Origin of the sequence: uncultured Psychromonas sp., from assembly GCF_947489755.1 — a bacterium.
Lineage (GTDB): Bacteria > Pseudomonadota > Gammaproteobacteria > Enterobacterales > Psychromonadaceae > Psychromonas.
The window spans coordinates 57,672-115,342 of sequence record NZ_CANLFB010000006.1 but is presented as its reverse complement, the minus strand read 5'-3'; the positions used below and the strand labels follow the sequence as shown (position 1 = coordinate 115,342).

51 protein-coding genes, 1 tRNA gene, 1 other RNA gene and 1 riboswitch (2 of these 54 cut by a window edge) are annotated in these 57,671 nt (G+C 36.5%); of the genes, 28 read left to right on the top strand and 25 right to left on the bottom strand.

Annotated features, from left to right (window positions below):
• A protein-coding gene (locus tag Q0794_RS05205; RefSeq protein WP_298940666.1) for a CHASE domain-containing protein crosses the window boundary here: on the bottom strand, positions 1 to 260 show its start. The gene continues 1,525 nt to the left of window position 1, outside the view; only the first 260 of its 1,785 coding nucleotides appear in the window; it begins with the start codon at positions 258 to 260; the stop codon falls past the left edge of the window.
• 1,180 nt (positions 261 to 1,440) lie between these two features.
• On the opposite strand from Q0794_RS05205, the gene Q0794_RS05200 reads away from it, so the two are divergent.
• The 5 genes from Q0794_RS05200 to Q0794_RS05180 all read left to right on the top strand — a co-directional run bounded on the left by Q0794_RS05200 (position 1,441) and on the right by Q0794_RS05180 (position 5,200).
• Positions 1,441 to 3,021 (top strand): EAL domain-containing protein, encoded by a 1,581-nt coding sequence (locus tag Q0794_RS05200; protein WP_298940665.1) that lies wholly within the window; start codon positions 1,441 to 1,443, stop codon positions 3,019 to 3,021.
• 254 nt (positions 3,022 to 3,275) lie between these two features.
• Positions 3,276 to 3,920, top strand: coding sequence for a cold shock and DUF1294 domain-containing protein (locus Q0794_RS05195; RefSeq protein ID WP_298940664.1), 645 nt, complete (start codon positions 3,276 to 3,278; stop codon positions 3,918 to 3,920).
• A 56-nt stretch (positions 3,921 to 3,976) separates the two neighbouring features.
• Positions 3,977 to 4,456: a GNAT family N-acetyltransferase gene (locus Q0794_RS05190; RefSeq protein WP_298940663.1), complete on the top strand. Its 480-nt coding sequence runs from the start codon at positions 3,977 to 3,979 to the stop codon at positions 4,454 to 4,456.
• Positions 4,457 to 4,530: 74 nt separating this feature from the next.
• Complete coding sequence (locus Q0794_RS05185) at positions 4,531 to 4,824, top strand: SelT/SelW/SelH family protein (RefSeq protein ID WP_298940662.1); 294 nt, start codon at positions 4,531 to 4,533, stop codon at positions 4,822 to 4,824.
• Between the two features lie 40 nt (positions 4,825 to 4,864).
• Positions 4,865 to 5,200, top strand: coding sequence for an antibiotic biosynthesis monooxygenase (locus Q0794_RS05180; protein ID WP_298940661.1), 336 nt, complete (start codon positions 4,865 to 4,867; stop codon positions 5,198 to 5,200).
• 105 nt (positions 5,201 to 5,305) lie between these two features.
• Here the strand turns inward: Q0794_RS05180 and Q0794_RS05175 are convergent, their stop codons facing one another.
• The gene (locus Q0794_RS05175; protein WP_298940660.1) at positions 5,306 to 5,752 is read right to left on the bottom strand and encodes a MarR family transcriptional regulator; all 447 of its coding nucleotides are present in this window, start codon (positions 5,750 to 5,752) and stop codon (positions 5,306 to 5,308) included.
• 158 nt (positions 5,753 to 5,910) lie between these two features.
• Here Q0794_RS05175 and Q0794_RS05170 point away from each other — a divergent pair, with 158 nt between their 5' ends.
• Complete coding sequence (locus Q0794_RS05170; protein WP_298940658.1) at positions 5,911 to 6,339, top strand: organic hydroperoxide resistance protein; 429 nt, start codon at positions 5,911 to 5,913, stop codon at positions 6,337 to 6,339.
• Positions 6,340 to 6,860: 521 nt separating this feature from the next.
• Here Q0794_RS05170 and Q0794_RS05165 read toward each other — a convergent pair.
• The 6 genes from Q0794_RS05165 to Q0794_RS05140 all read right to left on the bottom strand — a co-directional run bounded on the left by Q0794_RS05165 (position 6,861) and on the right by Q0794_RS05140 (position 13,550).
• Entirely contained in the window at positions 6,861 to 8,939 is a 2,079-nt protein-coding gene (locus Q0794_RS05165; RefSeq protein ID WP_366522510.1) for a methyl-accepting chemotaxis protein, read from the bottom strand.
• Positions 8,940 to 9,356: 417 nt separating this feature from the next.
• Positions 9,357 to 10,586, bottom strand: a complete 1,230-nt coding sequence (gene serA / locus Q0794_RS05160; protein ID WP_298940657.1) for a phosphoglycerate dehydrogenase — start codon at positions 10,584 to 10,586, stop codon at positions 9,357 to 9,359.
• A 235-nt stretch (positions 10,587 to 10,821) separates the two neighbouring features.
• The gene (gene rpiA / locus Q0794_RS05155; RefSeq protein WP_298940656.1) at positions 10,822 to 11,478 is read right to left on the bottom strand and encodes a ribose-5-phosphate isomerase RpiA; all 657 of its coding nucleotides are present in this window, start codon (positions 11,476 to 11,478) and stop codon (positions 10,822 to 10,824) included.
• Positions 11,479 to 11,640: 162 nt separating this feature from the next.
• Entirely contained in the window at positions 11,641 to 12,336 is a 696-nt protein-coding gene (locus Q0794_RS05150; protein WP_298940713.1) for a 5-formyltetrahydrofolate cyclo-ligase, read from the bottom strand.
• A 151-nt stretch (positions 12,337 to 12,487) separates the two neighbouring features.
• Positions 12,488 to 12,673, bottom strand: a non-coding RNA gene (gene ssrS / locus Q0794_RS05145) — 6S RNA.
• Between the two features lie 577 nt (positions 12,674 to 13,250).
• Positions 13,251 to 13,550 carry a cell division protein ZapA gene (locus Q0794_RS05140; protein WP_298940655.1) on the bottom strand — a complete coding sequence of 100 codons (300 nt, stop codon included), beginning with the start codon at positions 13,548 to 13,550 and terminating at the stop codon, positions 13,251 to 13,253.
• A 172-nt stretch (positions 13,551 to 13,722) separates the two neighbouring features.
• On the opposite strand from Q0794_RS05140, the gene Q0794_RS05135 reads away from it, so the two are divergent.
• The 7 genes from Q0794_RS05135 (at position 13,723) to Q0794_RS05105 (ending at position 20,720) form a co-directional block, all read left to right on the top strand.
• Positions 13,723 to 14,292, top strand: coding sequence for a UPF0149 family protein (locus tag Q0794_RS05135; RefSeq protein WP_298940653.1), 570 nt, complete (start codon positions 13,723 to 13,725; stop codon positions 14,290 to 14,292).
• Between the two features lie 12 nt (positions 14,293 to 14,304).
• Positions 14,305 to 15,603, top strand: a complete 1,299-nt coding sequence (gene pepP, locus Q0794_RS05130; protein WP_298940651.1) for a Xaa-Pro aminopeptidase — start codon at positions 14,305 to 14,307, stop codon at positions 15,601 to 15,603.
• Entirely contained in the window at positions 15,596 to 16,882 is a 1,287-nt protein-coding gene (gene ubiH, locus Q0794_RS05125; protein WP_298940649.1) for a 2-octaprenyl-6-methoxyphenyl hydroxylase, read from the top strand. Before pepP ends, ubiH begins: the two co-directional genes overlap by 8 nt.
• Positions 16,879 to 18,099 carry an FAD-dependent monooxygenase gene (locus Q0794_RS05120; RefSeq protein ID WP_298940647.1) on the top strand — a complete coding sequence of 407 codons (1,221 nt, stop codon included), beginning with the start codon at positions 16,879 to 16,881 and terminating at the stop codon, positions 18,097 to 18,099. Before ubiH ends, Q0794_RS05120 begins: the two co-directional genes overlap by 4 nt.
• A 174-nt stretch (positions 18,100 to 18,273) precedes the next feature.
• Positions 18,274 to 19,470 carry an enoyl-ACP reductase FabV gene (gene fabV / locus Q0794_RS05115; RefSeq protein WP_298940645.1) on the top strand — a complete coding sequence of 399 codons (1,197 nt, stop codon included), beginning with the start codon at positions 18,274 to 18,276 and terminating at the stop codon, positions 19,468 to 19,470.
• A 171-nt stretch (positions 19,471 to 19,641) separates the two neighbouring features.
• Positions 19,642 to 19,718, top strand: a tRNA-Pro gene (locus Q0794_RS05110).
• Positions 19,719 to 19,760: 42 nt separating this feature from the next.
• Complete coding sequence (locus Q0794_RS05105) at positions 19,761 to 20,720, top strand: KpsF/GutQ family sugar-phosphate isomerase (RefSeq protein WP_298940642.1); 960 nt, start codon at positions 19,761 to 19,763, stop codon at positions 20,718 to 20,720.
• Between the two features lie 364 nt (positions 20,721 to 21,084).
• Here the strand turns inward: Q0794_RS05105 and Q0794_RS05100 are convergent, their stop codons facing one another.
• Complete coding sequence (locus Q0794_RS05100; RefSeq protein WP_298940640.1) at positions 21,085 to 21,348, bottom strand: DUF1145 domain-containing protein; 264 nt, start codon at positions 21,346 to 21,348, stop codon at positions 21,085 to 21,087.
• 2 nt (positions 21,349 to 21,350) lie between these two features.
• Positions 21,351 to 21,956 carry a 16S rRNA (guanine(966)-N(2))-methyltransferase RsmD gene (gene rsmD, locus Q0794_RS05095; RefSeq protein WP_298940639.1) on the bottom strand — a complete coding sequence of 202 codons (606 nt, stop codon included), beginning with the start codon at positions 21,954 to 21,956 and terminating at the stop codon, positions 21,351 to 21,353.
• 97 nt (positions 21,957 to 22,053) lie between these two features.
• Between rsmD and ftsY the strand changes: the two genes are divergently transcribed.
• The 7 genes from ftsY (at position 22,054) to Q0794_RS05060 (ending at position 29,569) form a co-directional block, all read left to right on the top strand.
• Positions 22,054 to 24,135: a signal recognition particle-docking protein FtsY gene (ftsY, locus tag Q0794_RS05090; RefSeq protein ID WP_298940637.1), complete on the top strand. Its 2,082-nt coding sequence runs from the start codon at positions 22,054 to 22,056 to the stop codon at positions 24,133 to 24,135.
• A gap of 17 nt (positions 24,136 to 24,152) precedes the next feature.
• Positions 24,153 to 24,833, top strand: coding sequence for a cell division ATP-binding protein FtsE (ftsE, locus tag Q0794_RS05085; RefSeq protein ID WP_298940636.1), 681 nt, complete (start codon positions 24,153 to 24,155; stop codon positions 24,831 to 24,833).
• A complete protein-coding gene (gene ftsX, locus Q0794_RS05080; protein WP_298940635.1) occupies positions 24,826 to 25,815 on the top strand; it encodes a permease-like cell division protein FtsX in 990 nt (329 codons plus the stop codon). Before ftsE ends, ftsX begins: the two co-directional genes overlap by 8 nt.
• Before the next feature lie 152 nt (positions 25,816 to 25,967).
• On the top strand, positions 25,968 to 26,288 hold the full coding sequence (locus Q0794_RS05075) for a hypothetical protein (RefSeq protein WP_298940634.1): 321 nt from the start codon (positions 25,968 to 25,970) through the stop codon (positions 26,286 to 26,288).
• A gap of 128 nt (positions 26,289 to 26,416) precedes the next feature.
• Entirely contained in the window at positions 26,417 to 27,265 is an 849-nt protein-coding gene (gene rpoH, locus Q0794_RS05070) for an RNA polymerase sigma factor RpoH (protein WP_298940633.1), read from the top strand.
• Positions 27,266 to 27,340: 75 nt separating this feature from the next.
• Positions 27,341 to 28,201, top strand: a complete 861-nt coding sequence (locus Q0794_RS05065; protein ID WP_298940632.1) for a prephenate dehydratase domain-containing protein — start codon at positions 27,341 to 27,343, stop codon at positions 28,199 to 28,201.
• Positions 28,202 to 28,639: 438 nt separating this feature from the next.
• Entirely contained in the window at positions 28,640 to 29,569 is a 930-nt protein-coding gene (locus Q0794_RS05060) for a dienelactone hydrolase family protein (RefSeq protein ID WP_298940712.1), read from the top strand.
• A gap of 128 nt (positions 29,570 to 29,697) precedes the next feature.
• Here Q0794_RS05060 and trmA read toward each other — a convergent pair whose 3' ends face one another.
• Positions 29,698 to 30,801, bottom strand: a complete 1,104-nt coding sequence (gene trmA / locus Q0794_RS05055) for a tRNA (uridine(54)-C5)-methyltransferase TrmA (RefSeq protein ID WP_298940631.1) — start codon at positions 30,799 to 30,801, stop codon at positions 29,698 to 29,700.
• A 199-nt stretch (positions 30,802 to 31,000) separates the two neighbouring features.
• Here trmA and murI point away from each other — a divergent pair, with 199 nt between their 5' ends.
• Positions 31,001 to 31,813 carry a glutamate racemase gene (murI, locus tag Q0794_RS05050; protein ID WP_298940630.1) on the top strand — a complete coding sequence of 271 codons (813 nt, stop codon included), beginning with the start codon at positions 31,001 to 31,003 and terminating at the stop codon, positions 31,811 to 31,813.
• 91 nt (positions 31,814 to 31,904) lie between these two features.
• On the opposite strand, the gene Q0794_RS05045 is transcribed toward murI, so the two are convergent.
• Positions 31,905 to 32,474 carry a pseudouridine synthase gene (locus tag Q0794_RS05045; protein WP_298940710.1) on the bottom strand — a complete coding sequence of 190 codons (570 nt, stop codon included), beginning with the start codon at positions 32,472 to 32,474 and terminating at the stop codon, positions 31,905 to 31,907.
• 438 nt (positions 32,475 to 32,912) lie between these two features.
• Between Q0794_RS05045 and Q0794_RS05040 the strand changes: the two genes are divergently transcribed.
• From Q0794_RS05040 to Q0794_RS05025, 4 genes are all read left to right on the top strand, one after another.
• Complete coding sequence (locus Q0794_RS05040; RefSeq protein ID WP_298940629.1) at positions 32,913 to 35,141, top strand: NADP-dependent isocitrate dehydrogenase; 2,229 nt, start codon at positions 32,913 to 32,915, stop codon at positions 35,139 to 35,141.
• A gap of 270 nt (positions 35,142 to 35,411) precedes the next feature.
• Positions 35,412 to 36,806: an ATP-binding protein gene (locus Q0794_RS05035; protein ID WP_298940627.1), complete on the top strand. Its 1,395-nt coding sequence runs from the start codon at positions 35,412 to 35,414 to the stop codon at positions 36,804 to 36,806.
• 13 nt (positions 36,807 to 36,819) lie between these two features.
• A complete protein-coding gene (locus Q0794_RS05030) occupies positions 36,820 to 37,488 on the top strand; it encodes a response regulator (protein WP_298940626.1) in 669 nt (222 codons plus the stop codon).
• Between the two features lie 283 nt (positions 37,489 to 37,771).
• Positions 37,772 to 39,427 carry an EF-hand domain-containing protein gene (locus Q0794_RS05025; RefSeq protein WP_298940625.1) on the top strand — a complete coding sequence of 552 codons (1,656 nt, stop codon included), beginning with the start codon at positions 37,772 to 37,774 and terminating at the stop codon, positions 39,425 to 39,427.
• A gap of 216 nt (positions 39,428 to 39,643) precedes the next feature.
• Here the strand turns inward: Q0794_RS05025 and Q0794_RS05020 are convergent, their stop codons facing one another.
• The 9 genes from Q0794_RS05020 to Q0794_RS04980 all read right to left on the bottom strand — a co-directional run bounded on the left by Q0794_RS05020 (position 39,644) and on the right by Q0794_RS04980 (position 49,618).
• Entirely contained in the window at positions 39,644 to 40,531 is an 888-nt protein-coding gene (locus tag Q0794_RS05020) for a LysR family transcriptional regulator (protein WP_298940624.1), read from the bottom strand.
• Positions 40,532 to 41,473: 942 nt separating this feature from the next.
• On the bottom strand, positions 41,474 to 42,100 hold the full coding sequence (gene thiE / locus Q0794_RS05015; protein WP_298940623.1) for a thiamine phosphate synthase: 627 nt from the start codon (positions 42,098 to 42,100) through the stop codon (positions 41,474 to 41,476).
• Between the two features lie 117 nt (positions 42,101 to 42,217).
• Positions 42,218 to 43,027: a hydroxyethylthiazole kinase gene (gene thiM, locus Q0794_RS05010; RefSeq protein ID WP_298940622.1), complete on the bottom strand. Its 810-nt coding sequence runs from the start codon at positions 43,025 to 43,027 to the stop codon at positions 42,218 to 42,220.
• A 41-nt stretch (positions 43,028 to 43,068) separates the two neighbouring features.
• Entirely contained in the window at positions 43,069 to 43,734 is a 666-nt protein-coding gene (locus Q0794_RS05005; RefSeq protein ID WP_298940621.1) for a TenA family protein, read from the bottom strand.
• 91 nt (positions 43,735 to 43,825) lie between these two features.
• On the bottom strand, positions 43,826 to 44,779 hold the full coding sequence (locus Q0794_RS05000) for an ABC transporter substrate-binding protein (RefSeq protein WP_298940620.1): 954 nt from the start codon (positions 44,777 to 44,779) through the stop codon (positions 43,826 to 43,828).
• A gap of 134 nt (positions 44,780 to 44,913) precedes the next feature.
• Entirely contained in the window at positions 44,914 to 45,711 is a 798-nt protein-coding gene (locus Q0794_RS04995) for an ABC transporter permease (protein WP_298940619.1), read from the bottom strand.
• Positions 45,704 to 46,603, bottom strand: coding sequence for an ABC transporter ATP-binding protein (locus tag Q0794_RS04990; RefSeq protein WP_298940618.1), 900 nt, complete (start codon positions 46,601 to 46,603; stop codon positions 45,704 to 45,706). Before Q0794_RS04990 ends, Q0794_RS04995 begins: the two co-directional genes overlap by 8 nt.
• 9 nt (positions 46,604 to 46,612) lie before the next feature.
• Positions 46,613 to 47,455: a bifunctional hydroxymethylpyrimidine kinase/phosphomethylpyrimidine kinase gene (thiD, locus tag Q0794_RS04985; RefSeq protein ID WP_298940617.1), complete on the bottom strand. Its 843-nt coding sequence runs from the start codon at positions 47,453 to 47,455 to the stop codon at positions 46,613 to 46,615.
• Between the two features lie 66 nt (positions 47,456 to 47,521).
• A riboswitch (TPP riboswitch) is annotated at positions 47,522 to 47,643 on the bottom strand.
• Between the two features lie 145 nt (positions 47,644 to 47,788).
• Positions 47,789 to 49,618: an ABC transporter ATP-binding protein gene (locus Q0794_RS04980; RefSeq protein WP_298940616.1), complete on the bottom strand. Its 1,830-nt coding sequence runs from the start codon at positions 49,616 to 49,618 to the stop codon at positions 47,789 to 47,791.
• A 240-nt stretch (positions 49,619 to 49,858) separates the two neighbouring features.
• Between Q0794_RS04980 and Q0794_RS04975 the strand changes: the two genes are divergently transcribed.
• Positions 49,859 to 50,905 carry an adenosine deaminase gene (locus tag Q0794_RS04975; protein WP_298940615.1) on the top strand — a complete coding sequence of 349 codons (1,047 nt, stop codon included), beginning with the start codon at positions 49,859 to 49,861 and terminating at the stop codon, positions 50,903 to 50,905.
• 292 nt (positions 50,906 to 51,197) lie between these two features.
• On the opposite strand, the gene Q0794_RS04970 is transcribed toward Q0794_RS04975, so the two are convergent.
• From Q0794_RS04970 to Q0794_RS04960, 3 genes are all read right to left on the bottom strand, one after another.
• The gene (locus tag Q0794_RS04970) at positions 51,198 to 52,223 is read right to left on the bottom strand and encodes an AAA family ATPase (protein WP_298940614.1); all 1,026 of its coding nucleotides are present in this window, start codon (positions 52,221 to 52,223) and stop codon (positions 51,198 to 51,200) included.
• A complete protein-coding gene (locus Q0794_RS04965; protein WP_298940613.1) occupies positions 52,208 to 53,773 on the bottom strand; it encodes an AAA family ATPase in 1,566 nt (521 codons plus the stop codon). Before Q0794_RS04965 ends, Q0794_RS04970 begins: the two co-directional genes overlap by 16 nt.
• A gap of 411 nt (positions 53,774 to 54,184) precedes the next feature.
• Positions 54,185 to 54,640 carry an Lrp/AsnC family transcriptional regulator gene (locus Q0794_RS04960; protein WP_298940611.1) on the bottom strand — a complete coding sequence of 152 codons (456 nt, stop codon included), beginning with the start codon at positions 54,638 to 54,640 and terminating at the stop codon, positions 54,185 to 54,187.
• Between the two features lie 149 nt (positions 54,641 to 54,789).
• Between Q0794_RS04960 and Q0794_RS04955 the strand changes: the two genes are divergently transcribed.
• On the top strand, positions 54,790 to 55,704 hold the full coding sequence (locus tag Q0794_RS04955; protein WP_298940610.1) for a DMT family transporter: 915 nt from the start codon (positions 54,790 to 54,792) through the stop codon (positions 55,702 to 55,704).
• 108 nt (positions 55,705 to 55,812) lie between these two features.
• Positions 55,813 to 56,988 (top strand): aromatic amino acid transaminase, encoded by a 1,176-nt coding sequence (locus Q0794_RS04950; RefSeq protein ID WP_298940609.1) that lies wholly within the window; start codon positions 55,813 to 55,815, stop codon positions 56,986 to 56,988.
• Positions 56,989 to 57,289: 301 nt separating this feature from the next.
• Here the strand turns inward: Q0794_RS04950 and Q0794_RS04945 are convergent, their stop codons facing one another.
• A protein-coding gene (locus Q0794_RS04945; RefSeq protein WP_298940608.1) for a DUF3943 domain-containing protein crosses the window boundary here: on the bottom strand, positions 57,290 to 57,671 show its 3' end. 1,190 nt of this gene lie beyond the right edge of the window; the window shows 382 of its 1,572 coding nt (coding positions 1,191–1,572); its start codon lies beyond the right edge, outside the window; it ends in the stop codon at positions 57,290 to 57,292.

The window sequence follows — 57,671 nt, the reverse complement described above, 5'->3', positions numbered from 1 at the left end:
TCGACAGCGTCTATATAAGCAACGCCCCCCCAGAGTACATTTTCATAAAGTGTAATTCGTTCTTTAACTAAGTTAACGACTTTTTCTGCTTCACGTTCAAATTGAATCTCAAGCTTCTGTGACTGTTGAAATTGAGAGTAATACCAAGCACTAAATGTTAATACAACAGAAAGTAATACGATTAGCCAATGCATTGAATTCATTTCGCCAGCACGAACTAGCTTTTCTCTTTTGTCGTTATTTTGTAACCCATCATCCATTAGGGGTCTCCAGAATATTTTTATTAAAGGTAGTAGATTAAGGCGAGTGATATTTATTCATTTGATGAAGTAAAAGGCATCACTAATAAGTATTTATGTTGTATTTATTACCTAACCTTAGTTCTGGATAAACGCAGTGGTACAACCTTGCTATTTTCCGCAGGTTTCTGCGTTAAATTATCTTTCAATAACTCATTATTACTTCATAGAACACCTTGAATTACGTAAAACTAACACCGCTGACTAGTCAAAAAAGATAACCTTATTATTTTAAATATAATTCTGTTTTCATTAACCAGAATTAAGGTTACCTAATATAAAAGCGACTCATTATTAAAACGATTGCGGGCTCTCATACTTTCTTAATTCGGCTTGTTTTTTTATATTTATTTAATTGTCTTATTTAATCTAAACAAAAACATAACTTTTCTGCGCTTTGCTATATAAAATATTGTTAATAAGCTTAGTTTAATAGTGGCAATATAACCACCTATAATGAGCTATTAGACCGCTTTTGTTTGATTAATGATTCATTTAATTTGATCTTTTTGTTGTTTGTCTTGGATTTTTATTAAGAATTGATTAATTTAGCTTAATTTAGATTCAAATAGTAAGTGCATAACTGAGTAGGTTTTCATTTTACTGTCTTTATTTATCAGTCTTTTCTAATAACCTACACTGACCTTAAACCATCAATTTTATTACATCCTCATAAAAATTATCAATCGACCACTCGTTATTGTTGTAAACTTTTATAGCTTTAGCCACGGTATTATTCTTTATATTTACCATGTTTTTTATTAGATAAAGGGGGAAATATATTCCTGTCTTATATACCTACCTTAAAAACCTATGGTTAAATTTTAGTTGAACTGAATTAACACTTTTTTCATTTATAACTAATACTTTACATTCGTAGGTTGGTTATTGTCCTTGGATTGCTAATGATTCATCTTGTTTATTGATTAAGTAATATCTAAATGATTTGGATTTTAAGCAAACAATAAGAGGTATTAGATTGATGATTTATTCCTTAGGGTGTACTTTACCTTTAACCTTTTTAATTCTGCTTTAACGTCGATTTTTTATATTTAAACTTCATCGTAAATGACGCCTTTGTATTGATAAAAGAATTATTAACCTGTCAAAAGTTTAAATAGTAATGCCTTAAGGGGATTATGTGAGCGAATTTTTTATTACGATGATTTTTGTTGGCACAGGGCTATTAATAGCCAGTTTAATGACTACATTAAACATTTGTCGAAAGAGCAACAATTCAGCCTGGTACTTTCTTTTTTACTTCATTATTCTCTTTATTGTTGGTTATGCCGGCATTCTTTATTACTTTGTTTATTTTCAGCTGGATTCAATACTTGTATCAATCGTTGCTTGCATTTTGTTTGGTGGAGGTGGATTTGTTTATTTAGTGATAAAGCTCAGTTATAACAGTTTAGTCACTATTGAACAGGCTGTGGAAGACCAGCGTTATCAAGCTGAGCACGATATTTTAACTGGCTTACCTAACCGTAAAATGTTTTTTAGATATCTTTCTCAGATTATTAATCAATCAACGCCATGTTCGGTACTGTTTCTTGATTTAAACGATTTTAAACAAGTAAATGATTCATTTGGTCATTACTGTGGCGATCAATTGTTAATTGCGACTGCCAATGCATTAAAGTTTAACCTGACTGAGCACGGCTCTTTATACCGTCTGGCTGGGGATGAGTTTGCCATACTTTCTACTTATCAAAGTGAAAAGGGATTGCAACAGTGTATTGATTTAATTACTAACTCAGTAAAATCACCATTAAAAGTCGATAAACAGTTAATTAATGTGAAGTTCAGTATTGGTGTCAGTCATTATCCACAAGATAGTGTAGATATGTATGAATTAGTTAAGCATGCTGATTTAGCGATGTATGAAGCGAAAAGATCGGGTCAGACTTTAGTTTTTTATGATGCAGAGTTAAGTAATAGAGAAAGCGAGATTTTGTTAATGGTTAACAAAATAAAGAAGGCTATTGAACAGGATGAATTCTTATTATTTTTCCAACCATTGATTTGTACTAAAAGTAATCAACAACATGGCTTAGAAGTATTGATTCGATGGCCTCAACCTGATGGTGGCTTTCTTTCCCCTAGTGATTTCATCATGGTAGCTGAGCGCAGTAGTTTGATCTTATCAGTAACTAAATGGGTGGTTATTGAAGCGATTAAAAAGTTAAAAGAGCTAAAAAATGCTGGTTTTACAGGTGCGTTACATATCAACTTGTCTGCACAAGACTTAAAAAGTAATGCATTTTATGAATATGTTGCCGAGTTGTTTAAAGAAGATCCTTCAATAAGCAAAGTAATTATTTTTGAGATAACTGAAAGCGCGATGATGACTAATATTCAGGGTGCTAAAACTATGATCACATCATTAAACGCAATGGGGTTCCAGTTTAGCATTGATGATTTTGGTACTGGTTTCTCTTCGTTATCTCTATTAAGAGAGCTTTCTATTAAGCAGATTAAAATTGATCGTTCTTTTGTCAGCGGCATGTTAACTAAAAAAGCCGATTATGCGATTGTTAAATCTATCATTTATTTAGCGAAGCAATTGGAGTGTGAAGTCATTGCCGAGGGAATAGAGGACAGAGAGACTGAACAAGCGTTAATCAATTTAGACTGTCATTACTTACAAGGTTTTTATTACAGTAAACCATTATCAATTGAAGATATTAAACATAAATATTTAAACCATAAAGCCAACTAAAATAATTGCGCTATTTATAGTAACAATATCTAGTGAGTAAATTGATTACTTATTATGCCTTTCATGATATTTATTATGGGTTTATTACTCTTTCATTTACTCATCATCACTTCCTCTTTCTCCGAACATCTATCTTCTGACATTACCTATGTAATGCCATATAAATATCAATTATGATGCTGCTTTGATTTAAGATTCAAAAGAATGACAGTTGTTGAATAAAATAAAGTGCTAATAATACATTTAGAGGAAATATGAAGTTACAAGGTAAAGTATTAAATTGGAATGATGATAAAGGTTTTGGTTTTGTTGAGCCTAATGGTGGCGGGCAGCGAGCTTTTGTGCATATTAAATCATTCAAATATGGTTCGAAAAGACCTATCAATGGCGATGTCATTATTTATGAGCTAGTGAAAGAAAGTAATAATAAATTCAAGGCGATTGAGGTTCAATTTGCTAGTGATGCAAGAGAAGCCAATAAACGAAAGAAAACCTACAATAAACGCAGCGGTAGCAGAGCAGTAACTCATATATTCACTATTGCTTTTTGTGTTGTGCTAGTTGCTTCTACTGTAATAGGCAAGCTCCCTATTATTGTTATTGGGCTTTATGTTGTAATGAGTATCATCGCCTATATTGCTTATGCTATTGATAAGTCTTCTGCTCAAAGTGGACGTTGGAGAACCAAAGAAAGTACATTACACCTTTTTGCTTTACTAGGTGGGTGGCCAGGCGCTTTTTATGCTCAACAGCGATTACGACATAAGTCGATAAAAGAAGAATTTCAAATGGGCTTTAAGGTGACTATATTTTTAAATTTAATCGCTTTAATTTGGTTATATACCAAAAGTGGCTCTGACTTTTTACGAGTGGTTGTTATGCCGTTACTAGATTTTTAGTAAAAGGTTGAATTACTTGACATTTACTAACGAGAAATTAAATTGGCTGATTTAAAATGAGGAGCGATTGGTTGAAAATTAAATTGGATGATTTATCTGGAAATGAAATATTCTCTCTTCTTCAAGAGCACCTAGAGGATATGAGGGCAACTTCACCGCCTGAAAGTGTACATGCACTTAATTTAGAAGCATTAAAAGATCCTTCTGTGCAATTTTGGACTATTTGGGATGGCCAAATATTAGCAGGATGTGGCGCTTTTAAAAAACTGGATCCAAAACATGCGGAAATAAAATCGATGAGGACATCAAGCCTTTATAAAAACCAAGGTGTTGCTTCCAAACTATTAATGCATATTATTGAGCAAGCAAAACTATCGGGTATGAATCGATTAAGTCTTGAAACGGGGGCAATGGATTACTTTGTACCTGCACATGCTTTGTATCTAAAACATGGATTTAGTTTTTGTGCTCCTTTTTCTGATTATAAAGAAGATCCTAATAGTAAATTTATGTCATTAGATTTAGTTAAGATGTAGTCTAGGAAGTTGTTTCACTCTTAACCTTTTCTATTATTAATGTGCGAAATAGACATTTGGAGTCGCTAACTATTATGAATAAAATCGAAATTAAATATTGTAAAAAATGTCGTTGGTTAATGCGTTCATCATGGATGGCTCAAGAACTATTAAGTACCTTTGAGGATGAATTAGACGAAGTGTCTTTATTACCAGGTGAGGGCGGAATATTTGAGATGTTCGCTAATGGCATACTGATTTGGTCACGTAAAGAGAAGGGCGGTTTTCCTGAAATTACTGAGCTAAAGCAATTAGTTAGAAATATTATTGCACCAGATAAAGATCTTGGATGTATTGATCGAAAAACAGCTAAAAATACGACTAAATAAAAGTGCTTAACATCAAAACCTATCATTTACTGGAGTCATTATGTCTGTTATCGCAAATACACCTCATCCCCCTTATTATGCTGTTATTTTTACTTCGACTCGCACAGAAGGGGATGATGGTTACAATCAAATGGCAGATAGAATGGCAGAGCTGGCCGAACAACAGGTAGGATTTTTAGGGATTGAATCAGCAAGAGAAAGTATCGGTATTACTGTTTCTTATTGGTCTGATTTAGATTCTATTAAAAAGTGGAAGGCTAATACCGAACATATTGAAGCTCAAAAAATGGGACGACAATCTTGGTATGATTCTTTTAAATTACGAATCTCAAAAGTAGAACGAGATTATGGTCAATTAATCGATGAAGCTAATTAATGACAATAGATACTTTTTGGAAAGTTGCTGCTTAGTTTTTCTGATATAGGTGCTCTTCTGACAATAAGTATAGGCATAAATGAATAATGGTAGCAGTTAATTATCTTACTCTTCTTCTTTTTTACTTAAATCATGGATGACTAAATCTAAAGAGTGCATTAATTGTAGCGCTTGATCTGAGTTGATACTCGTAAATTTACAGCGTATTTCATCGGGTATATTTAGTGCCTTTAATTTTAGATCTTGGCCTGTCTTTGTTAGTTGAACAAGGCGTTTTCGTTGATCTTTTTCATCTTTAACAACCGCTAGTAATAATTTTTCTACCATTTTTTTTAGAATCTGAGTCATTGCACTACCATCTATTGCCGTTGTTTCAACAAGTTCTGCAATGGTTGTTTTATCCTCCTCCCATAAAGCCATCATAACGACATATTGTGGGTAAGTTAGGTTAATCTTGGCAAGCGGTTCTCGATATGCTCGGGCAATGCTATTGGATGCCATGTACAAACGATGACACAGTTGGTGCTTTAATTTTAACTGTTCAAATGACATAGCAATTCCCTTCAAATTTTATTTTATATTCTGCTTATTGTTATTATAGAGAGGATTTTAATTTGCATGCAAAGTATTTGCAATTACTATTTATCTTCGCTATTATTATTTTGTATACAAAATAAATTTATCAATCATTACAAATTTTGGAGTTCACTATGAATGTATTACAAGAAGTCGCTTATACAGCTAAAGCAACAGCAACTGGTGGCCGTGAAGGTATCGCTAAATCTGATGATGGTCGCTTAGATGTTAAATTATCAACTCCTAAAGCTTTAGGTGGTGATGATGGACAAGGTACTAACCCAGAGCAATTATTTGGTGCTGGTTATGCTGCATGTTTCATCGGTGCTCTTAAACATGTTGCTGGTGTTGAAAAAATAGCACTTCCTAGTGATTTGTTCATTAACTCTGAAGTTTCTATCGGTCCTATCGAAGGTGGTTTTGGGATCGCTGTTAAGCTTTCTATCTCACTAGGTGATATGGATAAAGCACAAGCAGAAGCGTTAGTAGAAAAAGCTGACTTAGTTTGCCCATACTCAAATGCAACACGTGGCAACATTGCTAAAGAACTTGTTATTCTTTAATTGTTAGTCTCTAGGTTATTTTGATATTACTTGTTTAGTATTGAATAGTATTAAGTTAAATACTAAGTATTATTGGTATTTATAATAACTAAAGATTACAAATAAAAGGCCTGTAATAGCTATCTATTACAGGCCTTTTTTGTTTTAAATAAACAGATAAAAGCTGACCTAAACCTCCAACCACAGTAATTTACTGAACTATTTTATTTGTTAAAACAAGTCATCTCATTTTCGGATAGTCAAAGCAATACAGCACTGTCATTTCAAGGGCGTTCTGCACTACACTATTTTCCAATCATCTATTATTTTAATAATTTGTCTTGAATGAGACTGAATTAACTGCACTGACTATTAAAAATATAACGATTAAATTGTATTTCCATTAACCAGAATTGAGGTTAAGCATAAAAAAAGAGGCTAACTTAAATGTAAGTTAGCCTCTTTTTATTTTAATTCATGCTGCAATGATTAAGTTGAATATATCCACTTTTTTCACTGAGATTAAATGGTGGTTAGTTATATTATTCTAGTTTGAATTTTTTAACTAATGAATCTAATTGTGAGTTTGCAGAAGCAAGGTTTTGAGTACTATCAAGTGTCTCTTGTCCACTTCTTGTTAGCTCTTGTACCATTTCGCTAATATTCGTCATATTACGATTAACTTCTTCTGTTACTGCACTTTGTTCTTCTGACGCTGTTGCTATTTGTGTATTCAGATCGTTAATATGAATAATGAAATTAGTCATATTATCTAAGCTATCTGTTACGCGAGCTGTATTTTCTGCAGTACGTTGACAGCTTGATCTGGTGACATCCATAGCGACCACCGCATTCTCTGCATCGTTGCTTAGGGTCGATAGTATTTTATTTATTTCAGCTGTGCTTGTTTGAGTACGTGCAGCTAATGAGCGGACTTCATCTGCAACCACTGCAAAGCCTCGACCTTGTTCACCTGCTCGTGCTGCTTCTATCGCTGCATTCAAGGCGAGTAAGTTAGTTTGATCTGCTATTTCACCAATCACACTCAATGCTTTAATAATTTCCTGCGTATTATCATTCATTGTGTTGATACTTGCCGACGCGGAGTCAACCTCATCTACCAGTGCTATCACACTATTTGATGCTTCTGTCACAATGGTTTTAGACAAGATAGCTTCATCGTTTGCTTTTTGTGTATTGAGTGAAGTATCTGCTGCATTTTGAGCTACCGTTTCAGATGTACTACTCATTTCTGTAATGGCACTGACCACTTGATCCGTTTCACTTGCATGCGTTAATAGCGCACTATTTACTTTAATTGATTGATCATTAAGTTGTTCAGTACTTCTAGTGATATGTACCGACGCTTGGGAAATATCAAGCATCATCGATTGTAGATAGATAATAAAGTTATTCACTGAACGACTGATATCACCTAATTCATCATCATAAACAATGGCAATACGTGATGTTAAATCTGCTTCACCCGTTGATAAGGTATCGATACGCTCTTTTAATGCTAGTAAGCTTTTAACAATAGCGCTAATGATCCAAATAACGATAACAAATGACAAAATAATTAATATTGTTGAAGTAATGACCACTGAGTAAACTTGTTCACCGAAAATATCTTCAGTCACACTTGTTAAACTTTCTTGAACAGCAATAATATCACTCTCATAAGCACCGGTTACTATAGTCCAACCCCAATCTGGGAATATTTTTCGAGCATAAGCTATTTTATTTTCATATTCTTTGGTAACTGGATTTTCAAACACTATTTTGACATTTGCTTCTGTTTTGCCTTTAAGGCTTTGTACAACTAATCTTGTGCTATCTATTGTTGAACCTACAACGTCTTTTTTGGGATGGGCAAGAATTTTTCCTGTTTTGTCTTGGATCCAAAAATAGCCATTTTTCCCATATTTTGCGATGGTTACTGCATGCAGCGCTTTTTGGATATTATTCATTCTAAGTGTACTAATATACTCACCACTAGCGATCACTATATTCAAAGGCTTAAAATAAAACGAAGCCGTTATTTTATCTTCTTTTTTATTGGTATTTGGATTTACGTAAGAGTATTGACTAAAACCTATATCACCTTTTTGAGCCGCAGCGATAATGTCTCTTACATAATATTTACCATCTGAGCTGAGGCTATCTAATCCACTTGTCCCTATGTAATTTAAATCATTTCCGTAGGCGACACTGACATAAGAAGAAGCATTATAGGCAAATAGATAACGACCGTCGTTCCAATGATATTGATTTAAAAAGGCATAAATACTTATTTCTGCTTCAATTTCTGAGTGACTATTTTTATAAATGCCTTCAATCATTGTTCTGAATTCTGACATTTCTTTGGTTAAGCTTTTTTTGATATTCTCTATTTTAGATTGTTCATAATAATCAGTAATTGCAAAAGAAAGGGTATCAACCTGTCCCTCAAGTTCTTCATTAAGCTCTTTTCCTAATTGAAAACTAACATTTTCCCTTTCTTTTTCGAGAACATAGTTTTCTGTTTCTAGCAGTGAATAGAGGAAAAAAGCAGCCATAATCAATAATGGCACGCATAACGTAGTAACAAGTTTAGTTTTGATAGTGAATTTTATTGGCACAGGTATTTCCCATAATAAGTAATTTTATTTCAACTATTCAATTGTAGGTAATAAGTTCAATTAATTCTGGTATTTGTTGTGATTTATTACACTTTTATTGATCTTCAGTAAATAAGGTATTGATTATGCTTAAATATAAGAGGTGAGTTTTAATGTAGAAGGTGATTAGACATTATAATGCTGTTATTGGAGCTGTAATTACAGGGGATTTTACGATATTGATTAACTTATTATTATGCTTTGTAATCGCTTACTAATCTAAATCTGAGTCATGTAAATTAAAAAAATAAACATTGTGAATGAATAGGTTGAAGAGATTGAATAGAAAGTAAGTTAGTATTGAAGGGAAAATAAATCAAAATAAAAAAGGGACTAATAAGTCCCTTTTTTATATCTGGCATTATTCTGGCAACAAGTTTAGTTTAATAAACGAGCGCGGATTGTACCTTCAATTTCTTTTAGTTTATCTAATGCAGTATCTGCATCTTCACTATTAACATCAATAACAACATAACCAATATTTTCATTAGTTTGTAAGTATTGTGCTGCGATATTGATATCGTTATCAGCAAACGCCAAGTTGATCTTAGTTAAGATACCTGGTTGGTTGCGGTGAATATGCAATAGACGACTTGCATTTTTATGAAGTGGTAAAGAGACTTCAGGGAAGTTTTTAGATGACAATGTAGAGCCGTTATCAGAGTACTTCACTAATTTACCTGCAACTTCATAACCAATGTTTTCTTGTGCTTCTTGTGTGCTACCACCAACATGAGGAGTCAGGATAACATTGTCAAATTCACGTAATGGAGATTCAAACTCTTCATTATTAGATTTAGGCTCAGTTGGGAATACATCAACCGCTGCACCAGATAATTTTTTGTTACGTAATGCATCACATAATGCAGGAATATCAACCACCGTACCACGAGCTGCATTCATGAAAATGGCACCGTCTTTCATTTGTGCAAACTCTTTAGCGCCCATCATATTTTTTGTAGAATCAACTTCTGGTACATGTAGACTGACTACATCAGACTTTTCTAATAACTCTTTCATGGTTGCAACTTGTGTTGCGTTACCTAATGTTAATTTACTTTCGATATCGTAGAAAGAAACATTGAAGCCTAGACCTTCAGCAAGAATACCAAACTGAGTACCGATATGGCCGTAACCAATAATACCTAGATTTTTACCACGCGCTTCATATGAAGCCGTTGCTGATTTATCCCACTCACCGCGATGCGCTTTAGCATTACGCTCAGGTACACCACGTAATAATAATAATGCTTGGCCAAGTACTAGCTCTGCAACACTTCGTGTATTTGAGAAAGGTGCGTTAAAAACGGCAATACCTTTTACTTGTGCTGCTGCTAAATCAACTTGGTTAGTACCAATACAAAAACAACCAATTGCCACTAGTTTGTCTGCTGCTGCTAATACTTTTGCTGATAAGTTAGAGCGCGAGCGAATACCAATAAAATGAACATCTTTAATTTTTTCGATTAAATCATCTTCACTTAACGATGTTTTAATACTTTCGATATTGTTGTAACCAGCTTGAGTAAAAGTATCAACTGAACTCTGGTGTAAACCTTCTAAAAGAAGAATTTTGATTTTGTCTTTATTGAGTGAAAACTTAGTCATTGTATTTCCTTGAGCCTTATTTAAAGGTGGATGGACAGCAATTTTGAGAATGATTTTAGTACCTGTAAAATAGCAAAAATAGTTGTAATTGGGAATCTGAGACTGTTGTTTCTTATATTATAAATCGAAACAACTTATTACAATTTCATTGCTATTATTTACATAATGTTTGATCTATTCACTTAGTTTTATTAAATAGTAAGCAAATAGATCATAAATAGAGTGTTAACTGAGATTATTTCAGTGTTTTAACGCCATCTTCAGCGCCAACTAAAACAACATCAGCAGCACGGTTTGCAAATAAACCGTTTGTTACAACACCGACGATTGAATTTATTTGATTCTCTAGTGTTAATGGCTCAGCAATTTTTAAGTTATGCACGTCTAAAATAACATTACCGTTATCAGTGATCACACCTTCTCTGTAAACAGGGTCGCCGCCTAGTTTAACGAGTTCACGAGCTACGTAACTACGTGCCATAGGAATCACTTCAACAGGTAGAGGGAAGTCACCTAAAATATCAACATTTTTAGTGTCATCAACAATACAGATAAATTTATCTGCGACTGCTGAAACAATCTTTTCACGAGTTAACGCAGCACCGCCGCCTTTAATCATGTGATTATATGAGTTAATTTCGTCAGCTCCGTCAACATAAACACTTAACTCAGAGACTTCATTTAAATCAAATACTTCGATGCCGTATGATTTTAGTTTATCAGTTGAAGCTTCTGAACTGGATACTGCGCCTACAATGCTATTTTTTATTGTTGCTAGGGCATCAATAAAATGATTAACCGTTGAACCTGTACCAACACCAATGATGGTATCTTTTTCAACGTATTCTAAGGCTGCATAAGCGGCTGCTTTCTTCTTATCATCTTGAGTCATGACTTGTATCCTGTTGAGTGAGCGTGAGTCTTGAAAGTGGCGCGATTATACCCCTAATTACGCTGTAATTTTAAGCTCTATTTACTAAAAACCAGTAAATAATTGTGCTTATTATTTTTCATAATTTAATTGAGAGTTGAATGAAGGGGTAATTAAGAACTTTCATTCAGAAAAATGGAAATGTTGCAGAGGAGTCATTATTTCAGGTAAAGGCACATCCCACTCTTGTATTGGCAATAAATCAACACACTGACAGTTATGTGCGACTCCGATTGGATAAGGGCCTATCTTGTCAGAAAACCAAGGTGCTAATAAACGGTCGTAATAACCGCCTCCCATACCGATACGGTTTCCTTGCTGATCAAAAGCAACCAATGGAGTGAATACAATATCTAAGTTTTCGGGTGAGCAAGTGTGTAAATAAGACGTTAAACTTTTTGAAGTTGAAGTTGAAGTAGATTCATTGTCATGATCTTCATTATCAGCATCGATATGATCAACGATAATGTCGAGTCTAGGTTCTTTAATACCGTAGCGATTTTTAATCATTATCGTATTTTCTTGATAAGCTAAAAACAATAATTCACCAACGTTAGTCGGGTGGACAACGGGCAGATAAACCTGCTTTTTTTGTTGCCAGCACCATTCAATAAAGTTATGTAAATCAATTTCACCATCATGTGCAAGCGTCACTGAAATATGTTGTGCTTGTTGTACTTTAGGATGTTTAACTAAATAGGTTAGTAGTTGTGATGAAGCTTGCTGTTGTTGCTCGGGTAATAAAGCGTTGCGTGCAGCACGAACTTGTTGACGAATAGCATTTCGCTGTTGGGAAATATTATCGGGCATATTAGACATCATATTATTCGAATTGTTGGTTAAACAGGTTGTGTCAGTAACATAACAAATATGTTGTGAGTTAGCACTGCTAAATCATATTTTATGATGGGTGAGAAAGAGTTGAAGGAAAAATTAAAAATGTATAAATCTTAAGGACAAAGACTTAAAAAGATAACCCAAGGATACCGCTTTTGACTGTGACCTTGAACCCGAAGGTCAAGGTTGGCGTATTGATGTCTACCGCAGGTTTCTCGATACGAGTCGAGCTTACACAATAGCAAAGCAAAACAATTCACCAGGGTAATACTTATCGGCTCAGGGACTTAGTCAAGATTAACGAGTACCCGAGGGTTGAATAAACTGTACCTACATTTGAACAGTATTAAAAGGGTTTTTAGGAAAAAAGTTGAAGTTTGTTGCTGCTTGATTGTTTTTTAAACATGACAACAATGTTATTAGTCACAGAATTATTTCATGGGCTAAAATAACCCCTTTATGGGTCATAAATTATTACGAAATAATACAACTGCTTATATTTATTTATATTTGAAACTGAATTTTTAGGGGCTCGGAAGCGGACTTAAAATGTATTTGAGAAAATATTTTATCTGCTTTTACAACTACATTTAACATTTCTTAAAATAAAGGCTTTAATGCCAATCAGGATTAATAAATGATGAGGCCATTATTTAGATTGGTATATGCATTGGTAGGTTGGTATATGCATTGGTAGGTTGGTATATGCATTGGATAACACCGAGTCAGCCAAAGTAGTGCTTATTTGGGAGCCGGTGTTGTTTGTTAGAAAAGGGCATAAGAAAAACATTAAGGAAATGAATTAAGCTTTTAATTAAACAATTAATTAAACAATTAGTTAAACATATAGTTAAGTATTAAATTAAATATCTAGCTAAGCATGCTCATTATTAACGTTATTCTTTAATTGTTGTTTTATTCAATGCACCATTAATTGCATCTTGAAGTTGTTGAATACGTTTATTTAATTGGTCGGTTTGTTCTTGAGCTTCTGCTTTAATGGTATTTAATTGATGGCGATAATTTAATGCGGCCATTACCACTAGTTGTTCATTTCGTAACGTTCTTCCGCTACTTTTCATTTCTTTTAAATGCTCATCTACCTGAGCCACGGTACTTAATAAGTTTTCTTGCTCACCGTCAGGGCAGCCGATTTTATATTGTTGGCCTAAAATAGTTATATCAAGTTGCGCCATAATGCCCCCGTTAGTGTTACAGAATAAGGGAGTAATCAGTTTCCCTAAAAAAAATGTCATATAGTGGGCGAACTATATCGACCTAGCTATCAAGTTTCAAGTACTTACTAGCGACGAGATCCTCTGGATGATAGAATAGTGGCACTATCCTTAGTTTATTAAGAGTGTCGCTATGAGTTCTGCCGTTCTACCAAGTTTTGATAAAATTTCGCAAGCCCTTGACAGTGCTGATCTATTCACCAATGCAGCAGAAACACATGGCGTGTTATCTGGCTTTGTTTGTGGTGGCGTTGCCCTTGACGATAAAAGCTGGCAGTCATTATTTAATGATGTTGTTAATGAAGGCATGGCGCTACCACAAGCGCTGAAAAGGTTGGTTTCAAACATTTATGCTGATGTTGTTAAACAATGTACGGATGATGGTTTGGGCTTTAATTTACTTTTACCTGAAGATGACAAGCCGCTAGATGAACGAGCAGAAGCAATGGCACAGTGGGCACAAGGCTTCTTAGTGGGTTTTGGTATGGTTCAACAGGCGCTAAATCAAGCGTCGGATGATGTTCAAGAAGTGATTCGTGATATTCGTGATATTTCACAGTTATCTTTAGACTTTGAACAAGAAGATGAAGACTCAGAAATTGCTTTTACTGAAATTGTTGAGTACCTTCGTGTCAGTGCTATGTTATGTTTTAATACTTTTTCTCGTCATACACTGTTACCTGTTTCTAAGACTCTGCATTAAAAGTGAGACCCCATGACTGAATTTATAACCCGTCGTAATGTATTTGCTAATAGCATGCTGGATAACAGCATGGCTATTTTTCCTGCTAATGAAGAATTAACGCGTAGTAATGATACTGAATTCCGTTTTCGTCAAAACAGTGATTTCTATTATCTGTGTGGATTCAATGAGCCTGATGCTTGTTTGTTATTGATTAAAAAAAATGGACAATTAAGCACGGTTTTATTTAACCGTAAAAAAGATAAAACTGCAGAAATTTGGCATGGTTATCGTCTCGGGCAAGCTGATGCCATTATCCAATTAGAAGTCGATCAAGCATTTCCTATTGATGATTTTGAAGATAAATTAAGTGAACTATTAACCGGTATTGAAAGTGTATATTACCCAGTATTAAGTGGCTTAGCATTAGACCAAAAACTACAAGATGTACTCAATAAATTACGTAGCCGTTCTCGAAGTGGTTTGATTGCGACCAATCAATTCTTAAATTGGAAACCACAGCTACATGAAATGCGTCTATTTAAAAGTGAAGCTGAAAAGCAAATCATGCGTAAAGCCGGTGAAATATCTGCCTTGGGCCATGTTCGTGCTATGCAACATTGTAAGCCCGGTATGCTTGAGTTTCAGTTACAGTTAGAAGTTGAATATGAGTTTGCTAAACAAGGTACTCGTGACGTTGCTTATAACAGTATTGTTGCCGGCGGTAATAACGCTTGTATTTTACATTACACAGAGAATGACCAACCGTTAAAAGACGGTGATTTAGTGCTAATAGATGCAGGAGCAGAATACCAAGGCTATGCAGGTGATATTACACGTACTTTCCCCGTTAACGGCCGATTTTCTAAAGAGCAAGCGACCATTTATCAACTGGTATTAGATTGTCAGTTAATGGCCATTGAGCAAGTTAAGCCAGATTCAAGCGTATTAGGTATTAACAAGTTAGTGGTGCGTAAAATGTGTGAAGGTTTATTGGCTTTAGGTATTTTACAAGGGGACATTGAAACCTTAATTAAAGAAGATAAACATAAAGCATTCTATATGCATGGTTTAGGGCACTTTATTGGTTTAGATGTACACGATGTGGGTAACGCTGGCACTATTGACCAACCGCGTTCATTAGAAGCGGGCATGGCCATTACTATTGAGCCGGGTCTCTATATTAGTCATGATGCTGATGTTGAAGATCGTTGGAAAGGAATTGGTATTCGTATCGAAGACGATGTCATCGTTACTGAAAATGGATGTGAAGTCTTAACGTCTGCTGTGCCTAAAAGTATCCTAGAAATTGAAGCTTTAATGAATGGCTAATCAAACTCATATAGAAACAACATCAAAAATTACCGCAAACACTGCATTATATGATGTAGTGATTGTTGGTGCTGGTATGTCTGGCTCTTTATTGGCATTGTCGTTATTAAAGCAAAACTCACAGCTTAAGGTGTTATTGCTTGATGAAAATGCACAAAGAGGCGACCATTCGGCGCCCACAATAGCTAAGCAAACTCAACCAGAGAATAGCAATCCAAGTTTTGATGGACGTTCTATTGCCCTTAATGCGGGGACAGTAGATATTTTAGATGGCTTGTCGTTGTGGTCTGATATCAAAGTGAATGCACAAGCGATTGAGCAAATTCAAGTTTCTGATAAAGGTTATTTTGGGGCTGTTGAATTAACGCCTGACAATAAAAACACCGCGTTTGGTTATGTGGTTGAGTTGCGACATGTCGGAAAAGTTTTATCGAATGCGTTAGCAACATTTTCATCTTTAACTACGTTATATCAGGTGAAGCTAGATAATATACAACAAACGCTGAACTCGGTTACTTGTGAATTAAGTAATGGCCAATCTATCGACGCGAAGTTGTGTGTTGGTGCTGATGGTAGTCATAGCCAAGTGAGAGAACTCGCTAATATCAGTAGTACGAATGTTGCTTATCAACGTAGTGCAATCATTTGTAATGTGAGTTGTTCTCAACCTCATCACAGTGTTGCCTATGAACGTTTTACTAAAAGTGGCCCCATTGCTTTATTACCGCTAACAAAAAATCGTTATTCTTTAGTTTACTGCGTTGAAGGTGACCAAGCTGAATCGATCGCTGACTTACCTGATTCACTGTTTTTAGCTGAACTACAGAAAACCTTTGGTTACCGATGTGGTTTATTTGAAGTAGCCGGTAAGCGTGATATTTATCCTTTAAGCTTATTAAAAACGACAAAGCCAATCGCACATCGTGTTGTGTGTATTGGTAATGCTGCACATAGTCTACATCCTGTGGCAGGACAGGGATTTAATTTAGGCTTAAGAGATTTGTTTGTATTGGCAAAAGTCATTGTAGAATCTGATGTTGAACAGATTGGCTCATTTTCAATGCTAAATCATTATTGGCAATGCCGAGCAAAAGATCATCATCGTACTATTTTAATGACCGATAGTTTAGTACGCGTGTTCAGTAATCAATATCCTGTATTAAGTATTCCTCGCAATATTGGTCTTCAGGCAATGAGCCTTTTTCCGTTTTTATCTCAGCCTATTATCGAGCAAGCAAAAGGTCAGTTTGATTTGTTTAAAAGAGAGAGTTTATCATGATGCAGTCTTATGACGTGACCATAGTCGGTGGCGGAATGGTTGGGTTAACCTTGGCTAAATCATTAGCTAACAGTCATTTGTCGATCGCGATTATTGAGGCTAATGAAACGACTGACTTATCAGCAACACCTGAAAGCCGAGTCAGTGCAGTGAGTTTCGCTAGTAAAACTATGCTTGATAATTTAGGCATTTGGCCATTATTGAAAGCACAGCGCATTACGCCTTACCACACCATGCAAGTATGGGAAAAAGACAGTTTTGGCAAAATAGATTTTGCTGCCGAACAAGTGAATCAACAAGATTTAGGTTACATCGTAGAAAATAAAAATCTGCAACAAGCACTCTTAAACGGTGTAAAGCAACAAGAAAATGTCACTTTCTTTTGCCCTGACTCGTTACAAAATATGGCTATTGGTGATGGTGAAGCTTGGTTAACCTTGAGTAGTGGTAAACAATTAACGTCAAAATTAGTCGTAGCAGCTGATGGTGCTAATTCATGGGTGAGGCAGCAACTTAATATTCCATTAACGCAATGGGATTATCAACATAATGCGATTGTAGCAACAGTAAAAACAGTCGAGCCACACCAAGCTTGTGCACGCCAAATATTTACAGGGCAAGGGCCTCTGGCATTTTTGCCTTTATACGATGAAAATATCTGTTCAATTGTGTGGTCTTTACCGCCAATGCAAGCAGAGATGTTATTAGCCCTGGACGACCAAGCATTTAATCAACAACTAACTCGCGCTTTTGATAATCGTTTAGGGTTATGTGAAGTGCAAGGTGAACGTAAAAGTATTCCTTTAAGTATGCGTTATGCAAGAGACTTTGCTAAACATCGCGTTGCGTTAATTGGCGATGCAGCCCATACGATTCATCCGTTAGCGGGACAAGGAGTTAACTTAGGTTTATTGGATGCTGCGTGTTTAGGGCAAGAAATATTACAAAATGCATCATTAGGTAACGATATCGGCCTGTACAATAATTTACGTCACTTTGAGCGCTGGCGTAAAACAGAAGCAACAGAGATGATCGCGTCGATGGAGTTGTTAAAGCAACTATTTAATGGCGTAAACCCTGTGCAAAAAGTATTAAGAGATGTTGCACTGTTAATGGCGGATAATATTAGCCCATTAAAAAAACAATTTATTAAACAGGCAATGGGGTTAGGCGGTAATAAACCTCATTTATGTTTGCCAATGGCATCGGTTGAATAAATTAATACTGATAAATTTTTAACGATACTTGTTGTTTTTTGGCATTTGCCCTGAGAACAGGTATATTAGCGATAATTTTACTTACGCCTTTGATTGAAACGATACTTTATTAATAAAGCTTTTAATAAATTGTATCCAGATTGAAGGTTTCAAATACCATAAGAGCGAAATAATATGATCATTAAACCAAAGATTCGTGGCTTTATTTGTACAACTACACACCCAACGGGTTGTGAAAAAAACATTCAAGCACAAATTGAATACACTAAAAAACAAGGCAAAATTGAAAAAGGCCCTAAACGTGTATTAGTGATTGGTTCTTCTGCAGGTTACGGCATGTCATCTCGTATTGCTGCTGCATACGGAAGTGATGCATCAACTATCGGTGTTTTCTTCGAAAAACCTGCGACTGATCGTAAACCAGGTTCTGCTGGTTGGTACAATAGTGCCGCATTTGAAAAGCAAGCGAAAGAAGATGGCCTATACGCTAAAAGCGTTAATGGCGATGCATTCTCTAATGAAACAAAGCAGCTTGTTATCGATACAATCAAAGCTGACTTAGGACAAATTGACGCAATTATCTATTCAGTTGCAGCGCCTGTGCGTAAATTACCTGATACAGGTGAAGTGATTCGTTCAAGTCTAAAACCAATTGGTGAAACTTACACTTCAACTGCTATCGATACTAACAAAGATGTGATCATTGAAGCATCAGTCGAGCCTGCAACAGAAGAAGAAGTTGCAAATACTGTCACGGTAATGGGCGGACAAGATTGGGAACTTTGGATGAACGCACTAGCAGATGCTGGTGTATTAGCAGAAGGTGTTAAAACTGTTGCTTACTCTTACATCGGCACTGAATTAACATGGCCTATCTACTGGAATGGCGCATTAGGTAAAGCAAAATTAGATTTAGATCGTGCTTCTACTGCTATTCAAGCTCAATTAACACCTTTAGGTGGCGAAGCTTATGTTTCAGTACAAAAAAGTGTTGTAACACAAGCAAGTTCTGCTATTCCAGTCATGCCTTTATACCTTTCAATGGTATTTAGAATCATGAAAGAAAAAGGCTTACATGAAGGTTGTATGGAACAGATTCACCGTCTGTTTACGACACAATTATTCAAAGCGGATGGTTCTGCCCCTACAACAGATGAAGCACGTCGTTTACGTCTTGATGATTGGGAATTGCGTGATGAAGTACAACAAGCTTGTACAGACTTATGGCCACAAATTACTACTGAAAATCTGTTTGAATTAACAGACTACCAAGATTACAAAGATGAGTTTTTACAATTATTTGGTTTTGGTATCGATGGTGTTGACTATGATGCTGAAGTTGAAACTTTAGTTGAGTTTGACTGTCTATAAACGGCATTAAGTTGTAGATAATTATTAAAAAATACCTGCTTATTGGCGGGTATTTTTTTAACCAAAAAAGAATGGTTTGTTTTATCTCGCATTATCATTTTGATTTATAGTTAAAATAATCCACGACTTTTTTGTTGCAACTTGATGGTAAATAATTAAAATTATGGCCATCGGTATGTAGCGCAGCTTGGTAGCGCACTGTCATGGGGTGTCAGGGGTCAGAAGTTCGAATCTTCTCATACCGACCAATTCCTCTTTTATTACCTTTCCTCTTATATAAAGGACGTTTCATGTCTCGTTTTTCATTACCTGAGTCTCAATTATTAAAAGAAGTTCAAACCGTATTTGAAGTGCAAAGTGCAGCGATTAGCGCACACAGTAAATTAGTCGGAGAACCTTACTTACAAGCTTTATCATTAATGAAAAACTGCGAAGGACGAGTGATCGTTTGTGGTATGGGGAAATCAGGGCATATCGGTACTAAGATCGCAGCTACACTTGCCTCTGTTGGTACACCCTCATTCTTTATGCATCCAGGTGAAGCATTTCACGGTGACTTAGGTATGGTGACCAAAGATGACGTATTATTACTGATCTCATACAGCGGTGAAACGGATGAACTATTGAAAATCATTCCTTCACTACAACACTTCGGTAATAAAATCATTTCGATTACCGGTGGTAAAACCTCTACATTAGCTAAACATTCTGATGTTGTATTAGATGCAAGCGTCGAAAAAGAAACGTGTCCAAATAATTTAGCTCCGAGTACATCAACTACACTGACTTTAGTGATTGGTGATGCTTTAGCCAATACCTTAACCTTAGAGAAAGACTTTAGTCCAATGGACTTTGCTCGTTTTCATCCAGGAGGTAGCTTAGGTAAGCGCTTATTAACATTTGTGCGTGATGAGATGCGTAGTGATAATTTACCCATCGTTTCTGCTGATACATCAGTAACCGACGTATTGATGGTGATGACTGAAACACGTACCGGATTAGCATTAGTGCTAGATGGCGATAACCTACAAGGTGTTATTACCGATGGCGATGTTCGTCGATTCTTAATCGCGGGTGAAAGTATTGTTGATAGCCAAGCATCACACTTAATGAACTCAACACCTCGATTAATCTCAGCATCTGCGCGTTTAACTGAAGCAGAAGAGTTAATGCGTGAAAAACACATTAAATGGTTAGTTGTGAGTGAAGATGGTAAAAAAGTAGATGGCATTATTGAGTGGGCTCAATAAGTTATAAACTGCTGAGTGGGCTCAATAAAATTAACAATAGCTGAGTGGGCTCAATAAAGTTAAAACAGCTGAGTGGACTCATAGAGTTAAAATAGCTGAGTGGGCTCAATAAGGTTAACAATAGCTTAATCGGCTTAGTAAGGTTAACAATAACTGAGTGAGCTAATAAGCTAAAATAACAGAATGGTTTAATCAGTTAAAACAAACGGGTAGGTTTAATAAGTTAAAATAGCTGAGTGGATTTAGTCAGTTTTAAGTACGTTAACTCTATCGCTTCAACCTACTTCATTAAAAAAGGGTGAACATTTACATGTTCACCCTTTTTAGTTTTAAAGTCTTACCCTAAAGTAAGTATCACTTTTAACTAATTTAATCGGTCTTTTAACTGCCACATTTTAAATACACCAAAAAAGAATATAGCGAATCCCTCTTTTTTAGTTAATTTTAGTTTCTCAGCAAATGCTCCGTAAATAACTAATAACTGAATGGCATGCATGGCCACTACAAAAGCGAGTAAAAAGTAAAAGGCGAGGGCGGCTTTACCAGGGAAAGGAAAAAATAAGTTAGCAATTAATAATCCCCAAATAATGATCATTAACGCTTTAGCAAAGGGAATAAAGTACTTCATAATTAACCTCTGCTAAATAATAGGTAGCGAACTTGACCGGATGTTTTTTCTTTTAACAATTCCCAATTATCAGGTGTTGTTAACGTGGTTAATGTATTTTCAACTTCGACATAAACCAGACAATTTTCGGCTAAATGGCCTTGAGATTCTAATTGTTCAATACAAGGTTGTGCTAAGCCTAAATTAAATGGTGGGTCAACGAACACCACATTGTATTGTTTAGTAGCAGGCTGTGTTAAATACTTTAGAGAGTCACCTTGAATAACTTGCGCGTTGTCTACTTTAAGCGCATCTATATTGCTTTGTAATTGATTCGCGACTTGCTTATCAAGTTCTAAAAAAGTGCAACATTTGCTGTAACGAGATAATGCTTCGAAGCCTAAGCTGCCACTACCACTAAAACAATCTAAGCAGTTTGCATCACGAATATCATGCATTAACCAATTAAAAAGTGTCTCTTTGGTACGATCTGTTGTTGGACGTAAACCTTGTTTATCTTTGACTGGTAACTTTTTTCCTCGCCATTGACCAGAGATTAATCGGATAAATCCGTCACTAGTTGGCTTTCTACTTTTTTCTTTGGGTGAAACACGTTGATTTTTACGCATATTATTTTTAGTCCGGCAAGCAATAGTGTTAATATAGCAGTTCAATACACTTGCTATTTTAGCAGGGTAAACAGGTTGTTAGTAAGGTTTTTAATTAATGTCTAAGAAGAAAGGATTGTTTTCATGGTTTTCTAAAAAGCCAGCGAAGGAAACAGAGCAAGAAAAAGCTGAATTATTAGTTCGTGAGCAGGCAGAAAAAGCAGCAGCGGAAGAAGCCCAACAACAAGCTGAACTGTTAGCGCGTCAGCAAGCAGAGAAAGCCGCTGCCGAAGAAGCCCAACAACAAGCTGAGTTGTTAGCGCGTGAGCAAGCAGAGAAAGCGGCTATCGAAGAAGCCCAACAACAAGCTGAACTGTTAGCGCGTCAGCAAGCAGAGAAAGCGGCTGACGAAGAAGCCCAACAACAAGCTGAGTTGTTAGCGCGTCAGCAAGCAGAGAAAGCGGCTATCGAAGAAGCCCAACAACAAGCTGAACTGTTAGCGCGTCAGCAAGCAGAGAAAGCGGCTGACGAAGAAGCCCAACAACAAGCTGAGTTGTTAGCGCGTCAGCAAGCAGAGAAAGCGGCTATCGAAGAAGCCCAACAACAAGCTGAATTAGAAGCCAGAGAGCAGGCTGAAATAGCGGCGCAAGAAAAGGCTGCTGCTGAAGAAGCACAAAAGCAAGCAGAGATATTCGCACGGGAGCAAGCTGAGTTAGCTGATCAAGAGCAAGCCGCTGAAGAAGCTAAACAAGTTGCAGCTTTATTAGCAAAAGAACAAGCAGAACTTGCCGCCCAAGAAAAAGTAGCTGCGGAAGAAGCTCAACAACAAGCTGAATTAGAAGCTCGAGAGCAAGCTGAAATAGCAGCGCGAGAAAGGGCAGCTGCTGAAAAAGCACAACAACAAGCTGAAATATTCGCTCGGGAACAAGCAGAGTTAGCTGCCCAAGAGCAAGCCGCTGAAGAGGCTAAACAAGTTGCAGCCTTATTAGCAAAAGAACAAGCAGAACTTGCAGCGCAAGAAAAAGCAGCTGCGGAAGAAGCGCAACAACAAGCAGATTTGTTAGCACGTCAACAAGCTGAACTTGAAGCCCAAGAGCAAGCCGCTAAAGCACGAGCTGCTTATCAAGAAGCACAACGAAATGCTGAAGTTGCACGCCAACAAGTAGAGCAAGAGCTTAACGAAGAAGTTGACGCTGAAGTTGAATTGACATCGACAGTTGTCGAAGAGCCTGAAAAATCAACAGAGTCTGAAGAAACTGATGAAACTAAAAAACTGGGATTCTTCGCTCGTTTTGCCAATAGTCTAAAAAGAACACGTCTCAGCATCGGTAGTGGCTTATTATCTTTATTTAAAGGTAAAAAAATCGATGATGATTTATTTGAAGAGTTAGAAGAGCAGTTAATTGTTGCTGATATTGGTGTTGAAACAACATTACGTATTATTCAAAACTTAACGGACCATGCTGATAGAAAACAATTAAAAGACGCAGAAGTACTTTATGAATTATTGAAAAAAGACCTTTCTGAGATCTTAGACAAAGTTGAACAACCTTTAGTTATCGACGAAACAAAGAAACCTTACGTTATCTTAATGGTAGGGGTTAATGGTGTAGGTAAAACGACCACTATTGGTAAGCTCGCTAAAAAATACCAAAACGAAGGGAAATCAGTGATGCTTGCTGCGGGTGACACATTCCGCGCTGCTGCTGTTGAGCAGCTACAAGTCTGGGGAGACCGTAATAATATCCCTGTCATTGCTCAGCAAACAGGTGCAGACAGTGCATCAGTATTATTTGATGCAATGGATGCAGCTCAAGCTCGTGGCGCTGATGTATTGATTGCAGATACCGCAGGGCGTTTACAAAATAAAGAACATTTGATGGGCGAGCTTGCAAAAGTTGTGCGCATTATGCGTAAAAAAGATGAAACTGCACCACATGAAATAATGTTAACGATTGATGCGGGCACGGGTCAAAATGCTATTAGTCAGGTTAAGTTATTTAATGAGGCTGTGGGGTTAACTGGTGTCACGTTTACTAAGTTAGACGGCACAGCAAAAGGCGGTATTATTTTTTCTATCGCCGATCAATTCAAACTCCCAATTCGTTATATCGGCGTGGGTGAAGGCATTGATGACTTAAGAGAGTTTAATGCTAAAGAATTTATTGATGCGCTTTTTTCTAAAGAAGATGAATCATAACAGGGTAAAAACAGACAATGATATTATTTGAAGAAGTCAGCAAAATTTATGGCGACAATCAAATCGCTTTAAATAAAGTGGATTTTCATTTAAAACAAGGTGAAATGGCTTTTTTAACAGGTCATTCAGGCTCTGGTAAAAGTACTCTATTAAAGTTAGTCAGCTTAATGGAGCGTCCAACAACAGGTCGAATTGTTTTAAATGGTAATGATATCAGCCATATTAAAGGTAATGATATTCCTTACTTACGTCGCCATATTGGTATGATTTTTCAAGATCATCGTTTATTAATGAATCGCACGGTGCTTGATAATGTAGGCTTACCTTTATTGATTGAGGGCTATAGTAGTTTTGAAATAAGACGTCGTAGTTTAGCTGCATTAGATAAAGTAGGGTTAACAGGTAAAGAACATGCTTTTCCTATTAATTTATCGGGTGGTGAACAACAACGTGTTGGTATTGCACGTGCAATCATTAATCAACCGCCACTACTATTAGCTGATGAACCGACAGGTAATTTAGACCCGAAATTATCATTAGAAATTTTAACTTTATTTGAATCATTAAATCAATTTGGTATGTCAGTACTGATCGCGACACATGATTTAGGTCTGATTGCTAAAATGCGTTACCGTACATTAACATTAAAAGAAGGCGACATGATTAATGATGGCTTATTAAGGGAGCGTAATGAGTAATTCAAAAGGTGCAAAAAGAAAGCTATCGGGCTCTCCTAAAATTAACAAAGTTTCTTTTTTAGGACGTATTAAAGCGTCATTCAGTCAACACATACATCAATTATCAAATAGTTTTTTTGAGTTATGGAAAACACCTTTTGCGACCTTAATGACTATCTTAGTATTAGGTATTGCACTTTCACTACCCACTGTCTTTCATGTTGTTTATAAGAACGTAGAGCGTGTTAGTGGGCAATGGGATAGTGCTTCTGAAGTGAGCCTATTTTTGAAAAAAGATATTTCAGAGGAAAGAGTACAAGTACTAATCAATAAACTGGGTTTATATAAAGATATTGAAACGGTGACTTATATCTCTCGCCATCAAGCATTGGAAGAATTTAAAGAAATGTCTGGATTTTCTAAGGCATTAAATTATCTTGATGAAAATCCATTACCCGCTGTATTAGTTGTTGTGCCAGTCAAAGGAGCAATGAATACTGCAGGCAGTAAGTTATTAGTGGCTAAATTGGAACGTGAACAAGACATTGATTTAGTAAGAGTTGACATTGATTGGATAGAAAAATTACAAGCTATATTTTACCTAGTTGTTGATGTCGTGATAGGCATTGCTACTTTGTTATTACTTTCAGTACTTCTGATTGTTAGTAATACTATTCGCTTGAATATTCTTAACCAACGTGCCGAAATTGAAGTATTAAAGTTAGTAGGAGCAACCAATAGCTTCATTCAATTACCTTATCTATATATAGGGGCTTGGTATGGATTCTTAGGAGGTGTTATTGCTTGGTTATTTTCCTTTGGTTTAGTGATTTGGTTAGAGTCGGGTGTCATGAATTTAACGGGGCTTTATCAAACTAATTTTGAACTCGTGCCATTGAGTTTCGATGGGACCATTATATTGTTAGTAACGAGTGCATTATTAGGGGTAATTGCTTCATTTATATCCGTAAAGCAATACCTAGTAACAATAGAGCCTCAATAATTGACTCGTATCATAAGAGAATACCTGATTAAATTATAGCTAAGCTACAGACTTATAAATTAAAGAGATCAACCTTGATCTCTTTTTTTTTGCCTGTATTATGTGATCTGCTTCACAGGATTTCCTTGAGAAGATTTGATTTCAGGTGTTTTATGAAAATTGTTGATATTAAGTTGTTACCAATCTCGTCGCCTACTTGCCAAGTACTTATTCAAGAACAAATGGCTTTCCAAAAAGAAATGAAGCTAATTGAGCTAACTGCCGATTGCAAGGAAATCCTTGTCATACGGCTTGATGGCCGATTGATTGCCTATGGAACTTTTGACCTGTATGAAGGTCAGATTATGCGTATTAATTCTTTACATTTCAGAGATATTTTCCAACATCATGTATTAGGGCAATACTGGTTATCTCGTTATGTAAAACGTAAACTTGAAAGAAAATGCTATTTGAATTTTTTGATAGCGAGTTAACTTTATTACATTGGTTAATGTATTTTTCTTTTGTGTTTGCTACTGTTCTATTTGCTATTGTATAATGAATTGTTATCTGATTAAGAAAACATCTATTATCTAAACCTAAAGTATTTCAAAGGTGAATCATGAGTGAAACAATAAATTCAATGAGTATCGTTCCTCAAGGAAGTATTGGAGCCTATGTTCAATCTGTAAACTCATTCTCAAAGCTAAGCGCTGAAGAAGAAAAAGAGTTAGCAGAGCGTCTATTTTATCAAGGTGATTTAGAAGCAGCTAAAAAGTTAGTCATGTCGCATCTTCGTTTTGTGGCTTACATTGCTAAAAGCTATGCCGGTTATGGCCTAGCGCAAGCTGATTTAATTCAAGAAGGTAACGTAGGCTTAATGAAAGCAGTTAAACGCTTTGACCCAACCGTGGGCGTGCGTCTTGTATCTTTTGCTGTGCATTGGATTAAAGCTGAAATTCATGAGTACGTTATTCGTAACTGGCGTGTTGTTAAAATTGCGACCACTAAAGCACAACGTAAATTGTTCTTTAACCTTCGTAAATCTAAAAAACGTTTAGGTTGGTTTAAAAAAGAAGAAGTTGAAGCGGTAGCGGAAGACTTAAATGTCAGTACTAAAGACGTACTTGAAATGGAATCACGTTTAAATGCACAAGATCATTCATTTGATTTAAGTGTTAATGATGACGATGATAACACTTTCGCGCCTATGCATTATCTTGAAGACAAAAGCGCAAGTGTAGAAACGCAAATTGAGCAAGAAAATACAGAGTCTCATACTAAAAATAAACTGTATTCTGCGTTATCAACATTAGATGCACGTAGCCAAGATATTTTAAGTTCTCGTTGGTTAAGTGAACCTAAAGCAACGTTACATGATTTAGCTGACCGTTATGGTATTTCAGCAGAGCGTGTTCGCCAGTTAGAAGCTAACGCATTGAAGAAACTCAAAACTAATATGGATTTCTAACGATTAACAATTTGATTAGGTGAGCTTTGGCTCACCTTTTTTATTCCTTTCTATAACACATCAACTCGGTACTTTATGCTTAACATTGCAACGCTTGGCCCTAAAGATACATTTTCTGACCTCGCGACTAAACAGTATATTCAAGCGATACAAGCTAAAGAACCGCTACAAACAACACATATTCAATACTATGCAACTTTGTCACAAACCTTTGAAGCCATTGGCAGAGATTGCCAATTAGGCGTATTACCGATTGAGAATTTATCGGAAGGTTATGTGCAAGTGGTATTAGATCAACTGCTTGATACTAAGTTATCAGTCATTTCTGAGTTACTTTTACCAATCCAATTTTCGTTTGTTGGATTTTGTGAACAGTTATCTGAACTCACCGATTTATATGTTCAGTTTGTTGCGCACGGGCAATGTTCTGAGTTCATTAATGGTCTGGAAGGTGTGCAGATTCACATGACGCAAAGTAATATAGAGTCTTTGGTACTAGCACAGAAAAATGGTAAAACAGCAGGGGCGATTATTCCTCAACATGCTTTATCACATGCTAATGATGCCAAGCTTATCGATAATGATGTCACTAATTATGCAAATAACCAGACACGTTTTTTAGTGCTTTCAGAAACACCACAAGAACGCATTAAAGGCAAAGAATATAAAACAACGTTAGTCGTCAATAACAAACAAGATTGTCCCGGTGTTTTGGGTAATATTGTGAGTGCTTTTGCATTACAAAAAGTGAATTTAACCTCGATAATGTCACGTCCTACACGTTCTCAAATTGGTAATTACCATTTCTTTATTGATATTGATGGACACCAAGAAGATGATCATATCGCGGCTGCATTAACAGAAATACAAGCGCAATATGATGTCACTGTTGTAGGTTCTTATATTAAAGCGATTAATACTAACGACAGCAAATAATAGCTCTCATTTTATTGGTTACAATAATCTGTTTCTATGCCATTAATTTTGCTATCAACTCGACTACAACTTTATTCTCAACGTTGTAAAAATAATCACCATTTACAACGGTTCCTTCCTCAAATTTAATCATTCTGCACACGATTTAGGTCACAGTTTCAAGTTAATTAGTCTCTTTTGAAAATACATTATTATCATTCCTGTTATTTTTTTACCTCTGTAAACCCCCTATAAATAGCTATCTTTAAAGATAATTAATCATGCTTTTGTCCTAAATTTCAATTTCACTTATTATTTTAATGGTTATTATTTGATTTACAGTTGTTTAAAAAATAGCTATCTTTTGAACGATCGTTTTTTATTTTCCTTTTTATTTTCCATAGCATTTTAGCAATGTCCGTAACGTTTACTAATGAGAGTGTGAATATGACTAACCCTATGCAGCAACAATCACCGCAGTTAACATCAGGAACAGAAGAACAAAATACAGTGCAAATTCCTCAAGAAGCTTTTGATTGGTACGATGAATACGCACATGGAGATATTGATCGACGTACCTTTTTGAGAAGACTTGCGGGCATTGCTGGAGCTGGTATTACGTTAGCAACACTTTCTACTGCTTTATCTCCTAACTATGCATTAGCTGAGCAAATTTCATTTAATGATGCTGATATTACCGCCACTTATGAAAAGTTCTCATCGCCAAATGGCCATGGTGAAGGACAAGGTTACTTTGTTACACCTAAAAAAGTGGATGGTAAATTACCCGTTGTATTAGTTATTCATGAAAACCGTGGTTTGAACCCTTATATTAAAGATGTAGCGCGTCGTTTAGCTAAAGCTGGATTTATTGCCTTTGCACCTGATGCATTATTTCCATTAGGCGGTTATCCAGGTAATGACGATGAAGGTAAGGTGATGCAAAAATCGCTTGATAAAGTAAAAATTGAACAAGACTTTATTGCTGCGGCATCATTCTTAAAAGAGCATCCACAAAGTAACGGTAAGCTAGGTGCTGTCGGTTTCTGTTTTGGTGGTTATATCGTTAACATGTTAGCCGCTACCGTACCTGAAACATTAGATGCAGGCGTTCCATTTTACGGTACTCCAGCCGCTTCAGAGTTAAGAAAAAATATTAAAGCACCTTTATTAATTCAATTAGCTGAGCTTGATAAAAGAGTTAATGCGTATTGGCCTGAATATGAAACTGATTTGAAGAAATATAATGTTGATTACGAGATGTTTATGTACGAAAAAGCCAACCATGGCTTCCATAATGACTCGACAGCGCGTTATGTACCAACCATGGCTGACCTAGCGTGGGATAGAAGCATCGACTTCTTTAATAAGCATTTAGCGATGAGCTAAGCGATATTGCTTTTATTACTGTCTTAAACGAAAAAGAGCTCAATATTTGCATATTGAGCTCTTTTTCGTTTAGGGCCATTATATTAAACTATATTAAATTTTGTTCTTAATTCTTGCTTTCTAGTCTTTTATTTTCTGACTAAAAATACACCCGCTTCAGTGTGGTGTGTGTAAGGGAATTGATCGAATAGAGAAAACTTTTTAATGTCATGAGTTTGAGTAAAGACTTCTAGGTTATCTTTTAATGTTTCAGGATTACAGCTGATGTACATGATGTTCTCATATTGCTGTACCATTTTAACCGTCTCATCATCTAAACCAGCACGCGGAGGATCAACAAGAATAGTGTTGCATTGGTAGCTAGATAAATCGACATGCTTCTCTTTTAAGCGATTGAATTCACGAACACCATTAATGGCCTGTGTAAACTCTTCCGCTGACATACGTACAATCGTCACATTCTCAATGTTATTAGCTGTTATATTGAACTGTGCAGAATTAACGGAAGGGGTTGATACTTCGGTTGCTAATACGCGGTTAAAGTTTTTAGCGAGTGCTAACGAGAAGTTACCATTGCCACAGTACAGTTCTAATAAATCACCTTCGCTGTCACGGGTACAATCAATGGCCCATTCCAACATTTTTATTGATACTTCTGCATTGGGTTGTGTAAAACTATTTTCAACTTGCTGATAGATTAATTGTTGCCCATCAACCTCTAGTTTTTCAATCACGAAATCATTATCAACAATAAACTTTTGGCGTCTTGCTCGGCCAATAATATTGATGGTGAAGTGCTCTGATAAACGTTCTTTTAACGCTTTTATTGCTGTTAACCATTCATCGTCTAATACTTTGTGATAAAGCAAGCTAACCATTATTTCACCGCTTAAACTTGATAGGAAATTAGCTTGAAATAGTTTAAAGCGCAAAATAGGGGATACTTTCAATTCTTCAACTAGCATTGGCATTAATTTATTAATTAAGGTGCTTGCTGGTAAGAATTGCTCAACACGAATACGCTGACGTGTCTCTTGATCGGTCATGTAAAAATACAGATCTTCATCTTCATGCCAAACACGGAATTGACTACGCATACGATAGTGTTGTTTTTCTGAACCAAAACAATCTAATTCAGGTAATTCAAAGGTTGAAAAGAGTTGTGTAAATTGCTCTTTTTTAGCATCTAATTGTGATTCATAGTTGTCCGGATCAACAAATTCTAAGCTCATTATTACCTCTGTATTCTAAATCTGTATGTCACTATTCAAGCAATAGCATATAAATGGAGGGGCATTCTAAAGCAGGCAGTAGAGCTTGGCTAGTGAAAACAGAATGTCATCGTATTTCTGCACCTATCTCGTTGATCATTTTATTTCTTTCTCTTTCAATTACAGGCTAAAATGCTTCTTTTACCAAGGAAGCAGTGACATGCCAGCTAAACGAGTGCTTATATTTGATTCTGGAGTAGGCGGCTTATCGGTTTATGAACAGATCATTAAAGTTAATCCAACCATCAAATGTCATTATTTGTTTGATAATGCTTATTTTCCCTACGGTGAGTTACCAAGAGAAAAACTCATTAAACGCATTACACAGTTACTCGCTGATTTTATAAAAGAATATCCCACGGATTTGATTGTCATCGCTTGTAACTCCGCGAGTACTATTGCACTTGAAGAATTACGCCAACATTTTTCTATTCCCATTGTTGGTGTCGTGCCTGCGATTAAACCTGCTACTTCAGTAACTAACAATAATGTGATTGGATTATTAGCAACGCCAGGTACGATTGAACGTGTTTATACTACCGCTTTAATTAATGAGTTTGCTGCAGATAAAACCGTGTTACGCATTGGCTCTACGAAGTTGGTTAAGTTAGCTGAAGATAAGTTAATGGGGAAAGCGTTACTGCAAAGTGATTTTGAAGCCATATTGGCTCCTTGGATTAACAATGAAGAAAATATGCCTGACACATTAGTCTTGGGTTGCACGCATTTTCCTTTACTTAAACAGGAAATATCAGCGTGTTTTACACGTCCTATTTGTTTAGTGGATTCTGGTGAGGCAATTGCATTGCGAGTCCAAAAATTATTAAAGCTTGAAAAAGAGGGGGGTGATTTAACATCACAAAGCCATCAAGCTTTTTATACTCAAATATTTGCTAATCAAACCTACTTATCTGCTTTACACAAACGCTTCATTGATTATGGTTTTACACAATTAAGCCTTTGTAACCTATAAGTAATAAGCTTTATAGCAATCGACAATAACGATGATTTATTTCAAAGCATCGTTATTGGTTAGTCATTCACTATCAATGGTTAGTAGTGTGTTAAGTCTTTTTAAGAACAGTATATGTTCCGTTTGCTAAACCTTTAATTGTCCACTCGCCAATAGAATAACGAATTAAACGTAATGTTGGAAAACCGATATTCGCCGTCATGCGACGAACTTGGCGATTACGACCCTCTGAAATAGTAATGCTTAACCAAGTAGTTGGAATATTTGCGCGCTCACGAATAGGTGGGTAGCGTTCCCAAATATCAGGGTTATCCATTATTTTTACTTTTGCTGGTGCTGTCATACCATCTTTTAGCACTACACCTTGGCGTAATTTTGCTAAATCAGTTTCACTTGGTGCACCTTCAACTTGTACCCAGTACGTTTTTTCAGTTTTTTTACCCGGTTGAGTAATGTCTGCCTGTAATTGACCATCATTGGTTAATACTAATAGACCTTCACTGTCCCTATCTAAACGTCCTGCTGCATAGATATTGGGTATATCAATATAGTCTTTTAATGTTTCACGCATTGAATCTTCATTACCATCATCGGTAAATTGACTTAACACATCGAAAGGTTTGTTAAATAAAACTATTTTTTGCATTGACTTCGGCAGCACTTTTTTTGGTACAAAAGTTTTATGTGCTGCTTTTTTTACATTAAAGTGAGTAGGCTTTTTACCTGGTCGCTTATTCGTCGTTGATTCTGCTTTAACTTTACTATTGGTTTTCTTTATTGGAGGTTGATTCACTTGTTGCCCTTAAAGCAGTCAAAAGAGTTATTGTATCAGAATAAATAGTGCAGACAGTATTGCTTATTAAATGTTATGTTTATAACATCAAAAACGATAGCCCATCGGCATCTTGTTACTTTATGTTAACAAGTACGAGTTCACAAATAACGATCAAGATCACGTTTAAATCGATGACTTAAGGGCATGAAACTAGATAATTTTGTTTTTTTCGATATGATATGCGCGTAATTATTATGCGTAACAATTTGATAACATTTTTAGCGATATTAATTCACTTCATAAATTTTTGTTAAAGGAAATAAAATGACAGATAAATCAGCAAAGATCATCTATACACAAACAGATGAAGCACCTGCGCTTGCAACTCACTCTCTATTACCTATTGTTAATGCATTCACTAAAGCAGCAAACATTGTTGTAGAAACGCGTGACATCTCTTTAGCTGGTCGAATTATTGCCAACTTTTCTTACAAGTTGCCAGCTGCACAACAGCAAGCAGACTCATTAGCAGAATTAGGTGATTTAGCAAAAACACCAGAAGCAAACATTATTAAATTACCGAACGTAAGTGCATCTATTCCGCAACTACAAGCGGTGATTAAAGAGCTACAATCTCATGGTTTTGCATTACCAGATTACCCTGAAGTAGCAACAAATCCTGAAGAAGAAGAAACAAAAGCAGTTTATGCAAAAGTATTAGGTAGTGCAGTAAACCCTGTATTACGTGAAGGTAACTCTGACCGTCGTGTTGCAGATGCTGTTAAACAGTATGCACAAGATCATCCACACCGTATGGGTAAGTGGTCTACAGAATCTAAATCACACGTTGCAGATATGTCTGATGGCGACTTCTACAGCTCCGAGCAATCTGTTGTATTAGGTCAAGATGATGATGTGAAAATTGAATTCACTAATAAAGCAGGCGTAAGCACGGTACTTAAAGCATCTACACCTGTTTTAAAAGATGAACTAATCGATTCATCACGCATGAGCGCTAAAGCATTACGTGATTTCTTCGAAAAAGAAATGACGGAAGCAAAAGAAAACAACATCATGCTTTCTTTGCACCTTAAAGCAACCATGATGAAAGTGTCTGACCCAATCATGTTTGGTCACGCTGTAACCGTTTATTTTAAAGATGTATTTGCTAAACATGCTGACTTATTCAAAGAGCTAGGTGTTGATGAGCGTAACGGTTTAGGTGATGTTTACGCTAAGATCGCTAATATTGATGCGGCTAAAAAAGCAGAAGTAGAAGCGGATATCCAAGCGGTTTATGCAACACGCCCAAGCTTAGCAATGGTAGATTCTGATAAAGGTATTACTAACTTACACGTACCAAGTGATGTGATTATCGATGCTTCTATGCCAGCTATGGTTCGTTCTAGCGGTCAAATGTGGAATGCAGAAGGTAAACTTGAAGATACTAAAGCATTGATCCCAGATCGTTGTTACTCAGGTATCTACGAAGAAACCATTAAGTTCTGTCGTGAAAATGGCGCATTTGATCCAGCAACAATGGGTAACGTATCAAACGTTGGTCTAATGGCTCAAAAAGCTGAAGAATACGGTTCACACGATAAAACATTCCAAATCACTGAAGCGGGTACTGTTACAGTAACTGATTCAGCAGGTAACACATTAATGTCTCACGATGTTGAGCAAGGTGATATTTGGCGTATGTGCCAAGCTAAAGACATTCCAATCCGTGATTGGGTTCGTTTAGCAGTAAGTCGTGCGCAAGCAACTGGCCAACCAGCTATCTTCTGGTTAGATGAAAACCGTGCACACGATAAAAACTTAATCGCTAAAGTAAATGCATACCTGAAAGATCACGATACAACTGGCTTAGATATTCAAATCTTAACACCTGTTGAAGCATGTAAATTCTCATTACAACGTGTTAAAGAAGGTAAGAATACGATTTCTGTAACAGGTAACGTATTACGTGATTACCTAACAGATTTATTCCCAATTTTAGAGTTGGGTACAAGTGCGAAAATGCTGTCAATTGTTCCATTACTTGCGGGTGGTGGTTTATTTGAAACAGGTGCTGGTGGTTCTGCTCCTAAACACGTTCAACAATTTGTTGAAGAAAACCACTTACGTTGGGATTCATTAGGTGAGTTCTTAGCATTGGCTGTATCGATTGAAGATATTGCCGCTAAAACAGGTAATGAAAAAGCAGTTATTTTGGCTGAAGCATTGCATGTAGCTAACGGTAAATTCTTAAAAGAAGATAAATCTCCTTCACGTAAAGTCGGTGAATTAGATAACCGTGGTAGTCACTTCTATTTAGCGATGTACTGGGCTGAAGCACTTGCTGAACAAACTAAAGATGCTGAACTACAAGCTCAATTCAAACCTTTAGCTGAGTCACTATTAAGCAATGAAGCGATTATTGTGCAAGAACTTAACGATGCACAAGGTGTTGTTGTTGACCTAGGTGGTTACTTCCATACCGATCCAGTTAAAGTGTCTGCTGCAATGCGCCCAAGTAAAACGTTAAACGCTGCTGTCGATAATATTTAATGTCGATTGTAGTGATATGTTGAGTGGTAAAAGCTCAACGTAAACGTTTTATAGCGTGAATTTTCATAAAACCATTAAGTCATTGATTTAGTGGTTTTTTTTATTCCTTTTTTGATTGTCTTCTCTATTAATTCAGTGAATAAACCATATTGCTCTACATCGCTAATAATCTAATTTAAGGTGAAATTAAAAAATAATATCCTCACTTAAGCAACTTTGCGTTAAAGTTAACGTTCTTTATTTAGCTCATTTTAGTGAAAAGGGTGCTTAATGCGTCTTACTTTATTCAAAAAAATACTATTTTCGATGCTCTTCATTAGCGCTTTAATGGTGTTAGGCATGGCATGGTCAATCAATGATAGTTTTCGAACTGGTTTACAAAAATATTTAAATAACGGTGAAGCAGAGCGTTTAGCCATTATCTCTGAATCTATTGCCCCTTATTATTCAGAAAAAGAGGGGTGGGAATCATTAACGCCTGACACGATGTTGGCATTACTATCTCAAGTATTCGCTCGTCCTAGAGGCGAAGGAAAAGAACCTAGAAAATTGGGTTATGATCCCGTAAAACGCTTATTTAAACGTATTGTTGTATTAGATGAAAATTACCAGCCGATTTTTAATCAAAAAAGATTTAAATTAAAAAATGAATTAATTAAAGCGCCAGTGCTCTATCAGCAAAAAACAGTTGGGTGGGTAACCACTAAAAAAAGTTACGTTATTCCCGGTGAATTAGAGAGCAGTTTCTATCGCCAACAACAGTACAATTTAATGTGGATTGTTTTATGGGTTACGTTACTGTCATTCACCTTAGCTTGGTTGTTAGTGAGGCACTTTTTAACACCTTTAAAACGTCTTGAAAATGCAGCAAATTCATTACAAGAAGGTGATTACTTAACGCAAATAGACGTTAAAGGAGAAGACGAATTAGCGGGCCTATCTTTACGATTTAATGAATTAAGTAGCAGCCTATTGCGTCAAAAAGAAAGTAGGGAGCAATGGTTAGCGGATATCTCTCATGAACTACGCACCCCTATTTCTGTATTAAAAAGTGAAATAGAAGCATTACAGGATGGTATTCGTAAACCGGAACCTAAATATATTGATTCATTACATTATCAAGTACAAAACTTGAGCCAATTAGTAAATGACTTATATCAGTTATCGCTATCCGATGCCGGTATGCAATTTAATTTATCTGAATCAGTTGACGTGCAACAAGTACTTGAGACTAGTTGCTCACAATATCAGTTGCGTTGCCAAGAAAAGAAAATTCAATTACAAAGTAGCAGTAGCCTTAAGCAACCTGTTTATATTAAAGGGGATAAAAAATCCTTAATACAGCTATTTTCTAATGTACTGGAGAATAGTTTACGTTATACCGACGCCCCAGGCTTATTACAAGTGAAGGTAAAGCGAAATAAACAGCAGCTGCAAATATGTATTGAAGACAGCGCTCCGAGCGTACCTGACCATGCATTGCCTAAATTATTTGAACGTTTATACCGTGTTGACGAATCTCGTAGTCGTTTAAGTGGGGGCTCTGGTTTAGGTTTGTCAATTTGCCAAACGATTGTAAAAGCACATCAAGGTGAAATGATTGCAAGTCATTCAGATTTAGGTGGCTTAACCATTACTATTTATTTGCCTATTTCAAAGAATTAATAAAGGAATTACGATGTCTCAACATGTTTTAATTGTGGAAGATGAAGAATCATTAGCACAAGTATTAGGCGAGTACCTTACTCAGTCGGGCTTCATTAGCCATATTATTATTGATGGCTCACAGGTTGTAGAGTGGGTTAAACAGAATCCTGTTGATTTATTAATATTAGATTTAATGCTACCTGGCAAAAATGGGTTAGATATTTACAGAGAGTTGCGTACTTTTACAGATATTCCAGTGGTCATGGCCACCGCTCGTATTGATGAAATTGATCGCCTCATTGGTTTGGAGCTAGGTGCTGATGATTATATTTGTAAACCTTATAGCCCGAGAGAAGTGGTGGTACGAGTCAAAAATATCCTGCGCCGCTCAACTGATGAAATGAAAATGGTTGATAAAATATTAAGTATCAATGAAAGTACCATGCAAGTATTAGTGAAAGGCAAAGAAGTTAGCTTAACACGCGCTGAATTTCGTCTTCTATCGCATTTTCACCAACATAAAGAACAAGTCTTTAGCCGAGAGCAGTTAATGACTCAAATCTACTCCGATAACCGTGTCGTCACTGATAGAACTATCGATAGTCATATTAAAAACTTACGTCGTAAAATTCAGAATGTAGATGCAGAGGTCGATTGCATTCAATCTATCTACGGTGTTGGTTATAAATTTGCTTTGTGATTTTTCCTATAAATGATTTTTTGAGTAACGCTTTCTCTGACGATTAGAGGGATCGTTGCTCATTCTTTAGTGAACAAATAATAGTTTATTAATACTTCTCAGAAAATAATAAGCCTCTTCTTTCCTTTATATTCAATTCAAATAGCCAATAAATAATCTCTCTAAAAATAGCCTAAAAGCATTAACTCCTTTTTTTATCCATATTCTCTGCACAATGCTTATCTATAGTCTCTACATCGGCTCAGAAGAGCGCTTTATATTCTAAGTAAAAAAAGAGGTTTATATGAAAAAGTTATTTATTTTAAGTGGTGTTGCATTAATGGTTTCAAGTTCACTAACAATGGCTGCTGGTAATAACTCAGCTAAATATGACTTTGGAACGTTTGACTTAAACAAAGATGGTCAAATTAATGTAGTAGAAGCGACGGGTAAATTAGCAAAGCATTTTGATAAAATCGATGCTGATAGCAATGGTTCAATCAGTGAAGCAGAGTTTGCTGAAGTAAAAAAAATGAGATCGTCAAAAAAACCTACATTCGCTGATTTTGATACCAATAATGACGGTTCAATTTCTAGCACTGAATTCGATGCTGCGAAGAAAATGAAAAAAGGCAAGCGTCACCATAAAATGGACTTCGCTAAAGTAGATGTTAATAAAGATGGTCAAATTACTAAAGATGAAGCGAAACGCGGGTTACTTAAACGTTTTGATAAAATCGATAGCGATGCAAACGGTTCAATTTCAACAACTGAATTCGCAGCGATAGAAAAAATGCACAAAGGTAAAGGTAATCATAAATTAGACTTCGGTGCTATTGATACCAATAACGACAACCAAATAAAAAAAGCTGAAGCAAAAGGTCGTTTGGCTAAACATTTTGATAAAATCGATACTGATGCAAACGGTTCAATTTCAACAACTGAATTTGCTGCACTAGAGAAAATGCACAAAGGCAAAGGTAATCACAAATTAGACTTTGGCGCTATCGATACCAATAACGACAGCCAGATTACAAAAGAGGAAGCAAAAGGGCGTTTATCAAAACATTTTGATAAAATAGATAGCGATAAAGATGGTGCTATTACGCAAGCTGAGTTATCAGCAATGCAAAAAATGCATAAAGGAAAAGGCCATCAAAAAGGTAATAAAGAAGCCCGCTTTGCTAAGTTAGATGCAAATAGCGATGGTGTTATTACTAAAGACGAAGCAAAAGGGCGTTTGGCTAAACATTTTGATAAAGTCGATACAGATGCAAATGGTTCTATTACATCAGCTGAGTTTTCAGCAATGCAAAAAATGCATAAGGGAAAAGGCCATAAAAAAGGTAATAAACAAGTCAGCTTTGCTAAGTTAGATGCAAATAGCGATGGTGTTATTACTAAAGACGAAACAAAAGGTCGTTTGGCTAAACATTTTGATAAAGTCGATACAGATGCAAATGGTTCTATTACATCAGCAGAATTTGAATTAGTTAAAAACATGAAAAAAGGTAAACATAGCCAAAAAGTATCATTCTCAACAATTGATGCAAATAATGACGGTGCCATTACTAAAGACGAAGCAAAAGGTCGTTTAGCTAAACACTTTGATAAAGTAGATACAGATGCAAATGGCTCTATTACATCCGCTGAGTTTGAATTAGTTAAAAACATGAAGAAAGGTAAGCATGACCAAAAAGTATCATTCTCAACAATTGATGCAAATAATGACGGTGCCATTACTAAAGACGAAGCAAAAGGGCGTTTACTTAACAACTTCGATAAAATCGACGGTAATGCTGACGGTAAAATAACAACTCAAGAGTTAGATGCAAAGCGTGCAGACCGTAAAGGTAACAAGCGTCCAACATTTGAAATGTTAGATACTGATGGTAACGGTAAAGTATCAAATACAGAGTTTGCCGCTTTCCAACAAAAATATGCTGACTCGAAAGCTTAAGTACCATTCGCTATAAGAGAAGCATCGTGATCAGTAGATAGTGATGATTAAATAGTTTAATTAAATAAAAAGCTTGATGGGGAAATTCATCAAGCTTTTTTATTATTTGCATTAGGTGAACTTTTTATCTGAATCCAAGTGATTTTATTTTTAGGGGGTCTACGATGCACTTAACCTATTGCTTGCTTTCACTATTGATTACAGGCGCTCTTTCGTTTAAAAAGGCAAATTCCATTGTCGTGAGTATTCTATAAATTCTTTTAGTATCGGGCTTTGGTACTTATCTTTGTGCCACACTAAATAAAGATCGCGAGACATGTCGATATCAATAGGCAATGTACATAATCGTTTATCTTGCAGCGCATGCCTAGCGGCTGTTCGCGACATACAAGACACCCCTAAACCAGCTGCGCAACAATTAATGATTGCTTCTGTCGTCGTAAGTTCAAAGGTAATATCTAGGTCTGTTAAATGCTGTCCGATATGTGTGATGAAAAAGTCACGTGTACCCGAACCTTGCTCTCGTAAAATCCAATGTTGGTGGTTTAAATCTTCTACAGTAATTGATTTTTTATTGGTTAAAGGATGTTCAGGGTGAGCAACCACAACCATTTCATCTTTTATCCAACGTTCGATATGTAATTTTTTATCGACTAATAAAGCCTCAACTAATCCAATATCCAACTCGTATTCTTTTAGTTTGTCGCCGATAGTGGTGCTGTTATCAATACATATAAGTTGGTCTTGATGATTTTTAATATCTCGAAACTGCGCTAATAAAGCCGGTAATAAATGATTGCCGACAGTGTTACTTGAACCAATTCTTAGCTTTCCTTGGAAGTTATGATTATCAAATAAACTAGTGATTGCTTTGCTACGCTCTAATTGTTCATCGGCTAAGGGTAATAATGCTTTTCCCATCTCATTGATTAATAATCGGTTATTAGTACGCTCAAACAGTTTATGACCGAGTTGTTTTTCTAACTCGGCTAAGGCCATGCTCACCGCGGGTTTACTTAAAAACAGTTTTTCAGCCGCAGTGGTTAGTGTTTTTTCTTGTGTGATTGTCATAAAGACATGTAATTGCTTAAGTGTAATATTCATAATCAGCCAAAGGTTTCGATTTAATTAACGATATAGATATTAGTGTAAGTTATTCTTAATAGGAATGCTGTGTTTGAGGCGCTATCAATAGGAATATATTAAGTCTGAAGGAAAGAAAAAGTTTTAAAATGAAAAATATTAATCATGAAGCGCATGAAGAAAATACAAAAAATAATTAGATGGGAAGTGTTTAAGGTCTTTATTTATAAGGTTTTTGGTTTAACCTTCTTTTCACTTCATGCTTTTGTGGTGAATCGCTGTTGATGTTAAAACAATTAATTAACCACGAAGCGCTGCGCTACACGAAGGGCACGAAGAAAGGCAAAACGAGTAGGTAAAAGTAAAAATATGTAGAACTCAATACATTAAAGTTAGCTGTATATCTTAATGCTTTAGCTTAACCTTCTTTTCACTTCGTGCCTTCGTGGTTAAATGCTTTTGATTTTTAAAGGTTTAATTAACCACGAGGCACTGTGCTACACGAAGGGCACGAAGAAAGGCAAAAAGAGTGGATTAAAGTAAAAGTATGTAGAACTCAGTACATTAAAGTTAGTTGTTTGCCTTAAGGCGTTTGGCTTAGTCTTCTTTCAATTTGTGCCTTCGTGGTTAAATGCTTTTGATTTTTAAAGGTTTAATTAACCACGAGGCACTGTGCTACACGAAGGGCACGAAGAAAGGCAAAAAGAGTGGATTAAAGTAAAAGTATGTAGAACTCAGTACATTAAAGTTAGTTGTTTGCCTTAAGGCGTTTGGCTTAGTCTTCTTTCAATTTGTGCCTTCGTGGTTAAATGCTTTTGATTTTTAAAGATTTAATCAACCACGAAGCGCTGCGCTACACGAAGGGCACGAAGAAAGGCAAAACGAGTAGGTAAAAGTGACAATATACAGAACTCAGTACATTTAAATTAGTTGTTAGTCTTAAGGCTTTTGATTTTAAAAGGTTTATGGCATCGCTGCTTGTATCTGTTTTAACAAGGTTGCTGCAGCAACTTTAGAGTCATCGGCATGACAAATAGCAGAAACTAATGCAACTCCATCAACACCGGTTTTTATGATTTCATCTAAATTGGTTTGGTTGATACCGCCAATTGCAACGACAGGGAAATTTGTTTTTGTTAATGCATTTGCTAATCCTGCTATTCCCCATTCTTTTTTAGTATCTGTTTTAGTTGGTGTTGCAAAAATTGCGCTTAAGCCAATGTAATCTAATGATAATGTATTCGCTTCTAATAGCTGATGTTCATTTTCAATAGATAGACCGAGTAACTTATTAGGGCCAATCAGTTGTCGCGCTAACTCAGCAGGCATATCCGACTGTCCTAAGTGCACTCCATCTGCATCAACGGCTAATGCGACATCCACACGATCGTTAATGATAAGCGCCACGTTAGTTCCTTTTAAAATGCTTTTAATCGCTTGAGCACGAGCAATAAAAGATCGTATATCACTACTTTTTTCTCGGACTTGTACCATAGTAACACCGCCAGCAACGGCTTCTTTGACAACGTGCTTTAGTGTTTGTAGATCTTGCTGATCATCTGTCACTAAATATAAGCGGTACGGGTTCATGGTGTTTTCCTTGAAAAAAGCGTTAGTAAAGGTGCTGAGTTAAGCGTGTTTATTCTAAGTGATTTTAAAATAATGACCTTAAAGTTATCTTCAAAATAAACACTTTAAAATCACTCTCTATTTAACCGTCATTTTTAAACGTGTATTAATGGCATCGGCATCTAATTGATATAACACATCCAATAAGTTCATTTGTAAACTACCAGGGCCGGCAGATTGCTCTGCTGCAATTTCACCTGCGACTCCCAATATCGCCGCCGCCGCTAAACCTGTTTTTTCGCCAATAGCTGCAAAAGCACCAGTTAATGCACTTAAACTACAGCCCATTCCGGTAATGTTAGGCATCATTACATGTCCGTTGTGCAGCGTGACTTCATTCTCAGCGTTAATGATGTAATCGACCTCACCAGAAATAACCACATTACAGTGATAAGTCTCAGTTAAGTAGCGTGCAGCATCGACAGCTGCTTCACTGCTATCAAGCGAATCGACACCTTTGCTCTGTGCTGTTTCACCTGCTAAAGCAATTATTTCAGACGCATTGGCTCGAATAATTAAATCATTTGCAAGTGCTGCAATTTGGCGTGATGTTTCAGTTCGTAACGTGCTTGCACCACAACCTACAGGGTCTAATACTACAACCTTATTATTGAGATTAGCTTGTTCAACGGCGTAAATCATACGTGGAATCCATTGGCTATCTAAGGTGCCAATGTTAATGACTAAAGCACCACTAAATGACATCATTTCTGCCATTTCTTGACGAGAGTGTGCCATGATCGGCGATGCGCCAATCGCTAATAAGGCATTAGCAGTATTGTTCATCACCACATAATTAGTAATGTTGACGACTAACGGTTTTTGTTCGCGCAATGCTTGTAATGCATTGGTGATCACTTGGAACTTTTCTGTTGCTATTACTGACATATTTGGTTTCTACCTATCTGTTTATTTCGCACTACTTTTACTTAAATGACGGCATTCAAACCTTGCTGCCAGAAAGCGACTTCCATTCTCGTCGCCGTTCTGAATACTTTAAGAAGGTGTTGGCCACGTTGGCTATTGATATCAATCTCTGCGAGTAATTGGTCTAAATGCTCAGTGCTATCGACGATGCTTTGTTGAAACTCCTCACCACTGTATAAATCAATCCAACTAGCAAATTCATTACCCTCAAATTTGGTCTTTTTATCATTTGCTAATAAGCGACCAATTTCAGCATAACCAATTGAACAAGGCGCTAGTGCGACATAAAGGTCCACAATATCACCCGCCATACCTGTATCTAAAACGTAACGTGTGTAGGCGACTGTGCCGAAGTCTTCATCTTCTGCTTCTAAATCCGCCTCGGTTAGCCCCCAATCTGCACAATAAGTGATGTGGTGATTAATCTCAAAGCTCAACAAAGCTTGAACACTCGCAAGGCCTTTACGCATTTCTGCTAACGTATTTGCTTTATAAATCGCTAAGGCATAGGCACGGGAATACTGCTTCAAGAATAAAAAATCTTGTTTTAGGTAATGTAAAAAGCACGGTTGCGCTAAACTTCCGTTACCTAATTGCATCACAAAAGGGTGCTTTGTATAGTCATCCCAGTCAGACTGGCAAGCGTTGATTAAATCGTTATGGTTCATGATCTTCTCACTGTATTAAATTTTCTATTAAGTGAACTTTTAGCCCGTTCTTTAACTGGCACTAAGTTGTTTTAACGGGCATTAAGCTATTTTATTCGTCGAATGTCGGCATATAATCTTTTGCTTTTGGTAAGCTATTAATGAGCTTGTTATCAAACATAAATTGCGCATAATCATCGTAACGTTTTAAATCAATAGCAGCAGGGCGTAATGCAAAGCGTGTTAATGTATCGCGCCATGCACGTTTATTTAGCTCATTATTTAAGGTATCAGGTGCATAACTAACAAACTCATTCCATGCTGCTTGCGGATGGTTAACAATATAAGTAGTTGCTTGTTCTAAAGCTTTGTTAAAAGCACTGATCATCGCAGCATCGTATTTTTTTGCATTAGCAACAAATACCAATTCATCGTATGTTGGCACGCCATGTTCTTCAGGGAAGTAAGCTTTAGCTTTAAACCCTTCCAGTTCGAGTTGGTTAGTTTCGAAATTACGTAATCCGCCCCAAATTGCATCAACTTTGCCTGATGCTAATGAAGCAGAAAGAGCCCAACCGACGTTAATGATTTCTACGTCTTTGTAATTCAGTTGTACTGTTTCTAACATTTTACCGATCGTTGCTTCTTCGCTACCTGAAATCGCAATACCTACTTTTTTACCTTTCAAATCGCTTAGCGAATTAATTTTTCCGTTATCGAGTACCATTAATGTGTTTAATGGTGTAGCGATTAACGTCGCTGAGCGCACTAAAGGTAACCCTTCTGCAATATCAATAATTAGATTCGGCTGATAAGTAATAGCAAGGTCAATGTTGCCTGCAGCTACTAATTTTGGTGGCATACTTGGATCAGCAGGCTCTTGAATAACCACATTTAAACCTTGTTCTTTAAAGTAACCACGTTGTTGTGCCACGATAATTGGGCCATGGTTAGGGTTAACAAACCAATCCAACATTAGAGTGACTTTTTTATCCTCAGCTTGTGCTGAAAATGAGAACAAGGTTGCCGCTAAAGTAAGCGTGGTTAAGATGAAATTCTTTTTCATGTAGTGTATTTCCTTATTGTATTTAAAGAGTGTGCATTGTTTATAAATTAATATGGTTGAGCTTTAGTTGAGCACAAACGGGTACTCATTTTTGCTACTTTAATTTGCTATTTTGAATAATAGAAAACGCGTTTTTAGGCCTCCCATGGGATCAGTTTTTTTAATAACTTATCGGTGATGAAATATAAGCCGACTGAAATCGTAGACAGAATGAATAAAGCAGCAAACATTTCATCTATTAACATACGAGCATTAGCTTGCAGCATTAAATAACCCAAGCCTTCACTTGAGCCAACCCATTCACCAGCAACGGCGCCAATCGGTGCAATAACCACAGCGACACGAATACCAGAGGCCAAAGTAGGTAATGACGCTGGCAGTTGAATATGGCGTAACATCTTCCATTTACTCGCATTCATGGTCTTAGCTAAGTCGAGATAACCCGTAGGTGTGTTTTTTAACCCGTCATAACAACAAGTTGTAACAGGGAAAAAGATGATCATCGCAGCCATGACTATTTTTGAAGCAATGCCATAACCTAACCAGATCATCAAAATAGGTGCGATGGCAAAAACGGGGATCGCTTGGCTAGTAATTAAAATCGGCAATAACCAACGTTTGATTGGTTTAAATAACAACATCTGCAAGGCAAAACATAAGCCCATAGATAAGCCTAATAATAAGCCGAGTATGATCTCTTGAGTGGTCACCCAACTATGTCTTAATAAAACGTCATAGCGTGCAATCAAACGTTCGAACACAGATAAAGGCTCAGGCAGAATGAAAGCAGGTAATTTAAATACGATCACAACGGCTTGCCAAATTGCAATAATTACTGCAAAAGTAAGTAACGAACGTAATACTGGATGTAGGGTTTTGTCCTTACTTTTAATCGGTTTAGCTAGGTTAATCATGGGAGGTAAATTACTCATAATCTTGCTCCAATCGATCCAGAATTTGTTGTTGCAAGCTGGCACTTTGAGTATCAAAGGATCTTGGTATCTGGCTATCTGGCACTGTTAATGATTCTGCAAAGGCAGGTTGACCTTGCATAATGTACAGTTGATTAGCTAAGCGAATCGCTTCCTGTGGATCGTGAGTAATCAACACCACCGTTTTATCTTTTAATAATTGATGGGCTAGGTTTTGTAAACGATAGCGAGTGACTGCATCTAATGCTGAAAAAGGTTCGTCCATCAATACCACTGGTTTGTTTTGCATTAAGGTTCTCGCTAGTGCAACTCGTTGACGCATACCACCAGATAATTGCTGCGGTAAATAATGTGTTTTATCGGACAGGCCTACTTGCTCTAATAGCTGTTGTGCTTTTGCAATGTGTAGTGATTTTTGTTGTCTATCAGTCTTGTGACTTTTGTTACTGAGCTTTTCACTTAACAGAACGTTATCTAATACCGATAACCATGGCATTAATAAATCTTGCTGAGCCATATAAGCGATTTGGTTTTGCAAAGGTAGGTTGGTGCTGGTGGATAGTTGTCCTGACCATGCTACTTTATCAACCAATAAATTAGCGAGATAACGTAATAGGGAGCTTTTACCGCAACCACTTCGCCCTAAAATACAGGTCCATTGTGCAGCAGGAAAGTGCATGCTCAACGATGACAGTACATACTGTTCACTATGGTGATAACGTAAGCTTGCATCTTTAATATCAATACTCGGTGCATTTATTTCATTCGATATTGCTTGCTTTGATACTGATTGCTTTGAGACTGATTCCTTTGGCATTGTTTGCTTAGATGCTGCTTGCTTCGATACTGCTTGCTTTGGCACTACTTGCTTCGACGAATGCTTATTGGTCATGCTTAACATCTATCGATTCAGCTTGTAAAAATGGTCAACAGGGCCGCGACCTTTACCAATTTTAAGTTGGTCGGCATGTTGTAGTGCTTGCGTAATATAATTTTTACCTAGTTGCACTGCTGTTGTCAGTTCATTACCTTGAGCGAGATAAGAGGCGATGGCTGAAGATAAGGTGCAGCCTGTGCCGTGATTGTTATTAGTCTCAACGCGTTTTGCTGTAAGTTGCTGTACTGAATTCGGTAAAATTAATAAATCATTACTGTTTTCGTCTTGTTCTAAATGCCCACCTTTTAATAAGACTGCTTTTGCACCTAATAAGCGTAATGCGTCAATCATTGTCTGCATTTCTTGTTCGCTAGTGGGAAGCTGACTATCAATTAACGCCGCCCCTTCAGGCAAGTTTGGCGTGATTAAATCAGCCATTGGCAGTAATTCTGTTTTTAAGGTTTGAATGGCTACTTTTTCTAATAGTAGATCGCCATTGGTTGTTACCATTACGGGGTCGATGACTAAAAAGGCTGGTTTGTATTGCTTGAGTTTTTTAGCAACCACTTTGATAATGTCGCAATCAGCTAACATGCCTACTTTTACTGCAACAATATTGAGGTCACTAAATACAGCGTCTAATTGCTTTTCAACATGTTCAAGCGGAATCGGAAATATAGCGGATACGCCAAGTGTATTTTGTGCAGTAATAGCAGTGATTGCGGAACAAGCGTAACTGCCTGTTGCTGAAATAGCTTTGATATCGGCTTGAATGCCTGCACCACCACTGCTGTCAGAACCAGCAATAGTCAATACTATTGGAGTGCAAGTCGATGTACAAATAGCGTTAGGTGTAAGGTCAGACATAATGGCTCCGTTATAAACGCGAGCGAAACTTATGTTAACCAAAAAAAAGCAGAGGAATGCCACTGGAATGGTTTTTACATAGTTCCCTGCGTCAGTGTTAACTGTATCAGGTTCAACGGGTATCGATGCTTTATCAATTAATATTGATATTACATCGTTCTCAGCCAATGGCTCCCCGACTATCATTGCGGCAAATCATAACAAGTTCTGTTAAAAGCGCAATCAAACATTAAATTGTATTTTTTGTGTTGTTATAGAAAGTTTATCGAAAGTTTATCGTCAGCAAGTTAGTTTTTATTGATGTTCTAAAAAGTAACTTTAACGCTTAAAAGACTATTCACTCCCTAAAAAACCACCTGTTTGATGTGCCCATAATTGAGCGTAAACACCATTTTTAGCAATTAATTCTTGGTGGCTACCTTGCTCAATAATATTACCTTTATCTAATACTATTAAACGATCCATGGCTGCAATAGTCGATAAACGATGGGCAATGGCAATCACCGTTTTACCTTGCATCAATTCATATAAGCTTTCTTGAATCGCGGCTTCAACTTCAGAGTCTAAGGCTGATGTAGCTTCATCTAACACTAGAATGGGCGCATCTTTTAATAGTACACGAGAGATCGCAATACGTTGACGTTGACCACCTGAAAGTTTCACGCCACGTTCGCCAACTTGCGCGTCGTATCCAACATTACCTTCATTGTCTGTTAAGGTTGAAATGAAATCATGTGCCTGCGCTTGCTTCGTTGCATTGATCATTTCCTCTTCCGTTGCATCAGGGCGTCCGTAAAGAATGTTTTCACGGATAGATCGATGTAACAATGAAGTATCTTGCGTCACCATGCCTATTTGCAAACGTAAACTTTCTTGTTGTACTGCTTTGATATCTTGACCATCAATAATAATTTGGCCTTTTTCAACATCGTAGAAGCGTAATAATAGATTCACTAAGGTTGATTTACCTGCGCCAGAACGACCCACTAAGCCAATCTTTTCACCGGCTTTAATGTTCAATTCAAAGTTTTCAATGACGCCTTTATTTTCACCGTAATGGAAACTCATTTGTTTAAAGTAGATATTACCTGCAGAGACGACTAATGGTTTGGCATCTTCTTTATCTTTAATAATATTAGGCTTAGCAAGGGTGTTCATCCCGTCTGTTACCGTACCAATATTTTCAAATAGGGCACTTAGTTCATACATGATCCATTGTGACATGCCATTTAAACGCAGTGCTAAACTGATCGCGACAGCAATCGCTCCCACCGTGATTGCACTTTGCATCCATAACGATATTGATAACGCTGTGATGGCAAAGGCTAAGGTGTAATTTGAGATTTGCACGCAAATATTAATACCCGTTGCTAAGCGCATTTGTCGATAAACTGTATCTAAAAAACCAGTCATGCCCTGTTTGGCATAAGCTGATTCTGAGTCAGTATGTGCAAATAATTTAACGGTTGAAATATTGGTGTAGCTATCCACAATACGGCCGGTCATCGTTGAGCGGGCATCGGCTTGTTCTGCGGCTACTTTTTTTAACTTGGGAATGAAATAGTATTGAATACAAGTATATATCACCAACCAGACTAACATCGGAATCGCTAAGCGGTAATCAGCCTGTGCCACCATGACAAGCATCGATATTAAATAAACGAGAATATAAACCATGACATTTAATAGTTTCATTACCGTTTCACGCACGGCTAATGCGGTTTGCATGACTTTGGTTGCAATACGTCCGGCAAAGTCATCTTGATAAAAAGAAACACTTTGTTTTAATAAATAACGGTGCGCAAACCAACGTATCGACATCGGATAATTACCGAGTAATATTTGGTGAACAATTAAAGAATGCAGCAGTATTAATAAAGGAATTAAGACCAATACAATCACTGACATAATTAATAACTTTTGGCCTTCATCTTGTAATAGGGTTTCTGGATTTTTAGTGATTAACCAATCCACTAATTGTCCCATAAAACCAAATAACGACACTTCTAAAATCGCTAATAAAGCGGTTAATAGTGTCATAGCAAAAAGCGCTTTTTTATAACCTTTTGTATAATGCATACAAAAAGCCACTAGCGTTTTAGGCGGTTGAGTTGGTTCTTGATCATCTAGTGCAGGCACTAAATTTTCAAAGAATTTATACATGTTATGTCCTTAATTTTTATTGCTTTTTATGACAGGTCTTATGTCGAACTAGGAAGGGGGCTTTAATCCTGTGATCATAATGGTTAGTGCTTATAAAACAAGCTTTAATTAAATTACTTAAGGTTTATATCCTGCTTCGTTTTGTTAAATAAGTTAAATAAGTTAAATAATTTCACTTTTTTATTTTTATCAAGAAAAAATTAGTTATGCTGGCACAGTGTAAAATTAACAGAGAACATTATGCGGCATGCAACATCAAATTCAGACTGCTCTCCAGAAGTCTCCCTCGCATTGTTAAGCTGGTTAGCTAAACTACCCAAAGTAGAGTTACATTTACATTTAGAAGGGAGTTTAGAACCACAAATGTTATTTGATTTAGCCATTCGTAATCAAGTCACATTGCCTTATCAAAGTGTAGAAGAAGTAAAACAAGCCTTTCAATTTACTCAGTTACAAGACTTTTTAGATATTTATTATCAAGCGGCAAACGTCTTAGTCACTGAACAAGACTTTTATGATTTAACATGGGCTTATTTAGTCAAGTGTAAGGAACAAAATGTACTTCATGTTGAACCCTTTTTTGACCCACAAACACATACTGAACGTGGTGTTAGCTTTGCTACTGTGATCAATGGAATTGACCGTGCGTTAAAAGATGGTGAAGAAAAGCTAGGTATTAGTAGTGAATTGATCATGTGTTTTTTACGTCATTTAGATGAAGAAAGTGCTTTTTCAACGTTAACACTGGCGATGGAACATTTAGATAAACTAAAAGGCGTCGGGTTAGATAGCTCTGAGTTAGGTCATCCGCCTGAAAAATTTAGCCGTGTTTTTGCTAAAGCACGTGAGTTAGGTTTATTAACGGTTGCACATGCCGGTGAAGAAGGGCCTGCCGAATATATCTGGACAGCGATTAAGGATTTAAAAGTATCACGAGTGGACCACGGCGTGAATGCGATTCATGACCCTGCTTTAATTACTTATTTACAAGAAAGCCAAATACCCCTAACCGTTTGCCCACTATCAAATACTAAATTAAAAGTGTTTGATGATATGAACCAACATAATATTTTAGATTTATTAAGCTTAGGCATTTGTGTCGCTGTAAATTCTGACGACCCCTCGTATTTTGGTGGTTACATGACTGAAAACTTTGAAGCATTAATTCAATCATTAGATATGACTCAAGCACAAATGATTAAACTGGTTGAGAACAGCATTACTGCTAGTTTCTGTGATGATCAACGTAAACAAGCACTAGCCGAAATACTCAACAGTTATCAGTAAATATTATTGTCTTTGAATTAGAACTATTGATGACTGCTAAGTAAGTTTGTGACAAAGGCTTTCTGACCTCAGAAAGTCTTAATCTTGAATTAAGTTTGTGACAAAGTAGGTGATGCTAACGAGTCACTGAGAGTTGGCTCTTTTCATAGCTCAAGTAAAACTGTTGATGTGAGAAAGGTAGGCTATAGAATTTATAGTTCTAAGGCGAAATGGGGCACAAAGGCCCCTAGGAAAGATTATTAGTTATTCTCTGTTGGCCGAAATCACTGTACTACTAACCTCTCAGGGCCAATTATCGCTTAAATGCAGATAACATTTTCTCAGGAACAAAATACAAGTTTCCTTTTGCTCTGGTGCAAGCTACATACAATTTATTAGCCGTCGATGCAGCCAAGGTATTTAACTCACTTTTTTCATATGCTTTTAAAGTTTGAGGGTTAAGAACGATACAAACATCTTCAAAGTCATCTAGCCCTTTCGTGTTCCCCCAATTGTCAGTCCACCCTAAGTAAGTACTGCTTTTCTGATAAAAAAGCTTAACAATAGCATCATCTTTTTGCAGTATATTTACCTGCTCCCTAGCATCAACATATTGAATTTTTACTTCATCATCTCGATGAGATTCAATCGGTATACCTATGCTATCTCTAACAAATTGGCATACGGATGGGCTACATCTATAGCTATGTGACAAAGCCTCACAATCAATCGTATATCCAGATTTTTTTAGTTGATCTAGGTACTTATCAAGTCCCTTTTTATGTAAGTTGCCTTGCGTGCTTCCATCTCGACTAGTATCAAAAGTATGCTGGTAGAAGTCTCCAACCATAAGGATTTCAACCCTAGTAGGCGACAAAGCACAAAGCAGGTTAAAATCATTTGCAGCAAAGTCTTGGACTTCATCCACGCAGAAAAAATCAAAGTATTTTTCAATGCGCTCAGATATATCTGAGACACCTTCTAAATCCATCATCATTTTTGCCATTCGATTATGATAGATCTTCCCACCTTTATTGATGTAGTGAGCAAGTGTATTGCGTTTTGCATATTTGGAAGGCTCAGAGTAACTAACCCCTCTAATTTTTATATCATTACCCACTATTGGGCGAACACAAAATGACATCAAAAAAGAAAAGTAGGTATAGATCCGAACACCATCAGGTATATGTCTAAATTTCTTCAAAATCCGTTTTTTAATGTTTGCAGCATTATTGACTGTATAGGTAACAATTAGCGCACGACTATCTTCATTTAATTTGTCAATAATATGCTGAGTTTTTCCCGATCCCGCTACTGCAAGTACTACGCGCTTATCCATTCTATAGCCTCTCGAATATACACTGGTACTATCAGGTCATTATGTTGTTCTTCTAGCAAATTGAACGCAGCTTTAGTTTTATTCTTTAGCATGTATTCTTGTGGGTCTAATTGTATTCGGCCGCCAGAGAATAATTTGTCACATAACACTTTATTATCCCCATACATACAGACTTCAAAAGTATATCTCCCATTATCTAAATCTGCGTATACTGCAATGCAATCAGTAATATAATCTTGATAATTACCTATACAGTGGTTTTGGTAATCTTTGTCATTATCACGAATTACTGCTGTTCTAATATTGAGTAATTTTGACAACTCCATATAACGCTTAAAGCTAGTACCACCAACAGATATGATGTGAATTCCGTCTTGAGAAGCAGAGTGACCTTTAACAATCTCATACAATCTTTCCATGAGGATATACTCTGCATCACCCTCAACTAAAATAACCTTTTCAGAAAGCACAAGCTCCAATATATTATGGTTGGGGGCCTTCATGAAAAATTTTGATGTTTCATTTGTAAGGTCATTTAGCATCGCAGGTACGCTTGCTGAACTATTTAGTAAAATGGATTTTCTAAGATCTAATCTTGAGCTTATTAAGCTGCTATGGGTAGCAATAATAACCTGATTATTGTGAGCCTTTTCTATCTGATTTATTAATTTATTCATGCTTGTATGGCTTAGATGATTTTCTGGTTCTTCTAGGAGTAGTACATCAAGAGACTTATTCTGTTCCCTCTCCCTAAGTGCAAACGCTGTTTTTATAAAGCACTGTTTGCCTTTACCTCTATTCTCAATTGGAATTCCCTCCTCAGTGAGCGTTAAGTCAGTTTCTAAATTGAACTTAGATCCAGAACGAATAGCAAAATCATAGTCTTCTAAGTCATCATTGATTACGTTTAACTTAGTATCTCTAAAATTATTTTTTTGTAGTCTGTACTCATTCTGCAAGCTATAACGCTGAGGTTGCTCTACTGTTGCCTCGTACATTGCTCTTATATATTGGTTATTAGCGTATTCACTATTGATTTGCGTACTGTCTAATGAGAGGAACCTCAAAAATTTACGATAGCCTGAATATGCGTCGCCGCTGAACGTTGAAAATTTAGCTACGTAAAATTCAAATGGAAAGTTATTCCCTTCTGCTTCAATAGCCAGTTGAATCTCCGCGCTTAAGTCCTCATTTGGTTCAATAATTAGCTGAAGTCCGTCGTTAGCTAAACCGTCACTATTTACTCTGCCGTTAAGTTCTGGCTTACCAGCTTCACTTAAGTGCAGTTCTATATGCAAGGTTGGTAAGTTTTCAATGACCTTATTGCCAGCTAAAAATTCAGCTACAACCCCCGCATTCAGTAGAGCTTCAACACCTAAGCTTTCTACTTTGCTTTTACTACCACTTAGTACAAGTTCAATAGCAGCTAAAATCGTACTTTTACCTGCTTCATTATCACCTATTAGCGTATTAATACGAGGATCTAGGTAAATTTCAAATGTCTTGAACTTCTTAAAGTTACTGAGCTTTACCTTTACTATATGTGTCATATTGTTACCTTTAGCGACTAAACTTATAGGTAATACAATATCTCAATTATTCAGGTTGTTATGTGAGGGCGCTTCCATCAATACATATACTTTATTGATATAAATGACATAAATATATGTAGTCACTAATTTATTGTTTTCTAACTAGCTATGGGGTGGTTGATATTTAGAATTCTATTTCGTTTTGGGAACGTTTTCGACTTAGCTTTCTAGATCGATTTTGGGGCGAAAGCGACTTTGCTCCCGTAGTTAGTTTCACTGCGATACTAATTTGAAACTAAAAAGTCGACCAGAAAGAGGCTCTTTTTAAATATTATTTTTTATAAAATAGAATTTGTCACAAACTTAACTAAAACATTCACAAACTTCGTTAACAATCATCAACTATCCTGAATTAGCGTTATTCTCAGGTTATTTATAGATAGGTAAGGTACGTTGAGTATTCAACTGCCTTACTGACAAATGCGTGTGAATATCTTTAACGCTGTTTATCTTATGGAGTTTAGTGGTAAAGGCTTCATATCCGGGTAAGTCATGGGTAACCACTTCAATTAAGTAATCAAAGGCACCCGAAACAATATGTGCATTCACCACCTCTTTCATCTCCAATAACGTTATTTCAAATTCTTCCAGCGCCTTTTCTTGATGACGGTTTAAACTGACTTCTACAAAAAAAGTCATGTTGATTCCAACCTTCGTTTTATTCAAATTAGCTTGGTAGTCTTCTATATAACCATCCTCTTCTAAACGCTTTAAACGCCTTGCACAAGGTGAAGGAGATAGGTTCACTTTATCAGCTAGATCTGCGATGGAGATGCGGCCTTCTTTTTGTAATAGGGTCAATATATTACGGTCTATTTTATCCATGGCTGTCTCGTTTGGTGTTTTAATGCGTATAACTATATATTATTAACTTTTTAAACCAAATTTTATTTTAATTAAGACTTATTTGAGTGATAAGGGCGCTACTTTTGATGAATAATAGGTTCATTAAATTTTAACAGGGTGTAGCAGTTATGCTTAATACTCAGCGTGTCCATATCAAAAAAATGCATAGACCATTATTTTCCTCCAAGGTCTTAGGCTATTTGGCGATGACCTTAGTACTTCTTATTTGGTCTAGCTTTGCTTTATCGATTCGCACCATAGAGGGATCAAATCTAAGCATTGCCGATGTTGCATTATTGCGTTTTATGGTGCCGGCAATATTATTAGCACCTTGGGCTGTTGCCCATTTTAAAATGATTAAAACGCTCAAAGTTATTGATCTAGCTCTTATTTTACTAGGCGGTATTCCTTTTGTTTTTCTTGCTGCATTAGGCGCTAAAAATGTACCTACTGCATATGTAGGGACAATACTTGCAGGGACGCCGGGCATTTTTGTTGCCATTATTTCGGCCATTTTCTTTGCTGAGTTTCTTTCTAAAAAGCGTTTGTTAGCATTGTTATTAATATTAGCTGGCGTGCTGATTATGTTGCTGAATGAAAATCAGTCATTTTCTAAACAAACGTTAATAGGTATAAGTTTTTTATTTGCTGCGAGTGCATGTTGGGCTATTTTTGCCATCACCTTAAAACGCCTTAACCTGAAGCCGGTTATTGTGGTGATTATTTTGTCTTATCTGTCAGGTTTTATTATGCTGATATTGATTAGCTCTGGTATGGTAGAAAGTGAAATTGGCCATTTTTCGTTTCAGCAAGCTTTACCCTTTATTGTAATTCAAGGCCTTTGTATCGGAGTGGTCGCCACTGTCTGCTTTTCTTATGCGATCAACCAGCTGGGCGCTAGCCGTGCATCATTATTAGGCTCAATTTCACCTGTAATAACGGCTTTTTTAGCAGTACCAATATTTGGAGAATCTCTATCACTACTTATTATTGGTGGGATAGGGGTGACTATCTTAGGCGTTATTTTATCTCATCGGTGTTAATCGCTATGGCATTAAACCTGTGATCTCATGAATAAAGAGGTAGCTGGTTAATATCATCGTTATCAGTGTGGTTTATATAAATTATATTTATCTAAGGAAATGCAATATATGTTAGAAAATTTACCTGTTGTTCAAGGTGACCCTCTTTGGGCGTTGTTACATCAATGTAATGCAGACCAACGGGACCATAAGATTGATATGTTAGTAGGTGTGTATCGTGATGAAACAGGTCAAACACCTGTGATGCAACAGGTACAGAAAGCAGAACAAAAGTTAGCGGCAGCAGCCGAATCAAAGTCTTATAAAATGTTGTCAGGAAACCTTGAGTTTAATGACCACATGGCCAAATTTTTATTAGGCGAAAGCAAACGCTTTTCTGATCAATGTACTATTCAAACCGTGGGTGGTTCAGGTGCTTTAAGAGTGATTGCCGACTTTGTTGCGACGTTATCACCGGATGCTGTGATTTGGAATACCAACCCTGGTTATCTTAATCATCGTCCAATTATGGAAGGGGCTGGCCTCAAGGTTGAACCATTCCGTTGGCAGCATGTTGGAGGCGTTTTAGATATAGACGCGTGTTTTGAAGATCTCGCGCAAGCGAAAGAAGGCGATATTTTATTGTTACACGGCAGTTGTCATAATCCTTCCGGTGTAGATCCATCATTATCGCAATGGCAACAATTTATTGATTTCTGTCTTGCTAAAAAAGTCGTGCCTTTTATTGATATCGCCTATCAAGGTTTTGGTGATGGGCCTGAAGAAGATGCTGCAGGTTTAAGGCTGTTTGTTGAGCAAGTTGATTTTATGCTGGTGGCGGCAAGTTGTTCAAAAAATATGGGGTTATATTGTGAACGTACTGGTGTTGCGATGGTGATAACAAATGATCACTCTCAACATGTTCCTTTACGTACTTTATTAGAACGTATTACACGTGTAAATTACTCTATGCCACCAAACCACGGTGCCGCTGTCGCATCGTTATTGTTTTCAGACCCTGAACCTTGGTTGGCGGAACTCTCTGTGTGTAGAGAACGCATTAATGGTTTACGCAAAGCATTGGGCAAATTATTGTTAGAAATGGATGCACCTATTTCTTTGCAGGCCGTGACAAGGCAAAAAGGCATGTTTTCTTTATTGCCCTTAACAGCAGAGCAGATGATCGCTTTACGTGAAAAACATGCAATATACGGTATGTTAAATGGCAGAATTAACATTGCAGGCTTAAAACAAGCACAAGTTGGTTACCTTGCCGAAGCATTAGTAGACGTAATGAAAGACTAAGTGTGATATTTGAACGGTAACTTAAATCATCTTTAGTTTAAAAGCATCTATAGTTTAAAAGAATCTGTAGCTTAAAAGCAAAAAAGGCCTGTGATAAACGTTATCATAGGCCTTTTTATTAATATTGTTATACCAATCACGCTAATTAACTAATCTATTTTACTTGTTAAAATAACTTATTTCTTCGTTGTAAATTTCGTAAAGGGAACAACCATTTAGCTTAATTTACGCCTCAAACTAAGTCATTTTTCCTACGCAAAATTTAGCTCACTTATTCAGCATAATTGGTATTGTCCAACATTTATTGAGCTTGTATTGTTTCGCCATCACCAAAACGATAGACGAGTTTGCCGGTCATTTGTTGATCATGACTGCTTTCATGCGTAGTGAAATAGTTAACATAGTCAGCTTGTATTGCCCAGTTTGCATTTAAACGGTAATGGAGGCCAACACCAGTATTAAGTTGAAAGTTGTATTGATCGTCATCTTCATTCCAAATTTCTTCACCTAAACCAGCCGTTATATAAGGGCGTAAGTTTGAACTGGTATTGAAGTAATATTGGCCATCAACACTAAACGTTTCATAAGTTTCATTAGGTGTTGTGAAGGCTTGCATCATTTTTGTTGAGCCATAATTTAAACGCGCTGAAAAGCGTGGAGAAAAATATAAACCCAATGAAACT

What these genes read in the sequence shown, in the direction of transcription:
- ftsY (WP_298940637.1), top strand. Translation starts at nt 22,054, where the DNA reads ATGTCTAAGAAGAAAGGATTGTTTTCATGGTTTTCTAAAAAGCCAGCG.
- trmA (WP_298940631.1), bottom strand. Translation starts at nt 30,801, where the DNA reads ATGAGCTTAGAATTTGTTGATCCGGACAACTATGAATCACAATTAGAT.
- Q0794_RS05140 (WP_298940655.1), bottom strand. Translation starts at nt 13,550, where the DNA reads ATGGCGCAACTTGATATAACTATTTTAGGCCAACAATATAAAATCGGC.
- Q0794_RS05035 (WP_298940627.1), top strand. Translation starts at nt 35,412, where the DNA reads ATGCGTCTTACTTTATTCAAAAAAATACTATTTTCGATGCTCTTCATT.
- Q0794_RS05030 (WP_298940626.1), top strand. Translation starts at nt 36,820, where the DNA reads ATGTCTCAACATGTTTTAATTGTGGAAGATGAAGAATCATTAGCACAA.
- ubiH (WP_298940649.1), top strand. Translation starts at nt 15,596, where the DNA reads ATGGCTAATCAAACTCATATAGAAACAACATCAAAAATTACCGCAAAC.
- Q0794_RS04950 (WP_298940609.1), top strand. Translation starts at nt 55,813, where the DNA reads ATGTTAGAAAATTTACCTGTTGTTCAAGGTGACCCTCTTTGGGCGTTG.
- Q0794_RS04975 (WP_298940615.1), top strand. Translation starts at nt 49,859, where the DNA reads ATGCGGCATGCAACATCAAATTCAGACTGCTCTCCAGAAGTCTCCCTC.
- ftsE (WP_298940636.1), top strand. Translation starts at nt 24,153, where the DNA reads ATGATATTATTTGAAGAAGTCAGCAAAATTTATGGCGACAATCAAATC.
- Q0794_RS05120 (WP_298940647.1), top strand. Translation starts at nt 16,879, where the DNA reads ATGATGCAGTCTTATGACGTGACCATAGTCGGTGGCGGAATGGTTGGG.
- Q0794_RS04955 (WP_298940610.1), top strand. Translation starts at nt 54,790, where the DNA reads ATGCTTAATACTCAGCGTGTCCATATCAAAAAAATGCATAGACCATTA.
- Q0794_RS05060 (WP_298940712.1), top strand. Translation starts at nt 28,640, where the DNA reads ATGCAGCAACAATCACCGCAGTTAACATCAGGAACAGAAGAACAAAAT.
- thiE (WP_298940623.1), bottom strand. Translation starts at nt 42,100, where the DNA reads ATGAACCCGTACCGCTTATATTTAGTGACAGATGATCAGCAAGATCTA.
- Q0794_RS05170 (WP_298940658.1), top strand. Translation starts at nt 5,911, where the DNA reads ATGAATGTATTACAAGAAGTCGCTTATACAGCTAAAGCAACAGCAACT.
- Q0794_RS04965 (WP_298940613.1), bottom strand. Translation starts at nt 53,773, where the DNA reads ATGACACATATAGTAAAGGTAAAGCTCAGTAACTTTAAGAAGTTCAAG.
- fabV (WP_298940645.1), top strand. Translation starts at nt 18,274, where the DNA reads ATGATCATTAAACCAAAGATTCGTGGCTTTATTTGTACAACTACACAC.
- Q0794_RS05005 (WP_298940621.1), bottom strand. Translation starts at nt 43,734, where the DNA reads ATGAACCATAACGATTTAATCAACGCTTGCCAGTCTGACTGGGATGAC.
- Q0794_RS05105 (WP_298940642.1), top strand. Translation starts at nt 19,761, where the DNA reads ATGTCTCGTTTTTCATTACCTGAGTCTCAATTATTAAAAGAAGTTCAA.
- Q0794_RS05040 (WP_298940629.1), top strand. Translation starts at nt 32,913, where the DNA reads ATGACAGATAAATCAGCAAAGATCATCTATACACAAACAGATGAAGCA.
- Q0794_RS04960 (WP_298940611.1), bottom strand. Translation starts at nt 54,640, where the DNA reads ATGGATAAAATAGACCGTAATATATTGACCCTATTACAAAAAGAAGGC.
- Q0794_RS05185 (WP_298940662.1), top strand. Translation starts at nt 4,531, where the DNA reads ATGAATAAAATCGAAATTAAATATTGTAAAAAATGTCGTTGGTTAATG.
- pepP (WP_298940651.1), top strand. Translation starts at nt 14,305, where the DNA reads ATGACTGAATTTATAACCCGTCGTAATGTATTTGCTAATAGCATGCTG.
- rpoH (WP_298940633.1), top strand. Translation starts at nt 26,417, where the DNA reads ATGAGTGAAACAATAAATTCAATGAGTATCGTTCCTCAAGGAAGTATT.
- Q0794_RS05195 (WP_298940664.1), top strand. Translation starts at nt 3,276, where the DNA reads ATGAAGTTACAAGGTAAAGTATTAAATTGGAATGATGATAAAGGTTTT.
- Q0794_RS04970 (WP_298940614.1), bottom strand. Translation starts at nt 52,223, where the DNA reads ATGGATAAGCGCGTAGTACTTGCAGTAGCGGGATCGGGAAAAACTCAG.
- Q0794_RS05190 (WP_298940663.1), top strand. Translation starts at nt 3,977, where the DNA reads ATGAGGAGCGATTGGTTGAAAATTAAATTGGATGATTTATCTGGAAAT.
- Q0794_RS05065 (WP_298940632.1), top strand. Translation starts at nt 27,341, where the DNA reads ATGCTTAACATTGCAACGCTTGGCCCTAAAGATACATTTTCTGACCTC.
- Q0794_RS05135 (WP_298940653.1), top strand. Translation starts at nt 13,723, where the DNA reads ATGAGTTCTGCCGTTCTACCAAGTTTTGATAAAATTTCGCAAGCCCTT.
- thiM (WP_298940622.1), bottom strand. Translation starts at nt 43,027, where the DNA reads ATGTCAGTAATAGCAACAGAAAAGTTCCAAGTGATCACCAATGCATTA.
- murI (WP_298940630.1), top strand. Translation starts at nt 31,001, where the DNA reads ATGCCAGCTAAACGAGTGCTTATATTTGATTCTGGAGTAGGCGGCTTA.
- Q0794_RS05100 (WP_298940640.1), bottom strand. Translation starts at nt 21,348, where the DNA reads ATGAAGTACTTTATTCCCTTTGCTAAAGCGTTAATGATCATTATTTGG.
- Q0794_RS05075 (WP_298940634.1), top strand. Translation starts at nt 25,968, where the DNA reads ATGAAAATTGTTGATATTAAGTTGTTACCAATCTCGTCGCCTACTTGC.
- rpiA (WP_298940656.1), bottom strand. Translation starts at nt 11,478, where the DNA reads ATGACTCAAGATGATAAGAAGAAAGCAGCCGCTTATGCAGCCTTAGAA.
- Q0794_RS04980 (WP_298940616.1), bottom strand. Translation starts at nt 49,618, where the DNA reads ATGTATAAATTCTTTGAAAATTTAGTGCCTGCACTAGATGATCAAGAA.
- Q0794_RS05150 (WP_298940713.1), bottom strand. Translation starts at nt 12,336, where the DNA reads ATGTCTAATATGCCCGATAATATTTCCCAACAGCGAAATGCTATTCGT.
- Q0794_RS05175 (WP_298940660.1), bottom strand. Translation starts at nt 5,752, where the DNA reads ATGTCATTTGAACAGTTAAAATTAAAGCACCAACTGTGTCATCGTTTG.
- Q0794_RS05000 (WP_298940620.1), bottom strand. Translation starts at nt 44,779, where the DNA reads ATGAAAAAGAATTTCATCTTAACCACGCTTACTTTAGCGGCAACCTTG.
- Q0794_RS04995 (WP_298940619.1), bottom strand. Translation starts at nt 45,711, where the DNA reads ATGAGTAATTTACCTCCCATGATTAACCTAGCTAAACCGATTAAAAGT.
- serA (WP_298940657.1), bottom strand. Translation starts at nt 10,586, where the DNA reads ATGACTAAGTTTTCACTCAATAAAGACAAAATCAAAATTCTTCTTTTA.
- ftsX (WP_298940635.1), top strand. Translation starts at nt 24,826, where the DNA reads ATGAGTAATTCAAAAGGTGCAAAAAGAAAGCTATCGGGCTCTCCTAAA.
- thiD (WP_298940617.1), bottom strand. Translation starts at nt 47,455, where the DNA reads ATGTCTGACCTTACACCTAACGCTATTTGTACATCGACTTGCACTCCA.
- Q0794_RS04990 (WP_298940618.1), bottom strand. Translation starts at nt 46,603, where the DNA reads ATGACCAATAAGCATTCGTCGAAGCAAGTAGTGCCAAAGCAAGCAGTA.
- rsmD (WP_298940639.1), bottom strand. Translation starts at nt 21,956, where the DNA reads ATGCGTAAAAATCAACGTGTTTCACCCAAAGAAAAAAGTAGAAAGCCA.
- Q0794_RS05020 (WP_298940624.1), bottom strand. Translation starts at nt 40,531, where the DNA reads ATGAATATTACACTTAAGCAATTACATGTCTTTATGACAATCACACAA.
- Q0794_RS05025 (WP_298940625.1), top strand. Translation starts at nt 37,772, where the DNA reads ATGAAAAAGTTATTTATTTTAAGTGGTGTTGCATTAATGGTTTCAAGT.
- Q0794_RS05180 (WP_298940661.1), top strand. Translation starts at nt 4,865, where the DNA reads ATGTCTGTTATCGCAAATACACCTCATCCCCCTTATTATGCTGTTATT.